Source organism: Desulfopila sp. IMCC35006 (assembly GCF_005116645.1).
GTDB lineage: Bacteria > Desulfobacterota > Desulfobulbia > Desulfobulbales > Desulfocapsaceae > Desulforhopalus_A.
The window spans coordinates 1-57,671 of the sequence record NZ_SWCM01000016.1; the positions used below are offsets into that span (position 1 = coordinate 1).

Consider the following 57,671-nt stretch of genomic DNA (forward strand, 5'->3'; position numbering starts at 1 on the left):
TTTGTTTTCGATTTAATAACAGGTTCTATATAGGCGCAATGATAGGAAATTTGATTAAGTATGCAGCCAATACGAAGCCTAGACCCCTGCGCCTCTTAAAGCTTGCGGAGTAAGAGGGGTAATCAGATTCAATAATGATCTTTTTTGTTTTTTTAAATAAAGGATCAGTTAAGTGAATTTTTAAAGTATGTAAAAGTTGACAAATTGCCAAAAGGTCTTTGTGATCAATTGGATAATCCAAAACTGACGACAAAAAACTCGTCAAATCCAAATCGTTTCTATTAATAAAATTCTTTTGGATACCCCACTGAAGTAGATTGCTTAGGCTTGGAATATGATTTGTTTGGATTTGTTTATAATTAATATTGCTTAAGAAAGTACCAATTACATTTTCTATTTCTAAAGTATTTTCATATTTATCTAGAGCTAATTTCAAGAGAATAACTTTATAATCAAAAGAACTGCTTCTATGTGTCATTTCTATCTTTTTTTGCAATAAACTTCTAATTATTTCTTTAGTTGTAACTAATGGTATTATCTTATTTTTTATTAAATTATTAAGATTAACAAGAGATTCAATTGTATTTAGTGAATACATAATACAAGCTATAGATGCTGGATCTCCAGAATATTTTCTTAATACAAAATCACCCACTGAAGGGTTAAAAAGATCGTATACTGTTTTGCCTAGATCAGTAATTGTTCTATTAAGCAGGGAACCAACTATTATCTTTAGGCAGGACTCAATGTCTATCAATTCAATTTTTGCCAAATTCGCTTTGCTATTTACTAATTCTGAGAACGAACATTTAAGATCTTGCTCCTCAATTTTTCTACCATTGTAAACCACCAAACAAACAATAAGCCGAGAGAATTCATCAATTTGGTTATCGAAAACATGTGTCCAAATATCAGTCGGATTTTGCAATGTGTTATAAATAAATGGCCAATATTCAGAAGAAGTTAGATTTGATATCTTATGAGTATCTGTGATAAATGAAATCAATCTCGGATTAAAATTATGATGTTTAATTATTATTCTATATCTCTTGTCAAAGTATAATTGTTCTATAAACTGCTCAGATAGATCACTGAACCATATATGATTATACAAAATCTTCGCTTTGTCGAAATAAGATAGAGAGGAGATTTTTATCTCAAATTCATTGCGATCAACATTTTCTATTAAAAAGAGATCACTAAGACGTTTACCTTGATTTAAAATTGTAGTTCTCGATGTAAGTATAAATCTTTTATACTTATCATTACGAATTCGTTTGATAAAATTAATTACGTGGGAATCCTCGTGCCTGTTGAGAGCCTCTAAGAAATTTCTACCAAGGAAATCATCGAAATAAAAAATTTGTTTTTTCTTCGTTTGAAGAGCAGATTCCGCTTCTGAAATTGAATCTTCAATGTAGCAAAGCTCAAAATCCTTCAAGACAAAATATAGACACAAATGATCAGCAAGAGTTGTCTTTCCAACTCCGGGTTCTCCTGTGATAATTACTGTGTGAACTTTATCAAGTTTCTGAATTGCTTGATCATGGTTTGCTGTTAAAACATACTTCGGTGTGAAATCCCTAATTTCTTCAAGTTTAAAAGTACTTCGTCCAATTATAGCATTGTTTAATAATGACCTGAGGACACTTATACTTGAAAGCCATAATTTATAATGTTTTTGCTCAATTTCTGGATATTGAGAAAGCAAATCATTAAGATCTTCTTTTCCCAAAATATCATTTTCAGCTATCACAAATGGAGATAGCATTTTTTTTATAATTCTCTTGTTGTTTCTCGATAACTCAATTGATGTTACAAGGATATATCTAGAAGGGTTTAATTTTTTTATTTTATTTAATTCTTCATTTTTTATATGCCTGACTAATGCTTGCAATCCTGACCGAGCCCAGTGCTTACATTGAATTACAACTTCATTTCCATTTGCTGCAAAAAATCTGCCATCTACTCCGCCATCTTTCCCTGGTTTAAATCGCTCTATCCTTTTATTTTCTGTCTTAGATAGAAGATCAACAGACAGCGATTCAAATTCTTTGTCATTCAATTTTGTGAAATCGTATTCATTCATGATTTATATAGATAATCGCGGCGCTGACCATAAGCGGGAACCGTGCGAGCAAGCGCTGCTTGATTGTGCGGTTTCTGCATTCCGGTCGAATGATATGCAGAAAGATGACATCATTAGGGAGACCTTTGCCGAGAGCCTTCCAGAGTTAAGATATTTCCAATCAGTCTTTCCAGGTCGATAGATATCTGAACTCTGGAAAAATCGATATGAACGTTTTGCCTCACTGTACTCGCGCTGTTTGCTGGGGCCAAGTACAGGCGATGGTTATACACTTTTTATTTGATTTCCTATGTTTTTCCATTGCTCATTGCTTAGCAACGTGGTTTTCAGCACCGGTATATCAGCAATATTTTTTATAGCTTGTCTAACTGGCTGGATAAGTTGTTCAGGAGTCCATGGGCTAAGCGTTATTTTTTCAATAGAGTCAAGTTTGATGGAAATTTGTTTATGGTTTTTAATAGTTATTTTATGTTCATATATAATTCTAAATTCTTTCTCGTCTTGATAAGGCAACCTTTTTATAAATGGCATCTCTGATATTGTAGGAGGGCTATCTTTAATTTGTTTGATGCGTTTATAAGAAACCTGATTGCATTTTGTCCCACTAATGTTTTTCACATATTGCAACAGCTCATCTTTTTTGAAGACGACACATACACCGCTTGATCCTGATGAAAAAACTTTCCAATGATGATACGTCTCACCTTTTTCAGTGAAACACAAACCTAATAACGTTTTTAGTCCTTTTTTGTCTTTATATTTTTCCATAAAGAATGAATCATTTTTGTCATCCCAAGTTGATGGATCTAGCAAAGTAATTCTTTGGTTTTGCAAAATATCAAATAAAGAAGGAAGATTTGTATACCTTCTTAAAAAATTGACTGGTGTTTTTCTCATATCAACCCTTATAAACGCCCTGCTCTGGGAAAAAAAGGAGCGCATCATGTTTTGTCCCTAGCAGCAATTTGTTATTAATCTATCTAGGTCCTCTCAAAGTCAAGATATTTCCACTAAGTCTTTCCAGGTCGATAGAAGAGATGTGGACTTTTGGAAAATGTTAACATCTCATGCCTGACCCTGTCTTTGACATCATGCTGTCTAGCATTAACGATTTAACCCCAGTTGCCTAGACTAGACCCTTCTAATGAAAATTGAGCCAAGAGTAACCGTAATTTGCTATAATTCCGGCCAATATAGCAAATATGTACGATCCCATTACAACTAAATAGCTGCGTTTATCAGACCTAATCTTCTTTGTTCTGTGTTTTTCAGATTCCTTTGAAAGCACCAAAAATGAAGACGTTCTTGTTTTTGTAATTATAAGTGAAACAACCGAAAAAATTGGTCCAAGAAACAGTAATAAAATAAGCCATGGTTTTTCGTCTTTAGTTCCAAGAGCATGAAGAATAAGAGTCTGGCTATTAATTTTTTTATCTAATAAATCCAAAGTTATACCGCTATTACTCTGGATTTCTAAAAAACTTTTATACAGATTGTTAATTATAGCAGCCAAATCACCTGATGTTGAAAGTATTGGATATATTAGGCAAAATACGAATATTCCTGCTGCAAGAATATATCTAGTTGTGTTGAGTAATGTATCTTTTATCGAACTTCCTCGAATTATCTGATCGACCTGATTCGATATTATTACCTCTAAATCATCTCCCCAGGTTCTTTCAGTATGCTCAATATTGAAACCTATAGTGCTACGCTCATATACGCCAATTATGGATTGAAAAAGCGTATTTTTAAATTTCAAATCAGACTGTGCATTAAAGCCCATTTGTGCAGAAAACGAAATTTGCTGTTTCTCCGGATAACTTCGCCCTGGAAATTGAATTAAATAGCTCCATATCAATTTAATGCCAATAGGTATATTCTTTTTTGTTTCATTGTAGGTTTTAAATGCTTCAATTGTGGTTAAATTCCTTTTTAAACCATTCCCAAAGTAGATAACCGCTGAGAAACTGACAAGATGTGCATCAGCTTGTTGATTTATTCTTTGATGCAGTAATTCATGCAGATTCACCAACCAAGCATGATCAATATCGAAGTTTGCATCAATTTCTCTTTCAATTGATTGTTGTTGCCCTAATAAACTTGAAATGAAATTACCAAGATCTTTACTCTTTAATGGCAACACTATTGATGTTCTTTCATTATCATCATTTTTATCAATTAATCTATTCTCGATCACTACATGCTCCTGTTATAATTGTGAATTGCTATAAGAAATTGGGCTATGCAAACGATTTATGTGCTGTACCTCTACCAAATGTTTATAAAAATAACGAAAATAGCCAATCATTGGACAAAATAGTGAAGATGCCTGAACGTAGTATTTACCGTTCTTACGGTTCTACGCCGTCTGCCCCTTTGCCTTTATTTCAAGAGCTGTATTGTGTAATATTCAGCCATAATAATATTTGTCGTTCGTATAGGTAAATTCAGCACCGCATCTATTTTTTCAACAATTTTAAATTTTGTGATAGTTTTCTAGCTATCGCCATATTCCAGCCCGACTTGACAAGTCAAAATCCAATGGAAGGCAAGTTTCTAGCTGGTTAACCTGTATTATGTTGGTGGTATCTAGAAGCCTGATATCTTCAACTTGCTCGATTTATCATTCAGCAATGCCTCTGAACCTTGCTTTTCCAAAGTCAAGATATTTCCAATCGATTATAACCGACACAAACTATTACAAAATGGGATCGTTCCCAGTTGTTGCTTGTACTTAATTGCTTCTGTTTTTCCCGCATGCTAAACAATGAACGTAAGCTCCATATCTACCAAATTTTTGCGTTATAATTCCTCCACAACTGCTGCAACATTCTGCATTGCCTCGTTCCCATCGCCAATATTTATAAGTCTGAATACAAGCCCAACCAATAGATACTAAGCAAAACAAGGAGAAAATTAACGGGGCAATTTTCATCGATTGATCAACTAACCCTTGGAACAGTGGTGATCCTGACATGCCATTCGGGATAAAAATGGCCAAAAATAAATAAGTCACAATTCCCAATAAAAGTGAAACTAATGGTTTTGAGTATAAATTTAATAGCATTCTTGTTTTCATTTTTCATCTATTCGACTAAAGAGTAGTTCTAGCGATCTGCATATTATTCCGCATTGGGTGTTACACAGAAAGATGCCATCGCTTTTGAGACCTTGATCGAGTTGTTCTTCCAAGGTCAACATCTTTCCAATAGTCTTTCCACGTTCAAAGATATCATGACTTTGGCATCAGCAGACGCTGGCTTTTCGGCGATCCTCTGGATGCGGTTGTTGATCCCGTACCTGTCTTTGTGGAAAATCACATGGTCCTGTCTCAGCTAAATTGGTGGTAGAACCTTGTACGCAATGTCAATCTGGTCATCACAGGACCCGATCTTATGCCAGTTTTTATTTGATATCACCCTGCAGACAACACAAAAGCGTGTGGAGACGAAGCGGTCACTCAAAACCATTTGAAACTTCTCACCGGTTATACGTGGACCGCCCACGTTCGCTATTAACCACTCAACTTCATACTGGTCTGGACTAAAGGCAGGGTCAACCTCAACTGTGATGGAAATGGAATCCCCACACCGTAGATAGCTTTTCTCATCCTGAGAGTAATCGACCATGGCAGGTCCATCGGGATGGCGGTTTGAAGACGAAAGATAGACCACATGCCCGAGCGAGTCCAGAATCCTGACAACCGTCGGGACGTTGTAGAGGTTTGCCATGTTATTATTAGCGTAGTAGGTCTTTAAGCCCTCTACCACATCCATTGAGTAACAGAGAACTCGATAGGCATCGTGAACAGAAACTGGATTGGCATGAGATAGTGCGTTTCGCGGTTTCACGAGACGGCTGAGAAATGTTCGTGTAGAATCGGTCCCTTTTGGAAAAATATCACTTAATGCATCTGCGAAGTGCTCCTTGTACAGAATAGGGTTACATATTATCTGGATCTGGTCTGTCAAGAAGCTGGCATCAATCTGGCGCACAAATCGCGTAGACTCTTGTGATTTGCGTTCGGCAAGTATTTTGGCAAGGTCCGATTTGATAACTCGGCTTCCATCATCTCTCTGAGCGTTGAGATAGTCCTGCCCATATGCCTCGGTTAATTTGTCATCAATGAGTCTCCGAAGCCAGAGTTCAAGCCCTTCAATTGCACGCTTGCAACCATCCCGCATTTGGGTTTCGGATATTGTGTAGAGCGGCATACTTATCTCCCCACCCCTAAATAGATCCAGCCGAGTAGGCCGACATGGGGTTTACTGGTTCCTGTATAACTCTCATAAATGAGTCATCATTTTTGAAAACCTTATCGGAATCCTTCAATGGTCCACATATTTCCAACCAGTCTTAACTTTTCAAAAATGACCAGTGACAATCATAACACAATGATGCAGAAAATCATGTAAAATGGTTACATTCTCCAAAATATCATTTTCCTCCCTTAATAGCGCACTTAGCGACGGTGCCAAGGCTCGGAACAGCTTCTGGCACCTGCCGTCTCTGCAAACAACGGTGCCATGACGAAACTCTCGATCCTCCCCTCCGCCCAGGTTTAGATAATGTACACAACACGTCCTCAAGCTTCGGCTCAAGAGATCCATTTTCCGCGCCCTACCCTGCCTTCAGGAGCGTTTTTGCCGACGCAGGCGATATTTCTGTCACAGCTATAAGAGGATGAACAGAGAGAGTTCCCGACAAGCCGGCGGCTTGTACCTTGTACCTGCCATGGTTATTTTTTAGCTGAGTCGGCGTCAACTGAGAAAGAGAGGGTATCATGGATGAACATTGCCGAAAGGCTTTACAGTGCCTGGCTGCAAATGCTGCCGGATCACACACCAGCGGCAGTTGTAAGATCGAAAACGGGGATGCCACGGAGGTGGAATTGCTCGATTCGTACTCCCGGGCAGTAATCACCGTAGTCGAAACAGTGGGCCCTGCGGTTCTGATGGTTTCGCGGAGAAAGGCCGGCAACGGCAACGCCTCTGAACAGGAAGGCGCGGGCTCCGGGGTTGTTATCGCACCGGATGGCTATATCCTCACCAACGACCATGTCGTTCAGGGAGCAGAAGCCCTATCGGTCACCATGCAGGACGGAACCACCCATAAGGCGGAGCTGGTCGGCACCGACCCGGCAACGGACCTGGCGGTCATCAGGGCCAGTGGCTCGAATTTACCCTATGCGGTACTCGGAGATTCAAGCAAGCTGAAAGCAGGGCAGCTGGTTATCGCCATCGGCAACCCGTTCGGTTTCAACTCCACCGTGTCGACAGGTGTGGTCAGCGCCCTTGGCCGCGCCCTTCGCAGCCGGGAGGGGCGGCTCATCGAAAATATTATCCAGCATACCGCGCCACTTAATCCCGGCAATTCCGGGGGGCCGCTGGTCGACTCGCGCGGCAGGGTTGTTGGCATAAATACGGCGATAATCGCCATAGCGCAGGGCATCGGCTTTTCCGTTCCCGCGGCCACCGCCAACTGGGTTATTTCGGAAATACTGGTCCACGGACGGGTCCGGCGCAGTTTTCTGGGGCTTGCAGGCCAGCAGCGGCAGCTTATACGCCGGCTGGCACGGTGGCATAACCTGGACAACAATTTCGGCGTCGAGGTGGTCGGCCTCAACGAAAACGGCCCCTCGGCACGGGCCGGAATGAAAAAAGGTGATATTATCGTCTCCATTGGCGGAATCAAGACCGAAACCGTCGACGACCTGCACCGCACCCTCTCCGACCGGGCGGTGGGAGAGCCGATCAACCTCGTCATACTCCGTGGCCCGGAGAGCATGGTCCTGAATATTACCCCGGTGGAAGCGGTGCCGTAAGAGAGCTCTCCGGTACCCCATCGGCAAGGAGCCTGTCCCTTGCCGGCCAATGGAAGGTAAGCTGCGGGAAGGGAATTTCCCAATTATACGCCGTGGCGGCATCGACACACCACCTTTGGATCGCCCTCTCAAGCCGGGAATAAATTTCGGCCTGGTCCCCCTTAAAATCTGCCAGCACCGTCAGATCGAGCGATGAGGCTCCGGCCTCCTTGAATTCGACCAGCAGATTCAGGCAGCTCCCGGCATACCCTTCGGCCTCCATCTTCTCCTCGATAAAGGTTTTCAAAAGAGCCGGGATGGTGGTGGTCACCTGAGCCTGCAGGTCATAGCTGACTCCGAAGGTCACCCGCACCCTGAAGTTGCGCGAAAGGTTGACCAGATTGTGGCTCAGGAAGTCGGCGGTCTTAAAGAGATATCGTTTGCCGCCCCGCTCCACCGTCTCAACCAGTTCATGGCTGAGGCTGACCACCCTGGTTCTCGGGCTGTCACCCACCACCACCCAATCGCCTTTTTTGCAAGGGAACCAGGGTTCTTCGGGGGAATAGGGTCTCGAAACCAGGCCGACAATATTCTCGATCGGCAGCCGCAGACGGACTCCCAGGGTCGGGTTAAACAGACTGCAAAAGACATGAATGGTTTCCACTTTCCAGGGGACATCGTGCAGCTGCAGCCTTTCTCCTTCGCGCACCGAGCCGGCATTGAGCATCAGGCGCCCCTGCTGCCAGAGCCTTGGCACAGCCTGCCGTACGGTCCAGGACAGACCGAGAAAGAAGACGATGGCCATACTGAGCAGAAACCAGTCTTCCGCCTGATAAAGCACGAAAAAGAGACCTATAATAGCCGCCGCAACGATGAAGACACGCAGCGAGAGATCAAGGAGCCGGATATGAAAAGGCCGTTTTTCCAGTTTGGCTCCGGGCAGGAAACGGAAAATCAATCGATACAGTAAACGACCCAGGAGCAGCACAGAACCAAAGGCTATCACGGCCATGGCAAGATAGAGGCCGCGAACGCGGAAAAAATTACGGATGGATTCGCTGGAACTCTGGACGAGGCTGACCTCTTTATCCTGCATCTGGCTCAATTCGAGCTCGGCCAGCTCCAGTTTGCTGCGGACCCTGTTCGCCACATTTTGCCATTCAGGGAGGAGTTCCTTGATCTGTTTTTTAATGTCCGGATCCGTGGTGGTCTTATACAGGCGATCAAGCTGTCGGACGGCATTGGTGGCAACCGGCTGTATACTCGATAAATCGCTGATGGTATCCTTGAGTTTGGTCTTCTGCCGGACACGGACTGTCAGCCGCTTGATTTCTTTGATGGCCGGCTCTATGAGAGTCGTCATCTCATCTTTCCAGCTGAAATTTTCCTGTTTTTTCTCGGCGAAAAGACCGACATCCACCCCGGTTGCTATGCGTTCGAAATCATGTGATGAATCGGACAGCTGGCGATCCAGACGACTCAATTCAGCCTCCAGGCTCTCCTTTTCCGCAGCAGACGGCGTTGTACCGATTTTTTCACGAATCACCGCCAGCTGCTTCTTCAGGTTGTTCTGCAACTCCACGAGAGAGGTCAACATGGCCAGCGTTTCTTCCGGCGACGCCTGTTTGACGAGCGGGATATTTTCCGACGAGGGCTCATCTGCCGGATCTGCGGCAGCAAGGGGACGAATTAGAAAAAAACTAAAAAAAACAAGCAACAGCAGTGGGTATGGATGTCGCATATCAATTGCTCACTCGGTGAAGGATTATGACGTTTTGTCGCGTTCTCATGGCGCGAACTCTTCCCCCTGAGACATGTAAATACTGGCACCGCCACTCGCTTTGGCACGATACATGGCAACATCCGCACACTTCATTAACTGCTTTTCTTCTGTTCCGTGATCGGGACATACGGCAATACCACAGCTTGTGGAGATGTTGATGGTGTGGGATTGCAGCTGGAAAGGCAGACAGAGGGTCTGTTTTATTTTCTCGGCGACACTGATGGCATGGAGAGAGGTATCGATGGCCGGTAGCAGTACCACGAATTCATCTCCCCCGAGACGCACAACAGTATCGGAATCCCGCACGCAGTCGAGCAGGCGTTCGCCTACCGCCTGGAGCAGCTGATCTCCAACGAGATGTCCAAGGGTGTCGTTGACAGATTTGAATTTATCAAGATCAAGAAAAATCAAGGCCAGCTTTTCCCCTGTGCGGCGGGACTGGCGGATGGCCTGGCTCAGGCGATCTGCAAACAGTGTCCGGTTGGGCAGACCGGTAAGAGGGTCGTGATGCGCCAGCCAGGTGATCCGGTCCGCCTCCGCCCGGTACTCGGTGATATCATAAAACCCGGTCACCTGATGGATAATATCGCCGCCTTCGTTTCGAACCAGGTTAATGGACTGCCAGGCGACGAACAGCTCGCCATTTTTGCGGCGATTGCGAATTTCACCGGCCCAGTGATCATGTGCCGCAAGCGAACGATGCACTTCCATCTCAAGCTCACTCGACTGTTTTTCAGTGAACAGTTGCTCGGGAACACGGCCGACAGCTTCTTCTGACGCATAGCCGGTGATCCGGGTAAACGACTGGTTGACGGCAACGATCAGGTTGTCCGGATCGGTTACCATCACCGCCTCGGAAACGGTGTCGAGAACAGTAGCAGCAAGCCGTTCCCGCTCACGCTGGCTTTTTTCAACCCGTTCTGCCGCAAAGCGCTGCTGCCTCCGGTACAGTGCCGCCGCCAGGAAAAGAGTGCCCAGCAAGGCTGGTCCGACCAGAAACAGCAACCGCCTGCTCTCGTTGCGCCAGCTGAGCAGAGCACCCTCCCGATGGAGGTGGGTGACCACCAGCAGCGGGTACTGGCGGGTGGCACGAAAGGCGGTGAAGGCTGCAGTCTCCCGGCCGGTCCTTTCTTCGAACTGGCCAATCTCGGTCTGCGGCAACAGCGCACGGAGTTCCTTCCCCGCATACGACATACCGGGTTTTACATGATCCCCGGTAGATAACAGCACCACCAGGTCATACCGCAGCAGATCAACGCATCCCTTTTCAGGCTCAAGCCTCTGGGTGAAGTAGTTGATGAAAAAATCAGGGTTGATCGCCGCCAGCAGCGTGATCCGGCGCGTCCCAACTTCAATCTGGTGCTGTACCGGGATAAAACTGAGATCCCCGGCTTCGATGGGGCGATCGGCAGTCGTCGGCGCCCCTTCAGCAAAATCCCGTCCTGACCAAGGTCGACCGATGCGAAGAACAGTATCGGATGCAGGTAAAGGAGGCACATAGTCGGCGCTTGGAATCTGCAAGCCCAGGTTAGCAGGATTGGAACTGCTGACAATCCTGCCATCCTTGCCAAGGATTGACAGGGAACGCAGAAAAGGAGTGTAACGCAGCGTTCTTTCAAAAAAATCTTCAATGTCCCCGGTAGACTGTTCGTCAGATCCAGCGGTGATAAAACCGGCGAGATCCTCCACGGATCCAAGGCTTCGGGTCAGGTGATCCTCAAATGCACGAGCGTGCATGGCACTGTCGGCAAGGGCCTGGTGTATCGCCGTCATTTTCAGCCGCTCGATCAAATAGGCTACACCCAGGCAGATACTGAGGACAACGACCAGCATAACCAGCAGAAAAGCAAAGTTGGCCCTCAGGATTCGAGGCAGTTTCATCACGACAGGGGACAATTTCAATTCTTCAGATTTACAATCGGTTCAAGATGGTTGCGTCGCCCTGCATCCAGCAGCCGGCCATCGCTTTTGATGTCACGCACGAATTGTTCGACGCGCTCATGCCAGCGGTCATCTCCAGGCTGCATGGCATAGGCATAGGGTGTCAGGTGAAAAACCCCGGGAGGAGACACGAGCCGCGCCCAGTCGACATTCGCCAGCATTCGCTGGCTGTAGGGGTAATCTGTCATAAACACATCGGCTCGGCCGGACTCGACCTCCTGCTCCCTGGCAAAAGGGGTGTCCAGAGCAACCAGCTTTGCCTGGCGGAGCCGTTGCCGCATGACCGGTTCGTGATAGGTCCCCTTCGCCACAGCCACCACAACCCCCGGCTGATCGATATCGGCCCACTCTTTAATACGGCGATTACTGCGCGTGGTAACGGCATAGATATCACTCTGCAGATGGGGCCTGGTAAAGCGCAGTTTTTCGGCGCGAGCCGGGGTGATGCCAATGGCGAACATGGCAATGTCGCAACGGTCAGCGGTGATATCCTCGATCAGCCGGGCAAACGAACTGTCAACGAAGGTGACCCGGACACCGGAACCGAGGTCCTGCGCCAGCTGCCGGGCCAGATCGATATCAATACCGGTAAGCTGCTGTGTTTTGGGGTTGCGGTAGGTGATGCCGTAATAATCAGGCCAGATACAGACACGCAAACTGTGCGACTGCAGCACTCGCGTCAGCCGGTCGGCAGACTGCCCGGCAAGATCGGCGGCCAGGACGGGGTTGACCGCCAAAGCCAGCAGCAGCCAGAAAAAAAGTATTCGCGACATGATGAAGGCCCGATAAGTAAAGTGGACGAAAAAAGTGGGAGCCCTTTTCTGATAAAGACGCAGCTCCTACAAAGTATCTTGTTCATGCCACGGTCACAACATTTTTTTGCATATCTGCCGGGCGGGGATGATCAAGAGCAGTGCATCAAGACGGCATCCTGCGCGAAGGACCTCCAGAGGCAGACATCCCCCGGCAATCGCGCAATACACGGGAAAAATAGGAGTGAGACAGGCTGTATTGCTGCAATACTTCAGGAAAACAACCTGTCACGAACGAAAGGCTTACTTCACCTGCTGATTGGCGGCGTTGATATAGGGTTGTAAAATCGGTACCATTCCTTTTAACACCTGGAGAGGCAGGGCTGAAGTAAAGCTGAAAGCCTTCGCGGAGTTGCCACTGACAAAGGCGGTCAATGTGCCGAAATGATTATCGCCCAGGTAAAAGACAAAGGTTGCCGTCCGGTTCAGGGCCCTGGATGAAGTTTTATGCCCGTAGGAAGATGAGGAAATGATCCGGTTATCTCCGGTACCGGTCTTGCCGCCGATCAGAAACGGGCTGCCGTCTCCCTGCTGAAAGCTGTTCGACAGACGTTTTGCCGTGCCCTCGCTGACGACCTTGCCCAGGGTTTCTTTCAGGATTTTTGCAACTTCCGGGTGCATGACCTGAGCAGTCTGGGGTTTTGACCGTTCAACGATAGTTTCATACGGTGTGTCTCTGGCGAACTCCACCTTGGTAAACCGCTGCGTCGGCAGACGTTGCCCGCCATTTAAAATAATGCCCATCAGGTCGGCCAGGGCCGCAGGCCTGTCGCCGGAACTCCCCAGTGCGGTGGCCAGCGACGGGACCAGATGATCAAAGGGATACCCCATCTTCTTCCAGCGCCGGTGAATATCCGAGAAAGCGTCGATTTCCAGCACGGTCCTGACCCGTGAATCCCGGGCATTTTTTGCTTTGGTGCGCATCAGCCAGCCGTACACCTCCCGTCGGACCTCGGCGCTTTTCACTATGGCATCTTTCAGGGAAGTCTCTCCTGGCTGCCGCAGATAATCGAGCAGCCACAATTCCAGGGGGTGGACCGATGCAAGATAGCCCATATCCTGCAGGTTATATGCCCCCGGCTGATACTTTTCGTACATCGACGCCAGCTGTTTGTCCGTCAGGGTCGTTCCCGGCAGCTGGCTGCGGATGAAGCGGTTGTACGCAGCCTGGTCAGCGTTGGGGAAAAGATGACGATGGATAACGGTGAGCCGCACAGCTCTTGGCGTAATGCCGGCCAGGAGTGTCTCCAGCCGCTGATCGGCGGTCATATTCTGGTATTTGGTCCAGAAACGCGACAGAAAAACCCTGCTCTCCTTATCAATGAACTTATCCAGCATCGCCTGTCGCCGGGGATCCTTGTCATTGTGGATAATCTGCCGGTTGTTTTCCCATTGATTGGCCTGGGTATACCGGACGATATCATACATGATCCGGATAAATGGCAGATTGATGGAATACTGCAGGGATTCCGTCACCGTGACTGTCCGGCCGTTATCCTCTTTTCTGAAGTTACCGAAGGTATGGATGCCGCCGCCGGTAAAAAACCTTTCCCCTGGATTGGCAGAATATTCGCGCAACATGGCCGCCTCGAGCATGGGTTGCAGCTGCAGGGAAGGATTATCCAGCAGTTTGATGCAGGCCCAGCGGGTAAGGGTATCTGTCGCCTGCCCTAATTCTGCCGTGATTTCCGCGGGTGATCGTCCAGATAAGTTGGTATGCAGCTCGGCTATAATTTCAAGATAGGTGGCCAGAGTGCGCAGTTTGGCCGTCGATCCCAGCTCCAGCTTGCTGCCCTCGTTGATGTCAAACGGCAGGTCGGTGGTGTCCGTCTGCACCCTGACCATGTTGCCCTGCGGTGTCTTTTCGAATAAGGTGAAACTATAGCTGAGCGCATCGGTCTGATCTGCCGCCAGCAAAGACTTGCCGAGGAGCCCATACTCCCTGGCAGTCTCGGAATTTTCAAGGCTGTTCAGATAGAGGCTGACCTGCTCCTGTAAGCGACTGTTTAACGTCGTGGTTACCGTAAGGTCCATCCGGTCGAGGGAGTATAACGAGGTATCGAAAAGGGGTCCCAGGCGATTCCGCACCACGTTTACCCCTTTATTGTTGGCGATCTGCCGGACGGCACTTTTTTTACTGAAGTCTCTGAAAAAGATCGGCTGCACCTGGGCGGCCTCGCTGAGGGCCGTCGAAATCGCGCCCTCCTGGGCCAGGAGCCTGACATAACTGTTACAGACCACCGCCAGCTCCTTGCGTCCTTCAACCAGATAGTAAGAGGGCCGCCTATGGGCAATCATCAGGCTGATCACCTGTTTTATTATCCTCGCCTGTTCCTCAAGTTCCGCCCCCTGCGGGTTTTTAATGTTCAACAGCCGGTTCATTTCGTCAAACTCGGTCCCGAACCAGACATAGAGCCCATCACCCAGGCCGTTTACTTCACCAAAACCCGGCGCGGCAGATAGAGGAACGGAGTTGATATAGTCGAGTACCAGATCACGCCGGTACAAAGAGGTATCCTCCCCGTCCTGATACGCCCGTACGCTGGCGGAGGCCATCTGGATCAATTTGTCTTTGGCGGACGAGGTCATGCCATTGTCGGAATGACGGAATTTTTCAATCTGGGTTGCCAGGGTGCTGCCCCCCATTGCCGGCGTATCGATATTCACTAATTCTCCGGCCTGGAAAACAAGCGCCTTGGCAAAACGTCCCCAGTCGACCGCCGGATTTATTTTGGGATACTGGTCGGACAGCAGGTTGCGGTTTTCTATAAAAAGCAGCGCCTGGATAATTTTATAGGGGATATCAAAAAAATCGTTGTACACCCGTTTCGGATTGACCACCCGGAACATGGATTCATCGGTTGTATCCAGAATCTCCAATCCGGCCTGACTTTTCTCGCTGTAGGGAATATAAAAACCCATTTCGGCATAATTGCGCAGGCTTTCATTGAATCGGGCCTGCCTGGTGACCACCATGCCTTTCTGCTGCAGCTTTTCGACAAGAGACGGCAGCTGGACATAGCCAAGACGAAGATCGTAGGGGCCTTTTTTGGGAAAAACTATTTTATCACTTGGTCCATCCGCCACGCGGTAACGCAATTTAGCCGCATACTTGCTGATAAATTTTGACTGCAGGGTGGACGATTGTATCTCATAATATCCAACAGCCAGGGCGGCACCGATGAAGATAATCATCAGAAGCAGCAGATACGGCCAGACCCGGGCAGTTTTCTTTGGCTTCACCTTGGCTGGTGCCGGTGGTGCCTTGGAGGATGCATTCTTTTTTGCAGTTCGGGTATGCCGTGCTGGAGCAACTATTTCAATATTGGACGGCTGCCAGCTGGGACTTTTATCTGGCCCCCGACTTCCGGCACTGACCCTGGGAGCGTTAGTGGACCCCTGATTGTTGCGTATGGATGGACGAGTATCGTTATTCAATGTTGTTCATTCATTAAGATGATTTTCAGGGCCTGTATTACCAAAAAACAAAATCTCAAGATCAACCAAGCTCAACTCGCCGGTCTCTCTTTCTGTAAATAATAAACCAATAAAGTCTGTGATTACCACTAAAGTTCAGCTTAGAAGGTGTCTAGAGGGATATGAGATGCCCTTTGCACGGGTGTTCCGCAGCCTGGATGGCTGCGGTCAAGCCCCCAGGGACGGGTTTATGGCGTCCCGTGCAAAGGGCATCTCATATCCCGATATAGCTGAGATTTAGTCGTAATCACAATAAAGTCTGGGAGATTTTCTGTCGTGACAAGATGCAAGATCAGTTGCGACAATATACAATTTTCAATATATCGTCAAGGTCAGCCAAAAGCCTGCCGGATACTACCGGTTGCCAGGACTTTGGTTCACCATTCACTTTACAACAAAGCAGGAGAGTCAGTCGTGACCCTGCCTCTGCGACAGCAACCTTCCAGGTTGTTGTTAGCAACAGTATACACCCTAAGTGCAGGCCAATTCAAAAAAAATATCGCTTTGTTGAGAATAATCGCTATTTCTATATAAAATATGTTCTCTTTGGCTCAAGTTTTGCAAAACCTTGCGAAAGACCGGCCAAACATCACACCCCGAATCGTTTAATCGAGCCATTGCCATACTATGAATCTGTGGACCAAAAAGCATATTGTCACCCTCGCCGTCCTGGCTGCAGTCATTTTTGTCGTAGCAGCAGTGAACTATCGAATCACGCAGCATATCGTCAACAAAACCATAGCCGCCCAACAGGAAGATCTGGCTGTCAAGGCGGCAAATACCGTGGAAATGTGGCTCGAGCAGCAGATGAAAATTCTGACTGCTACGGCCGACTCGATTACCCTCTCCGATCTCGGCCAGAACGATGCGACCTTGAAACCACTGAAAATGGCCATGAAAGCAGGCCATTTCACCGATGTGTATATTGGCAGAGACGATGGGGTATTAATCGATGGCGCAGACTGGCTGCCGCCCGAAGGGTATGACCCGCGAGCTCGTCCATGGTACCGGCGCGCCAGTGAAACCGGCATGGTCAGTTTTACCACGCCCTATATCGACCTGGTCACCAATAAACTGGTGATCGCGCTGGTAAAACCGCTGATAGTCAAAGAGAAAACCGTTGCGGTCATGGGGGCTGATACGGTGCTCGACACCCTGGTACAGAATGTTTTAAACTTCAAGGTAAGCGAGACCGGCTACGGATTTATTGTCGAAAGAAACGGGACTATCCTGGTTCACCCCAATCAGCGATATGTCATGCGGGAGAAACTGCAGCATATAGAACCTGACCTGGGAGACAAGCTGGATGGCTTTATCAGCGGCAATCTCGGCACCGTGACCTACCTTGGCAACGACCGGCAGAACCACGTACTCTCCTATAGCCTGATTGCCAATTCCGACTGGTTCATGTGCGTCACTGCCCCCCGCGACGAGGCCTATTCCCTCACCCGCAAGACGACCATGATTTTTGCAACGGAGGTGGCACTCAAGGTGTTGAGTATTTTGGCCTTTATCGCCCTGGTGGTTATCGGCGGCAGCGGCCTGCTGCTGTTTTTCTTCAGCAAGCGGTACAGCACGGCAATCCAGCAGCACCAGGAAGAGTTGACCGGGATAAATAAGGATCTGGAATGGAACATTATTAAGAGAAAAGAGGTTGAGACCTACTACCAGACCCTGTTTAATGTCGCCAATGACGCGATCCTGATCAGCAAGGATTCCCGCATTACCGAATGTAACCATAAGGCTCTCGACACCTTCGGATTCCCCAAAGATATCCTGCTTGAAAAAAGCTTAATCGATATCTCACCGACGTATCAGCCCGATGGTGTGCTGAGTGACGACAAGCTCCAGGAGATCATGCAGGATTCAGAAAAAGGGGAACAGCAGGCATTCAGATGGTCGTTTCTCCGGGCCGATGGGACTGAGTTTCCTGCCTCGATAAGCCTGAAGATTTTCCGGCTGGGGGATGAGGATCTCACCTTGTCCAGCATCAGAGATATCTCCAAAAGGGTCGACGCCGAAGGACAGCTGATGCAGGCCCAGAAAATGGCGGCAGTCGGTGAAATGCTGGCAATCATCGCCCATCAGTGGCGGCAGCCGCTGAATACTCTTTCCACGTATATTTCCAGTCTGCAGGCCGCGCAGTATAACGATATGCTCAACAAATCGTTTGTCGACAAACTGGTGTCCGGCGCAAGCGGCCAGATCCATTTCATGTCGAAAACAATCGACGATTTCAGAAATTTCTTCAAACCCTCCAAGTCCAAAGGCCCCGTCGATGTACTCGAAGTGATCATCAGTGCGGTCAAGCTGATGGAAGCACAGATGAAACATGGCGGTATCTCGCTGACAGTCAATAACAAGACTAACACCAGTTCCCTGCTGGTCTTCGGCTATCGCGGAGAATTTGTCCACGTGCTCGTCAATATTATCGCCAATGCCAAAGACGCTATTCTGCAGCATGCGGAAAATGCGCCTGACGAACCGGTGGCCAAGAAAATCGAAATAACGGTCAGCACTGAGGAACAGACGGTTTTAATAACCATCAGCGACAGCGGCGGCGGCATACCCGAGCATCTGCTGCTGCAGATCTTTAACCCCTATTTTACCACCAAAGGGGCCTCCTCCGGTACGGGAATGGGGCTGTATATGTCGAAGATGATAGTGGAAAAAGAGATGAACGGTGAACTCCTGGCCGAAAATACTCCTTTGGGAGCCAGATTCACCATCAAATTGAAAAAAATGATACCAGGAAGTGCGGCATGATTACCGAGAAGATGAAACATTGTCCGATCCTGCTGGTCGATGATGAGCCGGCGGAACTGGAGGCATACAGCCTTCTGTTGAACTCCATGGGCATGAACAATGTCAAAACCCTCAGCGACAGCCGCCGGGTGCTGGCGACTCTCGAGAACATGCAGTCCCCGGTGCTGTTCCTTGACCTGAATATGCCGCATATGAGCGGGCAGGAGGTTTTGCGGGAGTTGAAGAGCAGCAAACCGCAGATCCCGGTCATCATCGTGACTGCCGACTCAGAGATTGAAACAGCCGTCGAGTGCTTAAAACTCGGCGCGCAGGACTATCTTGTCAAACCGATCGATCTCAAGATGTTCAGCTCCGCTTTGCGCAACGCCCTGGAAATTGGCTTGCTGCGTAATGAAGTCATGTCTCTCAAGGGTATTTCTTTTGGCAGCCGGGAGTATACCAACAGGGCTTTTGACCGGATTATCACTAAAAGCCCTCTCATGTTCGGCCTTTTCCAGTACATCGAGTCGATTGCCACAAGCGGCCTGCCAACGCTGATCCTCGGCGAAACCGGCTCGGGCAAAGAACTCATCGCCAAAGCTATCCACGAGGTAAGCGGCCTGCCCGGGGAATTTGTCGCAGTCGATATATCCGGCCTCGACGATGCGCTGCTCTCCGACACCCTTTTCGGCCATGCCAGAGGCGCGTATACCGGCGCTGACTCAATCAGGGCCGGGATGATCGAAAAAGCGGCAGACGGCACAATTTTCTTGGACGAGATAGGCGATCTAAGCGAAATATCCCAGGTGAAACTGCTGCGCCTGCTGCAGGAAAAAATCTATTATCCCCTGGGCTCAGACCAGCCGAAACAGTGCCAGGCGCGTATCATTACCGCGGCCAACAAAGATTTAAGCAAACTCGCCGGACAGGAAGGTGAATTCCGGATGGACCTGTACTACCGGCTCAGTACCCACCTGATCAAGGTGCCGCCGCTGCGCGAACGGAAAGAGGATATTCCCCTGCTCGTCGAACATCTGATAGCCAGCGGCGCAAAAGACATGAACAAAGCAGTACCGACCATCAGCCCGAAGGCAATGAGCCTTTTGATACAGCATCCATTCTGGGGGAATGTACGGGAATTAAAGGCCTATATTTCCGATGCCGTCGCCCGTTGCACCCATGGACACATCCAGGACCATCTTATCGCCGACAGGTTGGCCGGCGGGACCTCTCTGGGCAGAAGCGATATCGTCCGGACGAATCCGCTTGAGGCCCTCTTTGGTCACTTTCCTACCCTTGAAGAACTTGCCGACTATGCGGTTGACACTGCCCTCAGCGCAACAGACAACAACCAGAGCCAGGCCGCCGGCCTGCTCGGTGTTTCCCGACAGGCCCTGCATAAACGGTTAAAAAAGAGAAATCCCGTGTCAACCCTGGCTGACAACGTCAACCAGGGTTGACACGAAAGGTTGACATGCTTCGGCAAAACCTGACGAAACGTCGAGGACGTCGTAAAAACTCGTCGCCGGCGTCGTTGCTTGATGCGTCGGCAAAACCATCGTTAGAAAAAAATAAAATGCAATGGCACATAAATTGCTAAAAGAGCAGCATGTAGAACCATCCACGCCAACATGGGCGCAAACCAAAACCGAGAGGAACCTATGCAAATTTTACGCAGAATCGTTGTCCCAGCGCTGGCAATCTCTTTGATTGCCGGTTCGTATGCCACCGGTCATGCCGAGAATGTAAAGATCGGTAACATCATCCCCCTTTCGGGCCCGTCAGCGACACTTGGCCAACAGGGGAAAGCAGCACGTGAAATGGCGGTGGAAGAGATTAACGCCGCCGGAGGCATCAAGTCTCTGGGAGGAGCCAAATTCGAGCTGGTCTTTGCCGATTCCGAGTCTAAACCGGAAAAAGGTGTCGCCGAGGCAGAGCGCCTGATTAATACCGAAAAAGTCAATGTCCTCACCGGCTGCTGGAACAGTGCGGTAACGTATCCGACAACCGCAGTTGCCGAGCGATATGGCATTCCTTTTGTGGTTCCCGTGTCCGTTTCTGATAAAATCACCGACCAAGGCTTTAAGACCGTCTTCAGGATTGCCGCCAAAGACAGCTGGTGGACCCGTGACCAGTTCGCTTTCCTGAAGGATATGGAAAAAGAATTCGGCACCAAGGTCGAGCGTCTGGCCTTTGTTTACGAGAATGGCGACTGGGGAAAAGGCTTTGCCGGACAGTGGAAAAAACTGGCCGAAGCAGGCGGTTATAAGGTCGTCCTGGATGAGCCGTATCCGTCAACCGCAACCGACCTGAGCCCTGTGGTCCAGAAGATCCGTCGGGCCAAGCCTGATGTGCTGCTGCTGGTCTCCAACGCAGCCGATGCCATTCTGCTCACCAATACTCTCGCGGATTATAAAGTTAAATTAAAAGCCATCATCGCCAGCGGCGGCGGCCATGCCGATCCGTCATTTCTCAAAACCACCGGCAAAAATGCCCAGTATCTGTTTGATATTGTTGAGTGGGAAACGGACGTCAACAAACCGGGCGCCAAAGAAGCAAACGATAAATACAAAGCCAAATACGGCCAGAATCTGACCGGGGAAGCAGTCGACGCCTATGTTGCAATGTACGTGTTGAAAGATGCCCTGGAACGTGCGGCGTCCCTTGATCCAGAAAAAATAAGAGAAGCGCTTGCTGCCACCAACCTGTCTTCCGGTCCCGGTATGATTGTCGGTTACGATTCGGTAAAATTTGACAAAACCGGCCAGAACGAAAACGCCTCGCTGGTCATGGTCCAGGTGAACGATACAGGCAAAGGGCTGGAGCGAATCACCATCTGGCCAAAATCTGCACGTCGGGCCGGTTACACTCCTGTTTTCCCGATGCCCAATAAATAAAAGTATGTAGTTCCATTCATACCGGAGCAGGGGCACATCCCTTGCTCCGGATGCTTCCTTTTTTTGTATTTTCAGGGAGACAGTCATGTATTACATCATTGAGGACACCATCAACGGCATCCTTATGGGATCTATCTATGGCTTGACGGCCATGGGGCTGACCATCATTTTCGGGGTACTGAAAGTGGTCAATTTTGCCCATGGTTCAATGTTAATGGTGGGAATGTACCTGGCCTACTGGGCAGTGACCCTTTCCGGTATGCACCCCTATCTGGCAATCGTCCTCGTTGCCCCGGCCATGTTTCTGTTCGGCTACACCCTGCAGAATTTTGTCATAAAACCGATTTTCATCGCCGAAAAGAATGTGCGCGAACCCCTCACCGTCATCATCGTGACCACGGGAATCTGGTATATTCTGGACAATCTGACCCTGCTCATTTTTGGGCCGCAATATCGTTCCCTGGCCGATAACCCGCTCAATGGACAAATGCTCGAAATCGGTGAGATGTTCATCTCCGTGCCGAAACTGTACGGCTGCATCACCGCTGTAATCACCGCTCTTGGCGTTTACTGGTTCTTCCAGAAGACCGACATGGGCCGGGCGATACGGGCAACGAGCATGGACAGGGAAGCGGCCAGCCTCATGGGGATCAATCAGTACAAAATTTATAATGTGGCCTTTGGTATCGGTGCAGCTACCGCCGGGATTGCCGCGGTGACCCTGGTCCCGTTTTACAATGTCTTTCCAACGGTAGGTGTCCTTTTCGATATCAAAGGTTTCATTATCGTCGTCCTCGGCGGGCTCGGTTCCATCGGTGGAGCATTGGCCGGCGGTATAATTATCGGCATAATAGAATCTGTCGGGCCTCAGTTTATGACGGCCACCTGGACCGAGGCAATTGTCTACGGACTCTTTCTAGTCGTTCTTTTCGTCAAGCCTTCAGGGTTATTTGGCCAGAAACATGACTGGTAACCGATAATACGAGGACACATTTCGATGAATTACAAAAACATAAATAAAGTGGCCCTGGTAGCAATCCTGCTTATCGCCTTCGGCCTGCCGCTTGTTATCCGCAGTGCGACCTACCTGCATATCCTGGTGCTGTTATTTTTCTATGCTTACCTGACCACCAGCTGGAATCTGGTGGGTGGTTTTGCAGGCGTTCTGCCGCTGGGTCATGCCGCATTTGTCGGCATTGGTGCCTACACCTCGACGATCCTTTTCCTGCAATATGGCATCAGTCCCTGGATCGGCATGCTGGTCGGCGGCGTGCTTGCCACCATCGCCGGAATATTGATTGGTCTGCCGACATTTAAAATGCGCGGGGCATACTTTGCTCTTGCCACCATTGCCTTTGCCGAAGGATTCAGAGTAATAGTCGAGAATATCGACTACATTGGCCCCTTCAAGATCAACGGCCCACGCGGCCTGCAGATCCCGCCGCTGGATATTGGCCTTGCCAATTTCATGTTCGCCAGCAAGGAGCCCTACTATTATATCATTCTCATCATGCTCGTTGCAGTGGTGGTATTGACCTATGTTATCTCCCGCTCCAAGCTCGGCTATTATCTCAACGCCGGCGGAGAGGAACCGGAGGCGGCAATGGCGCTCGGGGTAAACGTGGCGAGGGCAAAACTGATCGCCATGGCGATGAGTTCCTTTCTTACCGCAATGGCCGGCACGTTTTACGCCCAGTTCACCCTCTATATTCACCCGAAGTCAATAATCTCTCTGGATTTATCGTTCGAGATCGCCTTTATCGCCCTGATCGGCGGACGCGGCTCGATCGCCGGACCGATCCTTGGTGCACTTTTACTGCGGCCGGTAGGCGATTTCTCCCGTATCTACTTCGGGGATACCCTGCCGGGTATGCATCTTATCATCTTCGGCCTGGTCCTTATACTGGTCATGCATTACCAGCCCCGAGGCCTGCAGGAGCCGCTCACCCGGCTCTATAACAACCTGATACGGCGTATAACTCACAATACAACCGGGAGATAGGACAATGGTTCTTCTTGAAGTGCGAGGTATGACCAAAGAGTTTGGGGGGCTGCGGGCCATCGATTCCCTGGATCTGACTATAGAAAAGGGACAGATATTCGGCCTGATCGGCCCAAACGGCGCGGGAAAATCAACCGCATTCAATTGTATCGCCGGGGCCTTTGCACCAACTGCGGGTGTCATAACCTTCAACAATGAAACAATAAACGGCCAGAAGCCATGGAATCTGTGCAAGAAGGGGTTGGCCCGAACCTTTCAGATCGTCAAGCCTTTTGCCTCGAAAAGCGTGCTGTACAACGTAATGGTGGCCAGTTTTGCCACAACCAACAGCCGCCAGGTTGCCGAGGAAAAAGCCATCAAGGTTCTCGAATCCCTTAATTTTGCTGACAAAAAAGACATCCTGTCTTCAAACCTGACCATCGCTGACCGAAAAAGACTGGAAATAGCCAGGGCCCTTGCTACGGAACCGAAGCTGTTGCTCCTTGATGAGGTTATGGCCGGGCTCCGGCCCAACGAGGTGGACGAGATGGTCGAGGTCTTGAAAAAAATCCGCGAACAGGGGACGACCATTTTTGTCATTGAGCATATCATGCGCGCCATCATGGCCCTGTCCGATCGGATTGTGGTGATTCAATTCGGCAAAAAAATTGCTGAAGGCACCCCGAAAGAAATCGCCAACAACGAAAATGTTATCAAGGCTTACCTGGGAGAAGATTATGTCGCTGCTTGAAATTAATAACATCGACGTTTCCTATGGCGATGTTCAGGTCATTTTCGATCTGTCACTCAAGGTTGAAAAAGGCGAGGTTGTCAGTATCATCGGCGGCAATGGAGCAGGAAAGTCGACTTTATTGCGGGCGATCTCCGGCTTGATGCCCGCGTCCTCGGGAACCATTGCCTTCCATGGCGTCCCGATCCAGGCGGAACCTCCAGAGAACGTCGTTGCCAGCGGTATTATTCACGTCCCTGAGGGACGACGGCTGTTTTCGCTGATGAGCGTCAAGGACAACCTGCTGGTTGGCGCCTATAATAAACGTGCCAACAAGGATGTGGCTGAGACACTGAAAAATGTTTACAAGTTGCTGCCTCGGCTGCAGGAAAGAGAAAATCAGATTGCCATGACCCTTTCAGGCGGCGAGCAGCAGATGGTCGCCATCGGCCGCGGCCTGATGGGACAGCCCCATCTGCTCATGCTTGATGAACCGTCACTCGGCCTCGCGCCCATTCTGATAAAGGATATTTTTGAAACTGTCCGCAAGATCGCCGATCAGGGCACAACGGTCCTCATGGTCGAACAGGATGTGAAACATTCCCTCAGTCTCAGTGATCGCGGCTATGTATTGGAACATGGCCGGGTGGTCATGGAGGGCAAAGCGGAAGATCTCATTGACGATCCCCATATCAAAGAGGCTTATTTGGGGATATAGTGAGATTAGTGAATTAGAAAAACGTATCTTGTGCTTTCTACAAGATACGTTTTTCGTGAATGAACTTATCCCGCGAATCTTTTGGGCGGGATTAGTGACCAATTGCCAATGCTCTTGTGCCCTTTACAAGATAATTATTTCGTGAATGAACTTATCCCGCAACGTTTTTAGGCGGGATCACTACTTTGCAAAACAACTTATCCCCCAAATCTTTTAGGCGGGATCACTACCTTGCAAAACAACTTATCCCGCAAATCCCTTGGGCGGGATTGGTGAGTTAGGGATAATTTTTCTAATGCTTTCTACAAGTTAATTATTCAACAAGTTCCCATGCACCGCATGGGAACCAGCTGCACCAGCGTCTCACCGCAACTCACTAAATTCCCCTTCCCTATACGCCTTGATGAAATTGATAACCTCTGTCTTTATACCATCGCGCATGATTCTCGTTTGCTGAATCCTGTCAATACGGCTTTCCACAATTTTATCAGGGTCGGAATGCCCCCAGTGTAACCGCAGCAATTGGCCAGGAAAATCAGGACATTTCTCATCCAACCGTTTTGAGCAGATCGTGATCACAATGTCATACCGTTTCCCCTTTTCGAACAAGTCGAAAACCGAGCAGGGGCTGTCGCAGTTTGACAGATCAAAACCATCCAGTTTCATTATTATCGTAACCAGCGGATTCAAAGGTCCGGGCTCAAAGCCGGCACATTCAACGGTAAAATAATCACTGCCAAGAGCCTTGAGGTATGCCTTGGCTATCATGTTTTTGCCGAAGTTGTAATCGGAAACTATGAGTACATCGAGCATGGCTATCTCTTTTAGGTGAAATAAAAATGATACGTGTCTGGATAGAAAATAATTATTTAGAACACAGAAGCCATACCGGTGAGAGACGATATGTCCTCTTGTTTGCCTGCCCCGGCCACTATTGAATAAACGGCTCTCGCATCGTCACAAATTCTTCAGCACTGCTGGGATGAACGCCGACTGTACGGTCAAATTGAGTCTTGGTTGCACCGGCTTTCAAGGCGACGGCGAATCCCTGAATAATTTCCCCGGCATCCGTTCCCACCATATGCACCCCCACAACCCGGTCGGTACGGCCGTCGACTACCAGTTTCATCAATGTTCGTTCCTCAATCCGGCCAAGGGAATATTTCATCGGTCGGAAAACCGATTTATAAATGACCACGTCGTCATATCGCTCCCGTGCCTGAGCCTCGGTGAGACCAACAGTGGCAAGCGGAGGTTGACTGAAAATTGTCGTGGGAATATTGGTGTAATCCATAATACGATCCTCCCCGCCAAAATGATTGGCGGCAAAGATGCGGCCTTCATGAATGGCAACCGGAGTCAGATTGATTCGGTCGGTTACATCGCCTATGGCATAAATATTTTCAATTGAGGTCCGCATCCGTTCATCAACGGCAATGGCCCCCGCACTGTTTACCTTTACCCCGATATCATGCAAACCCAGGCCGTTGGAATTGGGTCTGCGTCCGGTGGCAAAGAGTATCTGATCATAGGTTTTACTATCGCATTCCTTGCAGATAACACGCAGCCCTTCCGCCGTTTTCTCGATTTTATTGACGTGGGACGCGCACAAAATAATAATCCCTTTTTTCACCTGCTCAGCGCGCAGATGTTCCGCGAGATCGGCATCGAATCCGCGCAGAAGACGAGCGCTGCGTACCACAAGGGTTACCTCAACGCCGAGCCCATGAAAAATCCCGGCAAACTCCTGGGCAATATAGCCGCCACCAATAATCGCTATTTTCCTGGGTAATTTTTCGAGTAAAAAGGCGTCATCGGAGACAATAACATGTTCTCGTCCGGGAAATTCGGGGACAAACGGAGAACCGCCGGTGGCAATCATGAACCGGTCGGCAGTAATAGTCTGACTGCCGACCAGCACGGTTTTGGCATCGAGAAAACGAGCCGCATCCTGATAAACATGGACATTGAATTTTTCAAGAAGACCATCGTAGATGCCGTTCAGACGCCGGAGCTCCGCCTGCACACCGTCGCGAAACTCCGCCCAGTTAAAAGTGGCTTTCTTGCTTGACCAGCCCAGACTTTCGGCATTGCAGATGTCTTCAGCAACGTGTGACGCATACACCAGAAGCTTTTTCGGCACACAGCCCCGGTTCACGCATGTCCCGCCCAGCCGGTCGACTTCTGCCAGACCAACTTTTGCGCCCAGCGCCGCCGAAGTCCTGGCACAGGCAACTCCGCCTGAGCCGCCGCCAATCACAAACAGGTCATAATGTGGCATATCATTGCTCCGAATGTAGTTTTGCTGCACGCAGGCATCGCCAAGGTTATCGTTCGCCTGGTGGAAAAAATCTCCCTGAGATACGAATAATAATCATCCTTTACCGCAGATTTTCAACAAAATGGCGTTCTGGGCATGCATACGGTTTTCCGCTTCGTCAAAGACAATCGACGCTGCGGATTCAATCACCGAATCGGTGGTTTCCACGCCCCGCTCCGCCGGCAGGCAATGCATGAACAAGCTCTCTTTGCCGGTTGCAGCCATCAGTTCATCGTTCACCTGAAACCCCTTGAATCGTTCTTTTCGTTGCTGGGCTTCTTCCTTCTGCCCCATCGAGGCCCAAACATCGGTATAGACGATGTCGGCACCCTGCACCGCTGTCCTGGGGTCGTGGCTGATCTCTATCTCGGACAAACCGGCCTGCCTGGTTTCGGCAAGCGTTTTGCTGTCCGGCTGGTAGCCTGGCGGGCAGGCGCAGACAAAGTGCAGCGGAAGGCGCTGGGCCAATCGCAGCCAGGAGTGGACGATATTATTGCCGTCCCCCACATAAGCTATTTTGAGATCACGAAAGTGACCGCGATGCTCAAGGATGGTGAACATGTCGGCCATTATCTGGCAGGGATGGTTGTAGTCCGTCAAGCCGTTAATGACCGGTACTGAGGAATATTGGGCCATCTCCAGGACATGATCGTGGGAGAACAGTCGGGCCATTATCACGTCATTGTACCGTGCCACCACCCTGGCAATGTCTTTAACCGCCTCACGTTTACCGATCGAAATATCCGACGGCCCCAGGTAGAGGGCATGGCCGCCCATGCGGAAAAACCCGGTTTCAAAAGAGATACGGGTACGGGCCGAGGGTTTGGCAAAGATCATGGCCATCGTGTGATCCTTGAAGGGCTTATAATCTTCGCGGGCCTTAAAGCGTGCTTTGACCTCCCGGGCCAGAGCAAAGGTTTCGTGGATCTCGTCGGCGGTAAAATCAGTAATGTGTAAAAAATCGCGTTTCAAAGTTATTCCTCCAGATACGTGCAAAAAACGTTTCAGTGCAAAAAAAAAGAAACACCTTACCAGATTTTCCTCATTCTGACACGATGCTTCTTTCCCCGTCCCGATCAAGATATTTTGTGTTTTTTTCGGGGACTCGCTTAATCAACTGCAGTGTATTTGCGATTTCCATACAATTTTTTAGTTGTCATACAAAAAAGTTGACACTATAAAGAAAACATGAAACGGCATACTCTCGAACTCTTAACAAATCTGGCAAAGGGTATCACCAGCGTTTTCGGTGATCGATGCGAGGTTGCAATCCACGATTTCAGCAACATTAAAAGTTCGCTGGTCTATATTGAGGGTAATATCAGCAGACGCAGGATCGGCTCTCCCCTTCCCGATATGCTGTATCGGTTGTTGAAAGAGTTCGGCGACGACGCTCCCGATAAATATGGCTACAAAAGCACCACGCGAGACGGGAAGATACTAAAATGTTCGACCAACATGGTCCGTGACGAGCAGGGCAAACTCGAGGGGTGCCTGTGCATTAACTTCAACGTCACCGATTTCTCCTTTTTGGCCACGGCTTTTAACGATTTCACCTTTCTTGCCACTAAAAACACCAACGGTGCTGACAATAAAGCCACCCAGGACGATCTGCCAAGCACCTTTGCCGAAACCATGGAATCAGCGATAGACTTCGTCGTTGCCGAACAGGGCAAAGCACCTGCCGTGCTGAAAAAAGCTGACAAGCTGGAGATAATGCAGAAATTGGATACTGACGGTGTCTTCATGATCAAGGGGTCGGTTGACTATATCGCCAGAGTCTTTGGCGCATCACGCTACACCATATACAACTATCTCAAGCAGATCAGGAATGCATCAAGATGATGGAAAATTATACCCGAAGGACACTTCCTGCGGGCAGACGATGAAGTAGATAAAGATTGCTATGCCCTTTAGGTGGTTTTTACAACGCCATCAATACTAGATAATGAACGGGAGAAAATATCCAATGTCTCAATTAGATTTTGCGAAAATAAAGCAACTGGCGGAACAATATAAACCGGCAATGACGGCCTTTCTGCGGGATATGGTCGCCATCCCCAGCGAGAGCTGCGATGAGAAGGGTGTTGTCGCCAGAATTCAGCAGGAAATGGAAAAAGTCGGCTTCGACAGGACAGAGATCGACCCCATGGGCAATATCCACGGGACAATCGGCCACGGCAAACACATCATCGCTCTCGATGCCCATGTCGACACCGTCGGGGTCGGCAATAAAGACAACTGGGAATTTGACCCCTACCAGGGATACGAGAACGACGAGGAGATAGGCGGCCGCGGCACCAGCGACCAGGAAGGCGGCATGGCAGCCATGGTCTACGCCGGAAAGATCATCAAGGACCTCGACCTTACCGGCGATTATACCCTGGTGGTTGTCGGATCGGTTCAGGAAGAGGACTGCGACGGCCTGTGCTGGCAGTACATTATCAAGGAAATGGGCCTGAAACCTGAATTTGTCGTCTCCACCGAACCGACCGACGGCGGCATCTACCGCGGTCAGCGCGGACGCATGGAAATACGAGTCGATGTTGCCGGGGTCAGCTCCCACGGTTCCGCGCCGGAACGCGGTGTCAATGCCATCTTCAAGATGGGCAGAATCTTAGGCGAACTGGAAGAACTGCATCAGCGGTTGATCACCGATGATTTCCTGGGCAAAGGGTCGCTCACCGTGTCGGAAATTTTTTTCACCTCCCCTTCGCGCTGTGCCGTGGCCGACGGCTGCTCCATTTCCGTCGACCGAAGGCTCACCGTTGGCGAGGATGGTCCCTATGCCCTGCAGCAGATCCGCGATCTTCCGGCGGTAAAGGCGGCGGGAGCCAAGGTCTCCATGTACAGCTATGACCGGCCTTCCTACACCGGCCTGGTCTATCCCACGGAATGTTATTTCCCGTCATGGGTCCTGCCGGAAGACCATCCAGTGACCAAGGCGACCGTCGCCACCTACAAAGGGCTTTTCAACCAGGAGCCGCGCGTTGATAAATGGACTTTTTCGACCAATGGCGTCTCCATCATGGGCTTGCTCGGCATTCCCTGTATCGGTTTTGGCCCGGGAAAAGAAGCCCAGGCTCACGCCCCCAACGAAAAGACCTGGAAAGCGGACCTGGTTCGCTGCGCTGCTTTCTATGCCGCACTGCCGCTCATCTACCTCGGCAACAGGGAGTAATCGTTAATGAAAGCAGGACTTGCTTTTGTGGCGATCGGCGGCAACTCTTTGATCAAGAGCAAAGATTTGCAGAAGGTGGAGGATCAGCATGCTGCGATCCGGGAAACTGTGGCCCATGTGGTCGATCTGATCGACCAGGGCTACCAGATCATTATTTCCCACGGCAACGGGCCCCAGGTGGGCTTCATCATGCGCCGGTCGGAAGTTGCCCGCCGGGCCGTCGGCCTGCATCTGGTGCCGCTGGTCAACGCCGTGGCCGATACCCAGGGTTCCATCGGCTACCAGATCCAGCAGTCGATGAACAACGAGCTGGCGGCGAGAAACCTTGCCGGTCAGTGTGTCACGCTGGTCACCCAGGTAGTGGTTGACGAAGACGATCCGGCCTTTCTGAAACCGGCCAAGCCGGTGGGAGAATTTTTCGACACCACCCAACTGGAGGATATCCGCCGGGAGTACCCCGAATGGAGCTTGCTGGAAGATGCAGGCCGGGGATACCGGCGGGTTGTCCCGTCGCCTGAACCACATGAAATTGTCGAAAAACCGGTTATCGAATCGCTGCTGCGCGAAGGCTACCACGTCGTTGCTGCCGGCGGCGGCGGTATTCCGGTGGTTCGCCGAGGAAATGAATTTATTGGCGTTGATGCGGTTATCGACAAAGATCACGTCTCAAGCCTTCTGGCCTCACAGCTGGGCGCTGATCTGCTGATTATCTCCACCGCTGTCGAACAGGTTGCTCTCAATTTCGGCAAACCGGATCAGCAGCTTATCGGCACCATGTCAGTCGGCCAGGCACAGAGCTATATAAAGCAGAACCATTTTGCCCCGGGATCCATGCTGCCCAAGATAGAAGCTGCAATTAAATTTATTAATTCCGGTGGCAAAGAAGTCATTATCACCGCCCCCCAGTTTATAAAAGAGGCGGTGTTGAGCGGCAAAGGGACCCATATCATCCCATAACCAGGCTCTGCCCCTGCGGCCAGTCGACCGTGTACGAAACAGAAACAATCGGTTCCACTTAACAGCAAATTGGAGAAAATATAATGGATAACGCAAAGATACAAGGCCTTATACAGCAACTGGCGCAACGCAACTACCAGGACATGTTCGCCAACGACTTCCTGCTCACCTGGGAAAAAAGCGATCAACATATCCAGGCCACGTTTCTGGTCGCGGATATTCTGCGCGGGCTGCGGCAGAGAAATATCTCCACCCGTCTTTTTGACTCGGGTCTCGGCATCTCCCTGTTTCGCGATCAATCCACCCGGACCAGATTCAGCTTCGCCAGCGCCTGCAACCAGCTGGGCCTGACCTTGCAGGACCTCGATGAAGGCAAATCCCAGGTGGCCCATGGCGAAACGGTGCGCGAGACCGCCAACATGGTATCTTTTATGGCCGATGTCATCGGTATTCGCGACGATATGTATATCGGCAAGGGAAACGCCTATATGCGCGAGGTTGCCAAGGCCGTGCAGCAAGGGTACCTGGAAGGTGTCCTGGAGCAGCGCCCCACCCTTGTCAACCTGCAGTGCGACATCGACCACCCAACGCAGACTATGGCGGATATGCTGCATCTGATCAACCATTTCGGCGGCGTGGAAAATCTCAAAGGCAAAAAGCTGGCCATGACCTGGGCCTACAGCCCCTCCTACGGCAAGCCGTTGTCGGTCCCCCAGGGCGTTATCGGGCTGATGACCCGTTTTGGCATGGACGTGTCGCTGGCGCACCCGCAAGGGTATGAGATAATGCCGGAAGTAGAAGCAATTGCCATGAAAAATGCGGCGGCAGCCGGTGGCAAGTTTACCAAATCCAATTCCATGGCAGAGGCATTTGCGGATGCCGACATCGTTTACCCCAAGAGCTGGGCCCCATTTTCCGCCATGGAAAGCCGCACGCAACTCTACGGCGACGGCGATTTTGACGGCATCAAGGCCCTTGAAAAAGAACTCCTGGCCCAGAATGCCCAGCATAAAGACTGGGAATGCACCGAGTCGATGATGGCAAGCACCCATGGCGGTGAAGCCCTCTATCTGCACTGCCTGCCGGCAGACATCAGCGGGGTGAGCTGCAAGGAGGGTGAGGTTGCCGCAAGCGTGTTCGACCGCTACCGTAAGCCCTTGTATATGCAGGCGAGCTACAAGCCTTATATCATCGCCGCCATGATCATGCTGGCCAAGGCAAAACATCCCGCTGACAGCCTTGCCGCTATGTTGCAAGAGGGAACGGCCCGGATTCGATAAAGCCGGCGAAACAGCATTGCCGCGCCGGCGGTGGCCAGGAACAGGTTTTACCGCGCCACCCCCGTTTATAAGGAGGAGGATACCATGATTACTTTCACGCTCAATGGCCGGGAAGCATCCTTTTCAGGCGATGAAAAGCTGTCCCTTTTGCATTACCTGCGCGAAGACCAGGGCCTGACCTCGGTCAAGGACGGCTGTTCCGGCCAGGCAGCCTGTGGTGCCTGCATGGTCGAGCTTGACGGCAGACCGACTCTGGCGTGTGTCACCCCAATGCTTAAGGTGACGGGAAAGTCGGTTATCACCATCGAAGGTTTCCCGGAAAATGTCCGGCGGACACTCGCCCGCGCCTTTGTCGCCAAAGGTGCGGTGCAGTGTGGCTTTTGCACCCCGGGCATTCTGGCAAGGACCAAGATGCTGCTGGAGAACAACCCCGATCCTAGCCGCGCCGAAGTCATCAAGGCCCTGCAGGCCAACCTCTGCCGGTGCACCGGCTATGTGAAAATTATCGACGGTATCCTGCTTGCGGCCAAGGCCCTGCGCGACCACCTGCAGATTGACTGGGAAACGCGAACCGGTATCGGCTATTCCTACCCCAAGGTGGAAGCATACGAAAAGGCTCTCGGCATCGGCCCGTATGTCGCCGATATGCAGCTGGACGGGATGTGCCACGGCGCCTTGAAGTTCAGCGAACATCCCCGCGCCGTGGTCCGGCGCATCGATGTGTCGGCGGCGGCAAAAATGGCCGGGGTGATTCGGGTCTTTACCGGCGCCGACATCCCCGGAAAACGCCACCAGGGCCTTGTCGTCAAAGACTGGCCGATGATGGTGCTCGAAGGTGAAACGACCAGGTGCATTGCCGACGTTTTCGCCTGTGTGGTGGCGGAAACCGAACAGATTGCCCGCCTCGCCGTCGAATTAATCCAGGTGGACTATGAAGTTCTCGAGCCGCTCACCGAAATTACCAGGGCAAAAGACTCGCCGATACTGATCCATGAGCACGGCAATCTGCTCAAAGAAACCGTCATCCGCCGCGGCGAAGCGGTGGAAGATGTCTTTGCCCGCTCGGCCCATGTTGTCGAGGGCGAGTACGAGACCCCCTTTGTCGAACACGCCTTTCTGGAACCGGAAGCCGCTCTGGCCAAACCGGACGGGCAAGGCGGATTGATCGTGTATTCCCAGAGCCAGGCAATTTTCAAGGATCGTGACCAGATCAGCTCAGCCCTCAATCTGGCTGCGGAGCAGGTCGATGTGGTCCTCGTCTCGGCGGGCGGGGCTTTCGGCGGCAAGGAAGACCTCACGGTCCAGCACCATGCTTCGCTTGCGGCCATGGTGCTTCAGCGTCCGGTAAAGGTGCGCTTGAGCCGTCCGGAATCGATGCGCATGCACCCCAAGCGACACAAGATGTTACTTCACTACACGCTGGGTTGTGATGAAAAAGGCATGCTCACCGCCCTTCGCGCGAGGATACTGGGCGACACCGGCGGCTATGCCTCCATGGGTGGCGCCGTTGTGGCCCGCACCGGGACCCACGCCGCTGCCGCCTACCATCTCCCCAATGTGGACGTCATAGCCAGTGCCTACTACACCAATAATCCTCCCGCCGGCGCCTTTCGCGGCTTTGGCGTGAACCAGTCCAATTTTGCCATGGAGTGCATGGTCGATGAACTGTGCAGCAAGGGAGGCTTTGACCGGTGGCAGTTTCGCTACGACAACGCCCTTGATGTCGGCCGGATGACGACCACCGGCCATATCTTGAAAAGTGCTGTTGGCCTGCGTCAGTGCCTTACGGAAGTAAAGGATGCCTTCAACAGTGCCGAATATGCAGGGATTGCCTGTGCCATCAAGAATTGCGGCATCGGCAACGGCATCGAAGAGATCAGCGAAACCCGGCTCAAAATTGTTGCTCCCGACCGGATCGAACTGTATCACGGCTGGAGTGAAATGGGCCAGGGCATCAATACCGTCGCCCGCCAGGTACTGGCCGAAGTCTGCGGGCTGGACGAGTCAATCGCCATCGAGGTCAAATCCTCCACCGGCGGCGGCGCGAGAGGCGGGGCCACCACCGCCAGCCGGGGCACCGCCCTGCTTGGCAATTCCACCATTATTGTGGCTGAAAAGCTCAAAGCCGATCTGCACAGCCAGCCGCTTGATGATCTGGTCGGGAAAGAATATTTTGGCCACCATTTTGTTGACTGGACCACCAGCCATGACGTGGAAGGAGAAATCATCAGTCACTTCTCCTACAGCTATGCCGTGCATATGGCAATTCTCGATGAAACCGGTACACTGCAGAGTATCCATGCGGCCCACGATGTCGGCCGGATTATCAACCCGAATCTTTTTGAAGGACAGGTCGAAGGCGGCGTCGTCATGGGCATGGGCTATGCCCTGACTGAGAACTATCCGCTCAAAGACGGCAAGCTTACCTCGGACCGGATGGCCAGACTTGGCCTCCCGAAGGCAAAAGACGTGCCGGAGATCAAGGTGATCGGGGTCGAATATCCCGATGATTCCGGGCCGTTTGGTGCCAAAGGGGTAGGTGAAATCGGCTCCATCCCGACGGCTGCGGCCATTGCCAACAGTTATTACCGGTTTGACGGCATCCGTCGATACCGGTTGCCGCTCGCGCCGCCGGAAAAGAAATAACGGCTAGCTTCTCCCTGGATCCCTTGTGCCACACGGGATCCCGCAGGTAAATCAAAATCAAGCGGGGTGCAACCATGACCTTATATCTCAAAGACGCACAATTTATCGACTGGCAGAATCTGGTGATACACCTTACCCATCTGGCTGTTGCCTCCGGGCCAAAGGGTACTGTCAGCAAAATATCGAGCCTTCCGGCGGGTGATGCGCTGGCTGCCGACGATCGCATCGTCGACTGCAAGGGAAAATTTGTCACCAAATCTTTTGGCTGCGGCCATCATCACATCTATTCCACCCTTGCCAGAGGCATGCCCGCGCCAAGGAAGATCCCCACCAATTTTCCTGAAATTCTCGAATATGTCTGGTGGAATATCGACAAGCAACTGGATCTGGAAATGATTGAGGCCAGCGCCCTGGCATCGGCCATCTACTGCGCCAAAAGCGGGGTAACCTTTGTCATCGACCACCATGCATCGCCTTTTGCCATCGAGGGCTCGCTGGAAACCATCGCCCGGGCATTTGACCGCGTCGGCATCGCGCATATGCTCTGCTACGAGATGTCGGACAGAGACGGCGCTGAAATCCGCGAACAGGGACTGGCCGAAACGGAGGCCTTCCTCGCCTCGGGTCGGGCCGGGCATGTGGGGCTGCACGCTTCTTTTACCGTAGGGGAGCAACTGCTCGAGGAGGCGGTCGCCCTTGCCGGAAAACACCAGACCGGCCTGCATATCCATGTGGCGGAAGACTTCTCCGACCAGCAGCATTGCCAGACCAATTTCGGCAAAAGGGTGGTTGAGCGACTGTACGGCGCCGGCGCCCTGCAGCTGAACAAATCGATTCTGGCCCACTGTATCCATCTCTCGGACAGGGAACGTGAGCTGTTGCAACAGTCCGGAGTCTGGGTCGTGCAGAATGTTGAGAGCAACCAGAACAACAACGTCGGCTTAGGCCGTTACGGCGACCTCCAGAGCCGGATGATGCTGGGCACTGACGGGATGCACTGCGATATGCTGCGCAGCGCGAAAGCGGCCTTTCTCTCCGGCCAGGCCACCGAAGGGATTGGTTTCGACACCATCTATGACCGCTTTCGCAATGTGCACCGGTATATCGAGGCGACCGGTACGACCGGGGACGGCGATAATAATCTGGTAGTCCTCGACTACGACCCGCCGACCGACCTGACCCAGGATAATTTTCTCGGCCATTTTGTCTTCGGCATCGATACCCGACATGTGGAGAGCGTCATCGCCCAGGGTCGGTTGCTCGTTGAAGACAGGCGGATACAAACGGTAGATGAGAAAGAAGTGCTGAGCCAGGCGAGAGCCATGGGGCGAAAACTCTGGGCCAAACTCTAATGCCATCATAAAATATTGTGATTACATCTAAAGTTCAGCGCAGAAGGTCCAGAGAGATATGAGGCGCCCTTTGCACGAGACGCCATAAACCCATCCCTGGGGGCTTGACCGCAGCCATCCAGGCTGCGGAACACCCGTGCAAAGGGCGCCTTATATCCCCATATAGCTAAGGTTTAGTGGTAATCACATAAAAGATTGATTTTCAATAGGTAATCAGCAGAATATTACTACGCCATGCAGGATATCCTCATTAAAAATGGTATTATTGTCACCGCCGACAAAACCTTGCAGGCCGACCTGCTCCTTGTCGATGGAACGATTGCCGCTCTCGGCGAAGCCCTGGAGCGGCAAGGTGCTCAGGTGATCGACGCTGCCGGTCAATATGTCATGCCGGGTGGAGTGGATGCGCATACCCATCTGAACCTCACGGTCGGCAGCTTTAAGGTCAGCGACGGTTTTTACGAGGGCTCGGCGGCCGCAGCGTTTGGCGGCACCACCTGCGTCGTCGAGCACCCGTCTTTTGGCCCGGACGGCTGTTCGCTTCTGCACCAGATAAAGTCCTCCAGGCTGCAGGCCGAAAAAGCCTGCGTCGTCGACTTCGGCCTCCACGGCGTTTTCCAGCACGTGACCCCATCGATCCTCGATGAGATGCAAATGCTCAGCACCCACGGGGTCTCCAGCGCCAAAATCTATTTGACCTACAGCGGCCGGCTGCAGGACCGGCAAATTCTGGATGTTTTGAATCGCGCCAAAGGTATCGGGTTGCTGACTGCCTTTCATGCGGAACATCATGACATCATAGATTTTCTTAGCAGTCGGTTCCAAGCCGAACAGAAAGGGACAGCCAGGTATCACCCCTTGAGTCGTCCGGATTATGCGGAGGCTGAAGCCATTTATCGAATTATCAGCCTGGCCGAGGCGGTGGGAGATGTGCCGGTGTACATTGTCCACCTGTCGACTGCGGCCGGACTGCGAATTATTGAAAAAGCACAGGACCGCGGCCTGCCGGTATACGCCGAGGTCTGCCCCCAGCACCTGCTCTTAGACGATGCCTGTTACGAGGACCCCGAGCGAGGACTCCGGTATATCATGGCCCCGCCGGCGCGAAAGGCTGCCGATACGGCAGCGCTCTGGCAGGGGCTGGCTCAAGGGAGCATCGCAGTTGCGGCCACCGACCATTGTTCGTTTACCTTTGGTGACAAACTGTCCCACGGCCGGGACGATTTCACCAAGGCTCCCGGCGGGATACCCGGCGTGGAAACCAGGCTTCCCCTGCTCTTTTCCGAAGGTGTACTGAAAAACCGTCTTTCCCTGCACCGTTTCGTAGACGTCGTCTCAACGGCCCCGGCCAGGCTGATGGGCCTTTTCCCCCGCAAGGGACACCTCGCCCCGGGAGCGGATGGCGATGTGATTCTCTTTGATCCGAAGATGGAAAAAATCATCACCCCGAAAATCCTCCGCCAGAATGCCGACTATTCCCCTTACGAGGGTATGCTTGTTCGCGGCTGGCCCACCACCACCATCGTCCGGGGCCGAATCGTCGTCCGGGAAGGAAAACTTCTGGCGGACCAGGGATGGGGACAATATATCGACCGCGGACCAGCGGTCAGCACGAGCATCAATGAAGGAGAGCGACATGAGAAGCGATAAACTGTGGGTATGCGATATTGCGACCTTGCTGCAATGGATCTTAAAAGATGAAAAACAAGGGCGGATTTTCGGCATCGAAAAGGAACTGTTCTATGTCCCGAAAACCACCGACCCCTTCCGGATGCGCCGGTACGGAAAATTGCTGGAGACTCCGGTGGGCGTCGCCGCCGGTCCGCATACCCAGCTGTCGCAGAACCTGATTGCCGCCTGGCTGACCGGTGCGCGGTATATGGAACTCAAGACCATCCAGGTGCTCGATGAACTGGAGGTGACCAAACCCTGCATCGACATGGGCGATGAAGGCTACAACTGCGAATGGTCCCAGGAACTGAAGCTTGCCCAGTCCTTTGACGAATATCTCAATGGTTGGATTATCCTGCATGTCCTGAAAGATCTGTTCGGCTGGGGCACAGCCGGGGAGCCCGGCTTTATTTTTAACATGAGCGTCGGCTATAACCTCGAAGGCATTCTCAGCCCCTCGGTGCAGGGATTTCTCGATAAAATGGCGGATTGCAGCAACGAAAAAGCGGCAAAAATAGACCAGATAGCCGCCTTCTATCCGCGGGTGCGCGAGCTCAGTATCGGCGACTGCATGTCGGATAATATCACCATCTCCACCATGCACGGCTGCCCGCCGGACGAGGTGGAGAAGATCGGCCGTTATTTCGTTGAAGAACGCAGGCTGCACACCACCATAAAACTCAATCCAACCCTGCTCGGGGCGGATGAGGTCAGGGGAATCCTCAATTCCAGGCTGGGCTTTAAGGTCGTCGTTCCCGATCTGGCTTTTGATCACGACCTGAAATATCCGGACGCAGTGGCCCTCATTAGATCACTGCAGGACAGTGCCCGGAAGATGGGCGTTGAGTTCAATATCAAATTGACCAACACCCTGGAAACCCAGAATAATGGGCAGAACTTACCGGCTAAAGAGCAGATGGTCTATATGAGCGGCCGGGCCCTGCATCCGATCAGCATCAATCTCGCCCGGCGGCTGCAGGATGAATTCCAGGGCTGTCTGGACATCTCTTTTTCCGCCGGAACCAGCTATGCCAATGTCGCCGACGTACTCGCCTGCAATGTAAAACCCATCACCACCTGCTCCGACCTGTTAAAACCGGGCGGATACGGGCGCCTGTCGCAATACCTGGAAACCCTGCATCATGCCTTTACCGCCGCGGGCGCGAGCAGCATCGACGACTTCATCGTAGCCGGCAGCGGCAAAAAGCAGCCGGTGGACCAGGCCGGATGGACCAATCTCCAAAATTACGCCGCAGCTGTGGTCGATGACGGAAACTTTAAAAAGGAGAGTTTCCCCTTTGACAATATAAAAACCGACACCCAGCTTGGACCGTTCGACTGCATCAAGGCGCCCTGCATGACCACCTGTCCGGCCAGCCAGGATATCCCGAGCTACATGTATTACACCGCCCGGGGCGACTACGCCAGCGCACGAAAAGTGATTCTTGCAACCAACCCCTTTCCCAATGTGCAGGGCATGGTCTGCGATCACCTCTGCCAGTCCAAGTGCACCCGGATCAATTACGACACCCCGCTGCTCATCAGGGAGATAAAAAGGTTCGTCATCCAGACCGCAGGCAATCAGCCAGCCTTGTCACCGGCTAACGCCAATGGCATGAAGGTGGGCATCATCGGTGCGGGGCCATCCGGACTATCCTGCGCCTATTTTCTTGCCCTGCAGGGTTTTTCGGTGGAAATCTTTGAAGGCAAACCCTTTGCCGGAGGCTGGGCCGCAGATGCCATCCCCACTTTCCGCCTGGACAGCGAGTCCATCAAAAAAGATATCGATGCCATTTTATCCCTCGGCGTCACGCTGCACTGTAACGCCGTCATCGACCAGGCCGGGTTTGCAAAAATCATCAAAGATTTCGATTATGTCTATGTCGCCGTCGGCGCACAGGAAGGGGTCAAGCTGGGCCTTCCCGGGGAGGACGCCGAGGGGGTCATGGACAACCTGGACTTTTTAAGCGCGGTACGCCGCGGCGAAAAGATCGATCTCGGCAGGAAGGTCGTCGTGATCGGCGGCGGCAATTCCGCCATGGACGCGGCCCGTACCGCGAAAAGACTGGTTGGCCCGGACGGCATGGTCAGCCTTATCTATCGGCGGACCCGCGAGGAAATGCCTGCTGCCGCCGAAGAAGTTCAGGGCATGCTTGACGAAGACGTCAATTTTATTGAGCTCACGGCACCGGAGTGCATGTTGGTGGAAAACGGCAGGGTCAGGTCCAATGTCTGCTTCCGGATGCAGCTCGGCGAAAAAGACGCCAGCGGACGGCCCCGTCCCATTAAAATCGAGGGATCGGAATTTGAACTGGAGGCCGACAGTGTCATCTCCGCCATCGGCCAGCGGGTCAATGCCGATTTCTTTCCAGGAAAAAAACTCGATATCGACCCGGTCACCCGCGAAACCCAGATTAAAAATGTCTTCGCCGGCGGCGATGCGGTCCGGGGAGCCTCGACCCTGATTAAAGCTATCGGCGATGGCAAAGAGGTGGCCGAATCCATTTTCCAGCGGGCAGTCGGCGAAAACAAGGTTGCTGCACCCTGCGGCAAGGAGCTGCATCACAAAAAACTGCGCATCCAAAAAGCCCGCCGGCAACCGGGCACGATCATGCCGGAAATCGGCCTCGATGAGCGTTCCGGCTTTAAAATGGTCATCAAAACCCTCGATGAAGCCGCAGCCAGGGCGGAAGCCGCCAGGTGTCTGCAATGTGACGAGATCTGCAGCGTCTGTGTCTCGGTATGTCCCAACCGGGCCAACGTGGAATTCCAGATGTACCCTGTGGAATTCAGCGTCCAACAGGCCGTCCCTGAAGTGGGCGGGGCCCGGATCACCGATCTTGAAACCAGGCGGATCGGCCAAAAATACCAGATCCTCAATCTGGGTGACTATTGCAACGAATGCGGCAACTGTGCCACCTTTTGTCCGACCAGTGGCGCGCCATACCGGGATAAACCAAAATTTCATCTACGGCCGGAGAGTTTTGCCACCGCCGACTTCGGCTACCACTTCTCCGCGGCCAACCGGCTGGAGTATAAAAACGACCGGCACCATGCGGTACTCGACAAAGGACCTGACGGCTACACCTACGAAACCGACAACTTCAAGGCAACATTGAGTTTTGACTACAGAGCGGAAAAGGTGGAATTCAAGGACGAAGGATTGCAACCGGTCAGCCTGCTTGAGGCGGTTCATATGGCGATTTTGTTTGCAGCGGTTAGCGAACTGGCCCCCTTTAAACTTTGATGGTTACGTAAAAACTCTTCATCTTCTTCGTTGTTGTGAATTTCGCTATCATTACGACGTACCCTAGTACGCCGAAATAATAACGAAATTCACACGCCTCGAATATGAAGCTTTTTACATAACCATCTCAAATTTGACATGTATAATGCCGTCTCGAAAAAAGACGGCAACAATGTTGGATGACGTAACATGCCGAAGTCTCAGTTCTTCTGCAGCAACAGGTACAGCAGGGCCATGCGGATATACAGACCGTTCTGCGCCTGCTCAAAATAGCGCGCCCGGGGATCGCTGTCGACTTCCTTGGGGATCTCGTCGACTCTTGGCAGAGGATGCATGATGATGGCATCCTTTTTCATGGTTTCAACACAATCCAGGGAGAGGATATACTTGCTGGCGGCAGCCTGATAGTCATCAACAGAATGGAAACGTTCTTTCTGGATGCGGGTCATATAAATGCAGTCGACCTCGGGAGCGACGAGGGAGAGATCGCTTTCTTCCCGCCAGGGGACGTTGTTTTTTTCCAGATAATCCTTGATATCCTTTTCCATTTTACATACCTGCGGCGACACGAAAATAAGTTCCACGTTGGCATATTTGGTCAGGAGATAGGACAGGGAACGGACAGTTCGTCCATAGCGCAGATCCCCCACCATGGCAATTTTCAAGTTTTCCAATCGCTGGAAGGCATCGACGATGGTATACATATCGAGCAGGGCCTGCGTCGGGTGCTGACCGGCACCATCGCCTGCATTTATTACGGGAATGGCGGAAACCTCGGCGGCACGAACCGCGCTCCCCGCTTCGTTGTGACGCATAACGATCACATCGGCGTAACCGTTCATGATCCTGATGGAATCGGAGAGACTTTCCCCTTTGGCCGCACTGGAAAACTCGCGGGCGTTTTCCGTGGTAATCACCGATCCGCCAAGCCGCAGCATCGCGCTTTCAAACGAAAAACGGGTACGGGTTGACGATTCATAGAACAGCGAAGCCATAATTTTGCCGTCGAGGCTTTTGGCAAGACTGCGTTTTCCTGCAAGATCCGCCTTCATCCGGTCGGCTGTCCGGAAAACTGTTTCCAGCAGGTCTCGATCGAATTGCTGCGATTCGACCACATGCTCGAGAGGAAATGCTGTCATAGTTATTCTCCTTATTGTGTTACTCAATTGTCGATGTTATTAATATGTTACACCCCCTTAAGGGCGTACTGAAATGAGCCCCGGCTTTCTTCCCGTTTACCCGGGTGAGTCGTTGTCGTGAGGCAAAGCGTGTTGCACGCTACCAGGAATTGCGAGGTACAACAAGATGCAAAATAACCGTATCCGCAAATTGCAATTATTACCATATTCCGTCAATCATTTTCATGAGTTCAAAGTAAATGGCTTTAAAGCAGCACACAACTGCAGCCGACCAGGAAACCTGCTGGGTGATTGGCGGCGGACAGTTTGGCCGAAGGGCTGTTGACTTGTTAAAAAAGGACACGCCCGGCGGAAAAATTGTTGTCGTAGACAGGCTCCCGCTCCAGAACCTGCCGGATGACATAGAGATGATCCGCGCCGACGGGATTGAATGGCTGACCGAACATTTCACGCCCAACGCTGCCGTCGACAAAATAATTCCGGCACTGCCTGTTCACCTGGCTGCCGACTGGCTGAGGAACAAACTGATCGACGAACACAGGATCGTCCGGGCAACCGAGATCCCTGACGAACAGCTGCACCATTTCCCGCATCCCATCCGTATCAGCCCCAGTCGTGTCGTTATGTCGCATGCCGATTTTATCTGTCCGCCGAACTGCGCCGAGCCGGATGCTCTCTGCACATACACCGGCAAAAAGCGACCACCGGCATTATATTTTCTTCTTGAAGCAATGGTTGCAGGCAACTTCACCCCACTCATCATCCGAAGCCGCCAGTTTCATTCGGGAGTAGGAGGTTTTTTCCCGGAAGATTTATGGCACCTGCTTGAAACTGCCAGGTCGCTATCTGAAACTCCACTGCTCATTGGTACCGCATGCAAATGCCATGGCGTTGTCGATGGCCTCTGGCATGAAACAGGAGGCAACTCTTTCGTCGTCTAGCAAAGAGTTGCTCGAACGTTAGTCCTCAAGCTGAGGTTCTCTTATCCGGATGAACGAACGCAATAATCACAGAAGCAGTAAACGAGATAACGAAGTTCTCTTGCAGGAACAAACACGTCTGCTGCTCCAGAATACCAGGACGGCAATTGCGGTTAACCTGAGTATTGCTTTTCTTACGTATCTGGCCATTCCAGCCCCGCAACAGTTCTGGCTATGGCTGATCGTCGGCGCATCCGGTCTCCGCCTCGTATGCTATTTTTGGTTTACAGGCAAATCAAGTCAATCCCTGAATTTCAAGACGAAATATTATATTACCCTTGCCTTAATCACTCTCCAGGGAATCGCCTGGGGAGTTGCATCAATCCTTTTGTACGCCTCTGCTTCGGATCTGCATACATTCTATCTTATCGCGATAATCTGCGGCATGAGCGGGGGGGCAATCCTGACGCTCTCGCCATCATTGCTCGCCTTTGCCTGCTTTACCTTTCCCACGGTTATGCCTTTGGTGCTTGCTCTTCTGACAGCCTCCGACAAAACATTCGTCTATGCAGGATACATGGGCATCGTATTCATCATAGCGTTACATATTGTGGCAAGACGCATTGCTCTTTCCACTTCGGAGCTCCTGCAATCACACCGGAGGTTAGAAGTAACCGCGCAGGAATTAGCGCAACATAAAAATCGCCTGGAGATATTAGTTGAGGCTCGAACAAAAGAACTGAAGGACTCTCGTGAGAATTATCGGCGACTCACCGAAGAAATCAACGATGCAATTTTTGAGCTTGATTCAACAGGTATAGTGAAATACATAAGTCCCGTCATTACATTAATTCTCGGACGCCGGCCAGAAGACCTCACGGGAGTCCACTTTACAGAATTAGTTTACCAGGAAGACCTCGCAATGGTTCAGGAACTGTTTCCGAAGGTTATCTCAGGAGACTTACAATCTACGAACTATCGCCTTCTCGACAGCACGGGAAAACCACACTGGGTAAGAACTTCAAGCCGCCCAATTGTGAAGGATGGCAAACCAGTTGGTCTACGTGGTGTGCTGACAGATATAAACAAAGAGAAACAAACAGAAAGCGAGAAGAAGAAACTTCTGCACCGGTTCTACGAAAATCAGAAACTTGAAGCGATTGGCACCCTGGCCGGAGGTATTGCCCACGATTTCAACAATCTGTTAATGGGGATTCAGGGCCGTGCTTCCTTGATAGCTGAGAATCTTGAACCATCCAGCCCTGACCTCGAACATATCCAGGCTATAGAGGAACATGTGCGCAGTGCGACCAGCCTCACCGCGCAACTGCTCGGCACCGCCCGTGGCGGCAAGTATGACCCCAGACCGACAGATTTGAATGACCTGGTAATAAAGAGTGCCACCCTGTTCAAACGCACCAGAAAAGAGATCCAGATTCACGCCAACATGTCGCAGTCACCAATAGTGGCCGAGGTTGACAGGCAACAAATTGAACAGGTACTGTTAAATATCTTTGTCAACGCCTGGCAGGCGATGCCTGGCGGCGGAGAACTTCGCCTGGAATCCTCAATCGTTCCCCTGGATGATTCTTATCTTGCACCGTACCATGTGTTGCCTGGACGTTATGCGAAGATTTCGTTTACCGACACCGGCGTTGGCATGGATGAAACAACGCAGCAGCGGGTATTTGATCCATTCTTTACAACCAAGGCCAAATGCCATGGAACAGGATTAGGGATGGCTTCGGCCTATGGCATCATCAAGAACCACAACGGGTTTATCACGGTCTCCAGCAAACTGGGGCACGGGACAACCTTCGATATATATTTACCGGTGTCGGACAAAGATCCATTTCATCAAAGTCAGGTTGAATCCATGATCGAAAAAGGTTCTGAAACGATTCTTCTGGTAGATGACCAAGAGTTAATACTTGAGGTGGGCCAGGCCTTGCTGGAGAAACTGGGGTATACGGTGATTGTCGCAAAAGGTGGCGAGCAGGCCGTTGAACATATGCAGAACAAAGGCCAAGAGGTTGATCTTGTTCTCCTTGACATGATCATGCCGGGAATGGACGGCAGTATGACTTTTGATCAAATACGAAAATTATACCCAGCCGTACCGGTAATTTTGTCCAGTGGCTATTCCATCAACGGTCAGGCAACTCAAATACTCAACAGAGGGTGTAACGGGTTCCTGCAGAAACCATTCAACTTGTCCGAACTGTCCCAAAAAATAAGGAGAATACTTGATGAAAAAGATCTACCGCGGGGGTGATGTGCACACGGACGTGAGGTATTTCAGGCCGGTTTCTAACAATACCGGAGGAATAAAATAATGACGGAGCTGTTTTCCACCCGCTATATTGTAACCGAAGACGATATCAGTGTCGGTGCCCACCTCGGCAATGAACGAGCTCTGGTTATCTTTCAAAAGGGCCGCCTCGACTTTCTGCAGCATCTTGGCTTCTCCGACAAAAACATCGGAGACAACAGAGGCATCATAATTGTGGAATCGGGTGTGAAGTACCACCGCGAAGGCTTCCTCCGCGACGTGCTCCTTGTGCATGTTACAGGAGTAGGGATAGCCGGGAAAAAATGCACGCTTGCATACAGTGTCACCCGGGAATCGGACGGGCAGGAACTGCTAAGCGGCTTCACATCGTTTCTGGCATTTGACTATCAGATCAAAAAAGTCGTGGAACTTCCCGAGGTCTTTGTCGAAAAAACCGGACGAATGTTCTCCTGAAAAAAATGCGGAACATTACACGCCGGCGTCGACCCTGATCCTCGTTGCATTCAAACGTCCCTCGATGTACTGACTCAAGGCCGAAACAGCGGTGTCAGCCGATTTGAACACAGCAATATCAGCGGCCTCCAACCGGCGGATAAAACCGTCATAATACTTGCCGGCGTTCACGGAACAGACCAGAAGCGTGTCGGTTTCCCTGACCAGTTTTTCGAGCATGGTCACAATGCTTCGCCCGCCCTCCACTGCACCCTGGTTTTCCAGATTGATCGTCAGGGCCGGGGTCATGGGTAAAATGGACAGGACAACGGCATCGACCCCGGGGTCTTCGCAGAAGGCACGCGCGGCAACACAGAGGATCTCATCGTCGCTCCCCGGGTTGATATCCAGGGGATTGCGTACATTTACCAGGCTGTCGATACCCTTTTGGGTCAAAATGCGTTTGAGCTTTGCAACGGTTTCATGGCTGATAGTGGCGAGACGCATGTCAAAGTCGTCGGATTGGATTGAGTCGGCCATTCCCACCGTTTCAAAGCCGGCCGACGAAATCGCACCGAGACGGTTGCCCCGGACAACCTTGCCGTTCAATCGCTGGGCAAGCATGACGAGACCGTCGAACTCCGTGAAGTTGCGGGCGACAATAGCCCCGGCCTGCCGGACGCAGGATTCGCAGACCATGTAGTCACCGGCCAGGGAGGCGGTGTGTCCGGCGGTGGCCTTTTTCCCCTCCGGGGTCCGGCCGGCCTTATAAACGATGACATCTTTTCCGGCCAGCACGGCGCAGCGCACGGCCCGGCAGAAGGCCAGCCCGTCAAGGTCGTTGAATCCTTCCGCGTAAATTGCGATGACCTTCACATCGTCTTTGTCCTTGAAGTAGTGCACCATATCCCCGAGAGTCAGATCGTTCTGGTTTCCCATGGAGATGAGGTAGGCGGGTTCAATCTCCGGACACTGGGCCATGCGGGTGACCATGAATGCCCCTGACTGTGATATTAATGCAACCGGCGCATACCTCTTGCCATGACTCTTGGGAAGCTTGCTTTCCGGGATGAACCAGGAATCGTAATTCCCGGGGTGGGAAATAACGCCCATGCAGTTGCCTCCCAAAAATACCGGTCCGGTCCCGGCTTTATGCGCAGCTTTGATCTTTGCCGCCAGCTCAATGGCCCGATCTTTACTGTCGTCCGTTTCGCCCATGCCTCCGGGAATGAGCATAACCGAATGCACGTTGCCGGCTTCCAGGATCTCGTCAACCAGCTCAGGAACCTGGGCGGCATCGACAGCCACGATAAACAGATCCAGAGCCCCGGGCAGAGACTTCAGGTCGGCGACACAGCGAACCCCACCGATTGCCTCAATGCCAGGCTTGATGACAAACACCTCATTTTTATCATATCCAGCATCGAGAATACTGTTCATGATGGTCCGGCCAAAATTCAGGCGCGTCGATGACACGCCGATAATGCCGATATTCCGCGGTTTTGTGATGTATCTGATCTTGTCGATTGCACGATTTATCAGCGGCAGTTCGCCGGGCAGTGAGAACTTGCACAGTCCGTCCAAAGGCACCATAAGGTAATCGGTAAAGGCGAAAGGGTTGATCTCCAGCTCATCAATAACGTACGGAGCGTCGGGGTTCATGGGTGAAAAGTGACGCCCGACCTTGATAAAAGAGCTGAAACATTCGATGATCTGCTCATCGGTGACAACCCGACGCTGCCCCCGGGTCAAGCCGGCAAGCTTCCGGTAGGAGATGGTCTTTTTGAACAGCTCAAAAAACTGCTCTCCGTCAGTCATCTCAACCGATGCAGCCACGATGGCCTGGCCCTTCCGGAACCTTTCCGCGTAAATCTCCGTGTCGGTTCCGCCCAGCCCGGCGCTGATTATGGTGCCGAATTCCCGAGTTCTCCGAAGCCCTACAATCAGTTCATTGCCAAAAGCGCTCGAATCAGGGGGCATGAACTGCACCTGAAGGACGCCTTTGATATCCTGACTGATCGCGGCAACCAGCGCCGCCCCGGCAAGGCCCCGGTATTCTTCCGGTGCAGCATCCTCATTGCGCTCAATCCACAACGCATAGTTTTCAGGAATCTCATAGAACATTCGGCGGACAGCAGATCGAACCTTGTTTGGTTCCTTGGCAACAATTCTCACACCCCCGACTTCAGTCTTATGCAGGATAGTCGGTGAAACGATTTTCAACACGGCCCTGTCCCCGGGGATGGTCATGATTTGCGCATCCGAGGGGAGTGTTCCGCGAGATATCAGCGCGCACCTGGGCGGTGTTTCCGCGCCAAGACTTGACAGGAAATCATACACCTCATGCTCATATAAAAAACCGCGGCCTTCAGCATGTGCGTGCGCCAGACTATCGGTCAGTCCGGCAAAATCTATTCGCGTAACAATATCCATAATCATACCCTGTCCGGGTTCCAGTCACCCTGTGGACTCAGCCATTGCAGTTTTTTTAAATACGTTTGCCATTGTTTCCAGGGTGCAGCTCAGTCTGCCTGGTACGATCTATGTACCAGTAACTGTACCGATTTTACGGCTATGCTGCAGCCTGCTGCGATGGCAATACAACATGTCAATTAATGAAAAAAAATTTACATGCCCAGACGAATCTTGGAATGTACTGGTGTTGTTTATGATTATACTCATTGATAATGCATTTCCAAGAAGACCAATGACGAGTTGAGAGGATGATGCCATGATCAGAATCATAAACGATGGTGAAAATACGCAGGGAACCTGTACGTATCGGGTACAGGTTGGGAAACAACACATCTGCAAATTTGAGCATAACCGACAAGATGGGCTTGCCGATTGCCTCCAGAAAGCAGCGGATGCGGTGGAACTAAGCGAGTGGGCGGATCTTGTGTTGCTCGACGACACCAAAGGAGGATGAGGCAAGGCCACAGTCATACTGCATTGTAGCTGAAAGGTTGTCTAAACAGGAAGGTCGCCCTCAAAGGCAGGGTCGAAGACAACGTAGCGCCCTTTGCCTGATTTTTTCGCGCGATACATAGCCAAGTCGGCCTTGTGCAATAATGATTCGGCGTCGTCCTCGTTCGGCCTGCTTATTGCTATACCGATACTGCCGCCGACATTCACGTCAATGCCGCTCAGTCGCACCGGTATCATCAAAGCCGCAAGGAGTCGCTCGAGGAAAGGCAACAACTGACTGATGTCTTTGACATTCTCAATCAGTATGGTGAATTCGTCGCCACCAAGACGCGCGACCATATCATTGTTTCTCAGGCAGCCTTTAACCCTGTCGGCGACAGTGCGGAGCGTTTCATCCCCGGCCACATGGCCGAAGGTATCGTTGACGCGCTTGAAATTATCCAGATCGAAAAATATGAGGGCCACTGACGTGCTTTGCTCGACCGCTATGTTGAGCGCGGAACGGACATGGTCGATAAAGTTTGCCCGATTGGAAAGCCCGGTAAGCGGATCGCTGAAAGCTCGTTCCGTCAGTTCCTTTTCAAAAATTTTGCGCTCGGTAATATCGTGAAACGTGGAGACTATCCCCTTCACCGAAGAGTCGTGCAACAGATTGGTAAAAATAACATCAAAGTATCTCCAGGTTTCGGCCTCACCTTCTCGCATACGGACAACAACACTTATGTTTTCCCCGGGTTTTCCCAAGGCATCCGCGATCACAGCCGTAAGTGTTTGAAGATCATCCGGATGCACCCGGTCAAGCAAAGTAATACCAACGAGTTCTTCCGCCGATCGTCCCCACAAGGCTCTGGCTGCCGCTTCCCCGACGTACTTGATCGTCCCGTCCGAATTCAGTACGGCGATGACATCCGATATATTTCTGACCAATGCCCTGAACCGCTCTTCGCTTTCCCGCAACGATGCCTCTATGGACAGCCGCTCGCGCAGTTCATCGCGAAGAGCGCCGTAGAGATTCGCATTCTCCAGTGCGGCCGCGATTTGCCCGGAATACAACATTGCGATCTGTTTCGTTTCCAGGGTAAAATCAACAGCATTGTATCTGAAAGCACAAAGCAGACCCCGCAACCGCCCATCATGGAAAAGAGGGGCCGCAAGTAGCGCACGATACGGAAAATCCGCTGAACTGGCAGGAAAGCGGCTGTGCTCGGAGTTGGTGACGGAAGCAGCTTCGCCCAGCAATATCGCCTGATCATTACTCAAAAGATTCGCCAAAAACGACCATTCCGGGGCACTCTTGTTAATTTTTGCCGGGACGCTTGCGCAGATGCTACTTACCTCGTCCTTGCGGCGATAAAGGACGGCAGCGTCGGCGCCAACAATAACCGGAAACGCCTGCACAGCCTCTTCCTCAATTGCAGATTCTTCTAGATGGCGGCCGATTTTCTGATTTCCCCGGACGATATGTTCGAGTTGATTTTTATTCTGAATCTGTTCAAGCGTGAGGGCGATGCGATACACCATCGCGGCAAGAAGGCCCATCTCTTCGCGGGTAAAGGGGATTGGTGTGCAACGCGCCAGGATGAGCGCCCCGCGCAATTCCCGGCTGCCCTGCATCGGAATCCATGCGGCCGCCTCTACGCTCAGCATCCGGGACAATTCATTAAAAACAGGATGTGCCCGGAGCATCTCCCGGTCGAAAACGGTTCCTGCACGATAGGTTGTGAACAATGTCGCAATGCTGCCCGCTGAAGCAGCCTCGAACTCATAGTCCTCCGGCAAGCCAACGGATGCTAACGGGGAATACTTTCCGCTTCCCGCTGGATCCAGCAGTACCACAACATCAGCTGAGAAAAGTTCTGAAACGGTGGTAAGAATTTTTTCGAGCAGAAACTCGAGCGGAGCAGGCTCGTTCAAGACTGTCAGGAGTCGGTTAACGCGACTTGCGTCCCAGACAGCGGACCGCGCGGCCCGCAATGCCTCGTCACGAGCCTGCTTGAGCTTGTCCATCTCAGCTGCGACATCGCCGGGCCGCTCAATGCTAACCATAGGAATCCTATAGTGCTATTGCAGCCAAAGTGGCGTTGTGCGTGCCGAGCGTCCCTGAAACACGAGCAAATTCGCCACAACAATACAACCCGAAAACTTCAGCTTCACCTGCTGCGGCCTGAAGCCGTGCCGCTTCCTCGGGAATCCTGTCCTTCAATAACCGCGCACGCATAGCGCAACTAAAGGCGATAACTACCGCGGCCTCCGGGTTGCCCGACAGCGCGTCGTGGCCGACATCCTCCGCCACAGCAAGCAGCAGATCCTCCGAGCTTTTCATCACCTGAACCGCGCTGCCGGCGGGCGGAACGCAGCCCTGGATCAGCAATGAGCCGTCAGGCGTCTTGGTCCGCGCGACGCGGATGATCGACGACCCGTCCATTTGCAGAATGCCGAGCGGATGATGCATTGAGGTATCCCAGAAATTTTCAGCAGTTAACTCTCCGGGGGCCACGCCAAGTTGCTCCTCGTACGCCTCGCACGCAGGACGTCCTCCTAATTCCATGATTTCCGTTCCCTCGGCACGCGTTACGAGCAGTGGCACGCCAACCGGCTCCCATCCGTGTTGAATCGAAGTGTGCAGCGGCTTGTCGGAAGCTATCCAAACAGCGACGGCGCCCTGATCAATGACCTTGTCGTCATGGAAAACGAATGTGGCCTTGAATTGAAGTTCGTCTCCCGCCGCGCCGCCGACAATGCAGGTTTTCGGGCCCGTTATTTTGTACACGCCCTGGAAAAGTTGCTGCAGGTTGCCTGCAAGGCAATCGGCGAGAAGAATCATGGCTGAGTAAGGAGATGGACCGGCTTCAGCTTTGCTTTCCCGGGCGATTTTTTGCCCTGACTGGTCCAGGTCGCCATGGATGTTGGACGCCGATGCGATGCCGAAACGGTAAGGACCGGCGGTCATCACCATCACAGCAACACCTGCACCGAACCCCATATATTCTGCACGCAGTATTTCTCCAGAGCCTGTGGCACCGGCCAGATGTACCGATCCTGTAACCGAACGTATCCCGGATAAAAGTAGAGAAAGATCGTAGTGCGGCATGGTGAAGACGAGTACCAGCGAGGGTTTCTCTCCGCCTAGCTTACTGACGGCAGCCGTGGCTGCCTGTTTCCCTGCTTCGTAAGAGTCCTGGAGTCCACTGGCCCCTGTTCCTGCTCGTACTCGCATAACATCCTCCACTTTCATCATTTGTAATAATAGTAACTCATTTAGTTTACATAAGCTTATGTAGAACGGTTTTGCATGTCAACCTATTAATGGTTAAGCAATCTTGTTGGCTCATATAGACGTTGGGCATTCATAAGAACAGCAAGGAAGTATGAACAAGGAAGAACTCGATGAAAATCGCCTCCGATTAAAAGACAGACCCTTGTCTGAGAATTGATTTGTTGCAAAAATAATAAGCATATGCTCACATGGACCGAAAGCAATCGGAAAAGTACTGCGATGCGGATTCTGCCAGGCCCTGGCAGAGCAATATCCTGTTGTATGTTCTTGGTCATTTGTGCTTTATTTTTTTCGACAAACCTTTTTACGGAGAAGAACAATGACAACGCGGCTGACTATCCTCTGCGAAAACACCGCGGGTATGCCTTTTGGTGTTATCGGTGAACACGGCTTTGCCTGTTTTGTGGAGACTCCCGACGGCAACTATCTTTTCGATACCGGTCAAGGTTTCGGCATCGTGCAGAACTCTCTTACCCTCAACAAAGACCTGCGCAGTATACAGGCTGTTATGATCAGCCACGGCCATTATGACCATACTGGTGGATTACCCGCAGTTCTCCAGTTAAGAGGAGCAGTCGATGTCTACGGCCACCCGGATATCTTTACAGAAAGAATCTGGTCGTCAGGAGAGCAAAGCCGATTTGTTGGCATTCCGTATCGTCGTGCTTATCTGGAATCACTGGGCGCGAACTTCCGTCTCGACAACACGATGGTCACGGTTGGTCCCGGTGTCTTTTTAACAGGAGAGATTCCGCGCCTGAGCATCTTTGAGAAAGGCGATGCCAGTATGACCAAAATCCTCCCCGACGGCAGCACCATCCACCCCGACCCACTGAAGGACGATTTGTCGCTCATTGTAGATACACCCAGGGGGTTGACCCTGATCCTCGGCTGTGCCCACGCCGGCATGATTAACATCATCGAGTACACCCTGGCACAGACAGGACGTGACCGGATTCATGCAATAATCGGCGGAACCCACCTTGGTTTTTCCAGTGACGAACAGTTCGAAGAAACCCTGAAAGTATTCGACCGTTATCAAATCGAGCGCATCGGCGTTTCCCATTGTACCGGTTTGTCACGGGCGGCAATGCTGCATGCTCATTTAGGGGAGCGATTCTTCTTCGGCAGCGTCGGCACTACCCTGGAGATGTAAAGCGGTCATCCCGCGAAACAAGAATTTTCTGAGGACTGGTCTACGGGAAGTACATCACGCTGACAGTTCACTCAAGTTTAAGCGCAATAGGCTTAACTGCCGCTGTCGCTATGAAACTGTCATCGCATGGCATAAGTGCAAATGTTGTTGTGATTACCACTAAATTTCAGCTTAGAAGGAGTCCAGAGGGATAAGCGCCTTCACAAGATTCATTTATAAAAAATGAATCACCAGGGTCTACTTCAAATAAATCGGATTATTAACAACATGCATGAATACTACTGGTACGACTTCATTGGAAATATCGGAGTTTTTTTGATCCTGCTCGCCTATTTCATGCTGCAGGTAAATCGGCTTGACAATCATTCCCTCGCCTTCAACATAATGAATTTTTCCGGCGCATTGTTGATATTGGCTTCGTTATGCTTTGACTTCAATCTCTCAGCATTTATTATCGAGTTTTGCTGGCTTCTGATCAGTTTATACGGGATAGGCAAGTGGCTACGAACACATTCGAGCAGGAATGCTGCATAAAACAGTAAAAAACCATCCTTTTCTGAGACCCTTTAAGATGGCAGAACCTGCCTGGAAGGGAGTGACATCGGCTATTTGTTATGCAAAAAAGAGGATGAAGGATGGCTTCTTGTTCTAGACTGAGCCATCGTTTTACGAACAAGTATGAGCTTTTGACATTTTCCACCCGAAGCGGTACGGTAAAAAACTGACGCAGCTCACTATTCGTTCACTGTATCGGGCAGCACTGATGCTGTTATCTAGATAGGAAAGAAAATGTTCAAAGCCAATATCTTGATCATAGATGACGAACCGGCCATCGGCCGTGGCTGTGCCATGATCTGCCGGGATATGGGTCATAATCCCACCTGGTGCGCAACCGCTGCCGAAGGCAGGAACAGCCTGGAGGAGGGGGAATACGACCTCGTCCTGCTCGACATACGACTGCCGGACCGCGACGGTATCGACCTGCTTGCTGAAATTCACCTGGCATATCCGGAACTTCATGTCATCATGATGACCGGTTTTTCAACCGTACAGCAGACCGTCCAGGCGATGAAGAATGGCGCCTTCGACTATCTCGCAAAGCCTTTTAGCGATGAAGAGCTCACCCAGGCAATCAGCAAGGCGCTGAAGAACGCCAGGCTGCGACGCGATAATCTACAGCTGCGCAAACAGCTGTTCCAGCGTTTTGAGTTTAACAATATCGTCGGAGACAGTCCGGCCATTCTTACAGTTTTCGAAGCGATCAAGAAAGTGGCACCCACTGATGCCACGGTTCTTATCAACGGTGAAAGTGGCACCGGCAAGGAACTCTTTGCCGGTGCTCTCCATGCCCGCAGCAGCAGAGCCGAGCAGCCTTTTATCGCCATCGACTGCAGTGCCTTCTCGACATCCTTGCTCGAGAGTGAGCTCTTCGGGCACGTCAAAGGATCTTTTACCGGCGCTGACAGAGACAAGCAGGGTATTTTTGAGGCTGCAAACGGCAGCACCCTGTTCCTCGACGAGGTGGCAAACCTCGATCTGAATATCCAGGCAAAACTTTTGCGGGTCCTCGAATACGGGCAGTACAAACCGGTCGGTGGCAGCAGCATCAAAAAGACCGACATGCGCATCATTGCCGCCTCAAATCAGGATCTTGAGAACAAGACGTTTGATGGCACCTTCAGGCCTGATCTTTACTACCGCCTGAATGTCTTCCCTATCCATCTTCCGCCATTAAGACAACGAAGAGAAGATATTCCCAAACTCGCCTATCATTTCCTCAAACAGTTCTGTCGGAAAAACAAGAAGCATCTGGACGGTTTTTCCGACGGTGCTCTGGAGACGCTAACCAATTACCATTGGCCGGGCAATGTCCGGCAGTTAAAAAACGTTATAGAACGGCTGGTCATTATGGTTGACGAGCAATTGGTGGACAGTTCCAGCCTGCATGGCCATCTTGATTCCCGAAACCACGACGCCGAATCAACCCTTCCCACAACCCTGCCCGAACTCAAGGCCTATAAACAGCATCTCCTCGATATCCAATACAACCCTGCCGAAAAGGCCTTCCTGCAAAAAAACCTCGACGAAGCAGACGGCAATATCAGTCGGGCGGCAAAATTAGCCGGTATGCAACGCTCGAATTTCTCAACCATGATGAAAAAGCATAATATTTCTTTCACCGTATAGATGTATAATTACACATACACCTGTATAATTACATATACGCAAGATAACTGTTTTTAATAATAAACAAAATTTGTTTTGCTTGTTTTCTTCACCTCTCCTTTTGGTCCATTTCCTTTTCTAACATTCGTTCTCACCCACGCCCATCCCCCTGATTTCATTGAGCATAAAAAAATGTGGACAATTAGCGAACTGGTGGACTGTTTTTTGCTGCAGTCAAAGTTGTAATTCTTCGATTTTTCGTTTTCAAAACAATAAAATTCAGGAGGATGGGACAATGGTACAGGCCCAGGCACACAAAGCAGATGCAACCCGAATTCTCGTCATGGAAGATGACGTAAACATCGGCAGAGGGCTGGCAACAGTCCTTACTGATGAAAATTACAGTGTCCAGGTGGCCAATGACGGCCAGTCGGCACTCGATGCCTTCAAGCAAGACGATTTCGATCTGTTGATTGCTGATATCCGGCTTCCGGATATGAACGGCCTTGACGTCATCAAACAGGTCCGGCGGCATACCCCCGATACCAAGATCATCGTAATTACCGGATTTGTCAGCACTTCTGTCGCAGTCGATGCCATGCATAACGGAGTTTCCGATTTTCTCCCCAAACCTTTCAGCGAAAATCAGATCATCAAGTCCGTCAAGACAACGTTGGAACTGAGCAAAGATAAAAATGCTGCATACGTCCACTCCATTTCTGAAACAGACAAGCTCATTCAGAAAAAAGAGGTGCTTCAGGTTCTCGATCGAACCAATGAAGACCAGCTGTTCTGTAACGATCTCCAGAAGAAAGGAACACAGGCGCTGGCCGAGTATGCCCTTTCCGACGAAGCCAAGGAAGCCATCGCCACGGGGAACATCGACTGGATCAATAAAAATGTGGGGGAATTGACGCAGAAACAGCTGAAATATGTCTTTGAATGCGCCCAGAAAAGGGATTGGCAGCTTTAGGACCGACCGCAATCCTTCTTGGTTTCTAACACGCAATAATTTGGTGCTGGTACGTATCCCACAGTGCTTTTTCGTGGGGGCGAATATAAAACAGAACGCTATGCATTGTCGACCGGGCGGTGAGTGTGTCCGGCATCTCGTTGAATACAAGGAGTAACGCATGGACATGTCAACTGACTACAGAAAGTATTTCCAGGCATTCCGGGATATTATACGTACAATGCATGCCCACGATCATCTGAATGAAGTCCTTGATCTGGTGGTACAGAAAATCTCGGAAGTACTCAATGCCAAAGGGGCTCTGCTCAGATTGCTGAATCAGGAAACGGACCAGTTCGAGGTTGCCGCCGCCTATGGCATCGGTGAAAATTACCTCTCCAAAGGACCGGTCAGCAAAAAGAAGATCCTGTTTGAACCGGGGAGTCAGTCCCGGGTGCATGAGATTACCGATATCTGGAATGCTCCCCGGGTGGAATATCCGCAGCAGGCTTGGGACGAGGGTGTCCGGATGATGCTCGATGTACCGCTCTCCATCCGAGAAAAAATGTTTGGCATCATCCGGATATATCTACCGGAAAAACGTGTGTTTTTAGACGATCAGCTCGATTTCCTCCTGACCGTTGCGGAACAGTGTGCCTGCATCATCGAGCGGGTTCGGCTCTATGAAAACCAGCGAACCCATTACTTTCACATGGCCGCTCAACTTGAAAAAATGTCTTCGCTTGGCCGTATGGCGGCGGGCATTGCCCATGAG

General features: G+C 51.1%; 40 protein-coding genes and 1 pseudogene (1 of these 41 running past the window's edge). 25 read left to right on the forward strand and 16 right to left on the reverse strand.

From position 1 onward, the window contains the following. Positions 1-25: 25 nt before the first annotated feature. The 5 genes from FCL47_RS20450 to FCL47_RS20470 all read right to left on the reverse strand — a co-directional run bounded on the left by FCL47_RS20450 (position 26) and on the right by FCL47_RS20470 (position 6,306). Positions 26-2,089, reverse strand: coding sequence for a restriction endonuclease (locus FCL47_RS20450; RefSeq protein WP_136815582.1), 2,064 nt, complete (start codon positions 2,087-2,089; stop codon positions 26-28). 264 nt (positions 2,090-2,353) lie between these two features. Then, positions 2,354-2,986 (reverse strand): DUF2971 domain-containing protein, encoded by a 633-nt coding sequence (locus FCL47_RS20455; protein ID WP_136815583.1) that lies wholly within the window; start codon positions 2,984-2,986, stop codon positions 2,354-2,356. Positions 2,987-3,230: 244 nt separating this feature from the next. Then, on the reverse strand, positions 3,231-4,289 hold the full coding sequence (locus FCL47_RS20460) for a hypothetical protein (RefSeq protein WP_136815584.1): 1,059 nt from the start codon (positions 4,287-4,289) through the stop codon (positions 3,231-3,233). Positions 4,290-4,826: 537 nt separating this feature from the next. Continuing rightward, positions 4,827-5,171, reverse strand: coding sequence for a hypothetical protein (locus tag FCL47_RS20465; RefSeq protein ID WP_136815585.1), 345 nt, complete (start codon positions 5,169-5,171; stop codon positions 4,827-4,829). A gap of 256 nt (positions 5,172-5,427) precedes the next feature. Continuing rightward, complete coding sequence (locus FCL47_RS20470) at positions 5,428-6,306, reverse strand: Swt1 family HEPN domain-containing protein (RefSeq protein WP_136815586.1); 879 nt, start codon at positions 6,304-6,306, stop codon at positions 5,428-5,430. Between the two features lie 569 nt (positions 6,307-6,875). Here FCL47_RS20470 and FCL47_RS20475 point away from each other — a divergent pair. After that, the gene (locus FCL47_RS20475) at positions 6,876-7,916 is read left to right on the forward strand and encodes a S1C family serine protease (protein WP_136815587.1); all 1,041 of its coding nucleotides are present in this window, start codon (positions 6,876-6,878) and stop codon (positions 7,914-7,916) included. Here the strand turns inward: FCL47_RS20475 and FCL47_RS20480 are convergent. From FCL47_RS20480 to FCL47_RS20495, 4 genes are all read right to left on the reverse strand, one after another. Further along, complete coding sequence (locus FCL47_RS20480) at positions 7,891-9,636, reverse strand: mechanosensitive ion channel family protein (protein ID WP_136815588.1); 1,746 nt, start codon at positions 9,634-9,636, stop codon at positions 7,891-7,893. The genes FCL47_RS20475 and FCL47_RS20480 overlap by 26 nt on opposite strands. 45 nt (positions 9,637-9,681) lie before the next feature. Continuing rightward, positions 9,682-11,559: a diguanylate cyclase domain-containing protein gene (locus FCL47_RS25490; protein ID WP_136815589.1), complete on the reverse strand. Its 1,878-nt coding sequence runs from the start codon at positions 11,557-11,559 to the stop codon at positions 9,682-9,684. A 17-nt stretch (positions 11,560-11,576) separates the two neighbouring features. Then, positions 11,577-12,392, reverse strand: a complete 816-nt coding sequence (locus FCL47_RS20490) for an ABC transporter substrate-binding protein (RefSeq protein ID WP_136815590.1) — start codon at positions 12,390-12,392, stop codon at positions 11,577-11,579. Positions 12,393-12,674: 282 nt separating this feature from the next. Continuing rightward, on the reverse strand, positions 12,675-15,626 hold the full coding sequence (locus FCL47_RS20495; RefSeq protein WP_136815652.1) for a transglycosylase domain-containing protein: 2,952 nt from the start codon (positions 15,624-15,626) through the stop codon (positions 12,675-12,677). Positions 15,627-16,535: 909 nt separating this feature from the next. Here FCL47_RS20495 and FCL47_RS20500 point away from each other — a divergent pair. From FCL47_RS20500 to FCL47_RS20530, 7 genes are all read left to right on the forward strand, one after another. Next, entirely contained in the window at positions 16,536-18,674 is a 2,139-nt protein-coding gene (locus FCL47_RS20500; RefSeq protein WP_136815591.1) for a cache domain-containing protein, read from the forward strand. Then, on the forward strand, positions 18,671-20,113 hold the full coding sequence (locus tag FCL47_RS20505) for a sigma-54 dependent transcriptional regulator (protein ID WP_136815592.1): 1,443 nt from the start codon (positions 18,671-18,673) through the stop codon (positions 20,111-20,113). The genes FCL47_RS20500 and FCL47_RS20505 overlap by 4 nt, the downstream gene beginning before the upstream one ends. Positions 20,114-20,314: 201 nt before the next feature. Next, on the forward strand, positions 20,315-21,550 hold the full coding sequence (locus FCL47_RS20510; protein ID WP_136815593.1) for an ABC transporter substrate-binding protein: 1,236 nt from the start codon (positions 20,315-20,317) through the stop codon (positions 21,548-21,550). An 85-nt stretch (positions 21,551-21,635) separates the two neighbouring features. Beyond that, positions 21,636-22,523 carry a branched-chain amino acid ABC transporter permease gene (locus tag FCL47_RS20515; protein WP_136815594.1) on the forward strand — a complete coding sequence of 296 codons (888 nt, stop codon included), beginning with the start codon at positions 21,636-21,638 and terminating at the stop codon, positions 22,521-22,523. A 24-nt stretch (positions 22,524-22,547) separates the two neighbouring features. After that, on the forward strand, positions 22,548-23,552 hold the full coding sequence (locus FCL47_RS20520) for a branched-chain amino acid ABC transporter permease (protein ID WP_136815595.1): 1,005 nt from the start codon (positions 22,548-22,550) through the stop codon (positions 23,550-23,552). A gap of 4 nt (positions 23,553-23,556) precedes the next feature. Further along, positions 23,557-24,282: an ABC transporter ATP-binding protein gene (locus tag FCL47_RS20525; protein ID WP_136815596.1), complete on the forward strand. Its 726-nt coding sequence runs from the start codon at positions 23,557-23,559 to the stop codon at positions 24,280-24,282. Continuing rightward, positions 24,269-24,979 carry an ABC transporter ATP-binding protein gene (locus tag FCL47_RS20530; protein ID WP_136815597.1) on the forward strand — a complete coding sequence of 237 codons (711 nt, stop codon included), beginning with the start codon at positions 24,269-24,271 and terminating at the stop codon, positions 24,977-24,979. Before FCL47_RS20525 ends, FCL47_RS20530 begins: the two co-directional genes overlap by 14 nt. A 363-nt stretch (positions 24,980-25,342) precedes the next feature. Here the strand turns inward: FCL47_RS20530 and FCL47_RS20535 are convergent, their stop codons facing one another. The 3 genes from FCL47_RS20535 to argF all read right to left on the reverse strand — a co-directional run bounded on the left by FCL47_RS20535 (position 25,343) and on the right by argF (position 28,271). Continuing rightward, the gene (locus FCL47_RS20535; RefSeq protein WP_136815598.1) at positions 25,343-25,792 is read right to left on the reverse strand and encodes an arsenate reductase ArsC; all 450 of its coding nucleotides are present in this window, start codon (positions 25,790-25,792) and stop codon (positions 25,343-25,345) included. A 118-nt stretch (positions 25,793-25,910) separates the two neighbouring features. Next, the gene (gene gorA, locus FCL47_RS20540) at positions 25,911-27,260 is read right to left on the reverse strand and encodes a glutathione-disulfide reductase (RefSeq protein WP_136815599.1); all 1,350 of its coding nucleotides are present in this window, start codon (positions 27,258-27,260) and stop codon (positions 25,911-25,913) included. Positions 27,261-27,353: 93 nt separating this feature from the next. Beyond that, positions 27,354-28,271: an ornithine carbamoyltransferase gene (gene argF / locus FCL47_RS20545; RefSeq protein ID WP_136815600.1), complete on the reverse strand. Its 918-nt coding sequence runs from the start codon at positions 28,269-28,271 to the stop codon at positions 27,354-27,356. Between the two features lie 216 nt (positions 28,272-28,487). Here argF and FCL47_RS20550 point away from each other — a divergent pair, with 216 nt between their 5' ends. From FCL47_RS20550 to ygfK, 8 genes are all read left to right on the forward strand, one after another. Continuing rightward, positions 28,488-29,144: a transcriptional regulator gene (locus FCL47_RS20550; RefSeq protein ID WP_136815601.1), complete on the forward strand. Its 657-nt coding sequence runs from the start codon at positions 28,488-28,490 to the stop codon at positions 29,142-29,144. Between the two features lie 124 nt (positions 29,145-29,268). Then, positions 29,269-30,480 (forward strand): YgeY family selenium metabolism-linked hydrolase, encoded by a 1,212-nt coding sequence (locus tag FCL47_RS20555; RefSeq protein WP_136815602.1) that lies wholly within the window; start codon positions 29,269-29,271, stop codon positions 30,478-30,480. A gap of 6 nt (positions 30,481-30,486) precedes the next feature. Then, entirely contained in the window at positions 30,487-31,437 is a 951-nt protein-coding gene (locus FCL47_RS20560; RefSeq protein ID WP_136815603.1) for a carbamate kinase, read from the forward strand. Between the two features lie 83 nt (positions 31,438-31,520). Continuing rightward, positions 31,521-32,717, forward strand: coding sequence for a knotted carbamoyltransferase YgeW (gene ygeW / locus FCL47_RS20565; RefSeq protein WP_136815604.1), 1,197 nt, complete (start codon positions 31,521-31,523; stop codon positions 32,715-32,717). Between the two features lie 84 nt (positions 32,718-32,801). Continuing rightward, complete coding sequence (gene xdh, locus FCL47_RS20570) at positions 32,802-35,363, forward strand: selenium-dependent xanthine dehydrogenase (protein ID WP_136815605.1); 2,562 nt, start codon at positions 32,802-32,804, stop codon at positions 35,361-35,363. A 74-nt stretch (positions 35,364-35,437) separates the two neighbouring features. Next, a complete protein-coding gene (locus tag FCL47_RS20575) occupies positions 35,438-36,715 on the forward strand; it encodes an amidohydrolase family protein (protein ID WP_136815606.1) in 1,278 nt (425 codons plus the stop codon). Between the two features lie 234 nt (positions 36,716-36,949). Next, entirely contained in the window at positions 36,950-38,365 is a 1,416-nt protein-coding gene (gene hydA, locus FCL47_RS20580; RefSeq protein WP_136815607.1) for a dihydropyrimidinase, read from the forward strand. Further along, a complete protein-coding gene (gene ygfK / locus FCL47_RS20585) occupies positions 38,352-41,633 on the forward strand; it encodes a putative selenate reductase subunit YgfK (protein ID WP_136815608.1) in 3,282 nt (1,093 codons plus the stop codon). The genes hydA and ygfK overlap by 14 nt, the downstream gene beginning before the upstream one ends. Positions 41,634-41,833: 200 nt before the next feature. On the opposite strand, the gene pyrB is transcribed toward ygfK, so the two are convergent. Further along, a complete protein-coding gene (gene pyrB / locus FCL47_RS20590; protein ID WP_136815609.1) occupies positions 41,834-42,772 on the reverse strand; it encodes an aspartate carbamoyltransferase in 939 nt (312 codons plus the stop codon). A gap of 239 nt (positions 42,773-43,011) precedes the next feature. Between pyrB and FCL47_RS20595 the strand changes: the two genes are divergently transcribed. The 3 genes from FCL47_RS20595 to FCL47_RS20605 all read left to right on the forward strand — a co-directional run bounded on the left by FCL47_RS20595 (position 43,012) and on the right by FCL47_RS20605 (position 46,438). Next, positions 43,012-43,713: a hypothetical protein gene (locus tag FCL47_RS20595; RefSeq protein WP_136815610.1), complete on the forward strand. Its 702-nt coding sequence runs from the start codon at positions 43,012-43,014 to the stop codon at positions 43,711-43,713. 100 nt (positions 43,714-43,813) lie between these two features. Further along, the gene (locus FCL47_RS20600; protein WP_167496588.1) at positions 43,814-45,967 is read left to right on the forward strand and encodes a PAS domain-containing sensor histidine kinase; all 2,154 of its coding nucleotides are present in this window, start codon (positions 43,814-43,816) and stop codon (positions 45,965-45,967) included. Between the two features lie 60 nt (positions 45,968-46,027). Further along, positions 46,028-46,438, forward strand: coding sequence for a thioesterase family protein (locus FCL47_RS20605; protein ID WP_136815612.1), 411 nt, complete (start codon positions 46,028-46,030; stop codon positions 46,436-46,438). A 15-nt stretch (positions 46,439-46,453) separates the two neighbouring features. On the opposite strand, the gene FCL47_RS20610 is transcribed toward FCL47_RS20605, so the two are convergent. Beyond that, positions 46,454-48,850: an acetate--CoA ligase family protein gene (locus FCL47_RS20610; protein WP_136815613.1), complete on the reverse strand. Its 2,397-nt coding sequence runs from the start codon at positions 48,848-48,850 to the stop codon at positions 46,454-46,456. 298 nt (positions 48,851-49,148) lie between these two features. On the opposite strand from FCL47_RS20610, the gene FCL47_RS20615 reads away from it, so the two are divergent. Continuing rightward, entirely contained in the window at positions 49,149-49,346 is a 198-nt protein-coding gene (locus tag FCL47_RS20615; RefSeq protein ID WP_136815614.1) for a hypothetical protein, read from the forward strand. Between the two features lie 41 nt (positions 49,347-49,387). Here the strand turns inward: FCL47_RS20615 and FCL47_RS20620 are convergent, their stop codons facing one another. Both FCL47_RS20620 and FCL47_RS20625 read right to left on the reverse strand, forming a co-directional pair. After that, positions 49,388-51,391, reverse strand: coding sequence for a diguanylate cyclase domain-containing protein (locus FCL47_RS20620; RefSeq protein ID WP_136815615.1), 2,004 nt, complete (start codon positions 51,389-51,391; stop codon positions 49,388-49,390). Between the two features lie 7 nt (positions 51,392-51,398). Beyond that, positions 51,399-52,583, reverse strand: a complete 1,185-nt coding sequence (locus FCL47_RS20625; RefSeq protein ID WP_136815616.1) for an FIST signal transduction protein — start codon at positions 52,581-52,583, stop codon at positions 51,399-51,401. A gap of 358 nt (positions 52,584-52,941) precedes the next feature. Here FCL47_RS20625 and FCL47_RS20630 point away from each other — a divergent pair, with 358 nt between their 5' ends. The 5 genes and pseudogenes from FCL47_RS20630 to FCL47_RS20650 form a co-directional block, all read left to right on the forward strand. After that, positions 52,942-53,778, forward strand: coding sequence for an MBL fold metallo-hydrolase (locus FCL47_RS20630; RefSeq protein ID WP_136815617.1), 837 nt, complete (start codon positions 52,942-52,944; stop codon positions 53,776-53,778). 32 nt (positions 53,779-53,810) lie between these two features. Then, positions 53,811-53,927: pseudogene (locus FCL47_RS25745) on the forward strand (transporter); the annotation flags it as partial. 640 nt (positions 53,928-54,567) lie between these two features. Beyond that, a complete protein-coding gene (locus FCL47_RS20640) occupies positions 54,568-55,965 on the forward strand; it encodes a sigma-54 dependent transcriptional regulator (RefSeq protein WP_136815619.1) in 1,398 nt (465 codons plus the stop codon). Positions 55,966-56,239: 274 nt separating this feature from the next. Beyond that, positions 56,240-56,917, forward strand: coding sequence for a response regulator (locus FCL47_RS20645; RefSeq protein WP_136815620.1), 678 nt, complete (start codon positions 56,240-56,242; stop codon positions 56,915-56,917). A 160-nt stretch (positions 56,918-57,077) separates the two neighbouring features. Further along, positions 57,078-57,671, forward strand: partial view of a sensor histidine kinase gene (locus tag FCL47_RS20650; protein WP_136815621.1) — the 5' portion only. It continues 612 nt past the right edge of the window; 594 of the gene's 1,206 nt are visible here — the first part of the coding sequence; it begins with the start codon at positions 57,078-57,080; its stop codon lies beyond the right edge, outside the window.

Bases quoted from the DNA above. Each gene is read 5' to 3' on its own strand.
- FCL47_RS20450 (WP_136815582.1), bottom strand. From the start codon at position 2,089: ATGAATGAATACGATTTCACAAAATTGAATGACAAAGAATTTGAATCG.
- FCL47_RS20455 (WP_136815583.1), bottom strand. From the start codon at position 2,986: ATGAGAAAAACACCAGTCAATTTTTTAAGAAGGTATACAAATCTTCCT.
- FCL47_RS20465 (WP_136815585.1), bottom strand. From the start codon at position 5,171: ATGAAAACAAGAATGCTATTAAATTTATACTCAAAACCATTAGTTTCA.
- FCL47_RS20470 (WP_136815586.1), bottom strand. From the start codon at position 6,306: ATGCCGCTCTACACAATATCCGAAACCCAAATGCGGGATGGTTGCAAG.
- FCL47_RS20475 (WP_136815587.1), top strand. From the start codon at position 6,876: ATGGATGAACATTGCCGAAAGGCTTTACAGTGCCTGGCTGCAAATGCT.
- FCL47_RS20480 (WP_136815588.1), bottom strand. From the start codon at position 9,636: ATGCGACATCCATACCCACTGCTGTTGCTTGTTTTTTTTAGTTTTTTT.
- FCL47_RS25490 (WP_136815589.1), bottom strand. From the start codon at position 11,559: ATGAAACTGCCTCGAATCCTGAGGGCCAACTTTGCTTTTCTGCTGGTT.
- FCL47_RS20490 (WP_136815590.1), bottom strand. From the start codon at position 12,392: ATGTCGCGAATACTTTTTTTCTGGCTGCTGCTGGCTTTGGCGGTCAAC.
- FCL47_RS20495 (WP_136815652.1), bottom strand. From the start codon at position 15,626: ATGATTATCTTCATCGGTGCCGCCCTGGCTGTTGGATATTATGAGATA.
- FCL47_RS20500 (WP_136815591.1), top strand. From the start codon at position 16,536: ATGAATCTGTGGACCAAAAAGCATATTGTCACCCTCGCCGTCCTGGCT.
- FCL47_RS20505 (WP_136815592.1), top strand. From the start codon at position 18,671: ATGATTACCGAGAAGATGAAACATTGTCCGATCCTGCTGGTCGATGAT.
- FCL47_RS20510 (WP_136815593.1), top strand. From the start codon at position 20,315: ATGCAAATTTTACGCAGAATCGTTGTCCCAGCGCTGGCAATCTCTTTG.
- FCL47_RS20515 (WP_136815594.1), top strand. From the start codon at position 21,636: ATGTATTACATCATTGAGGACACCATCAACGGCATCCTTATGGGATCT.
- FCL47_RS20520 (WP_136815595.1), top strand. From the start codon at position 22,548: ATGAATTACAAAAACATAAATAAAGTGGCCCTGGTAGCAATCCTGCTT.
- FCL47_RS20525 (WP_136815596.1), top strand. From the start codon at position 23,557: ATGGTTCTTCTTGAAGTGCGAGGTATGACCAAAGAGTTTGGGGGGCTG.
- FCL47_RS20530 (WP_136815597.1), top strand. From the start codon at position 24,269: ATGTCGCTGCTTGAAATTAATAACATCGACGTTTCCTATGGCGATGTT.
- FCL47_RS20535 (WP_136815598.1), bottom strand. From the start codon at position 25,792: ATGCTCGATGTACTCATAGTTTCCGATTACAACTTCGGCAAAAACATG.
- gorA (WP_136815599.1), bottom strand. From the start codon at position 27,260: ATGCCACATTATGACCTGTTTGTGATTGGCGGCGGCTCAGGCGGAGTT.
- FCL47_RS20550 (WP_136815601.1), top strand. From the start codon at position 28,488: ATGAAACGGCATACTCTCGAACTCTTAACAAATCTGGCAAAGGGTATC.
- FCL47_RS20555 (WP_136815602.1), top strand. From the start codon at position 29,269: ATGTCTCAATTAGATTTTGCGAAAATAAAGCAACTGGCGGAACAATAT.
- FCL47_RS20560 (WP_136815603.1), top strand. From the start codon at position 30,487: ATGAAAGCAGGACTTGCTTTTGTGGCGATCGGCGGCAACTCTTTGATC.
- ygeW (WP_136815604.1), top strand. From the start codon at position 31,521: ATGGATAACGCAAAGATACAAGGCCTTATACAGCAACTGGCGCAACGC.
- xdh (WP_136815605.1), top strand. From the start codon at position 32,802: ATGATTACTTTCACGCTCAATGGCCGGGAAGCATCCTTTTCAGGCGAT.
- FCL47_RS20575 (WP_136815606.1), top strand. From the start codon at position 35,438: ATGACCTTATATCTCAAAGACGCACAATTTATCGACTGGCAGAATCTG.
- hydA (WP_136815607.1), top strand. From the start codon at position 36,950: ATGCAGGATATCCTCATTAAAAATGGTATTATTGTCACCGCCGACAAA.
- ygfK (WP_136815608.1), top strand. From the start codon at position 38,352: ATGAGAAGCGATAAACTGTGGGTATGCGATATTGCGACCTTGCTGCAA.
- pyrB (WP_136815609.1), bottom strand. From the start codon at position 42,772: ATGACAGCATTTCCTCTCGAGCATGTGGTCGAATCGCAGCAATTCGAT.
- FCL47_RS20595 (WP_136815610.1), top strand. From the start codon at position 43,012: ATGGCTTTAAAGCAGCACACAACTGCAGCCGACCAGGAAACCTGCTGG.
- FCL47_RS20605 (WP_136815612.1), top strand. From the start codon at position 46,028: ATGACGGAGCTGTTTTCCACCCGCTATATTGTAACCGAAGACGATATC.
- FCL47_RS20610 (WP_136815613.1), bottom strand. From the start codon at position 48,850: ATGGATATTGTTACGCGAATAGATTTTGCCGGACTGACCGATAGTCTG.
- FCL47_RS20615 (WP_136815614.1), top strand. From the start codon at position 49,149: ATGATCAGAATCATAAACGATGGTGAAAATACGCAGGGAACCTGTACG.
- FCL47_RS20620 (WP_136815615.1), bottom strand. From the start codon at position 51,391: ATGGTTAGCATTGAGCGGCCCGGCGATGTCGCAGCTGAGATGGACAAG.
- FCL47_RS20625 (WP_136815616.1), bottom strand. From the start codon at position 52,583: ATGATGAAAGTGGAGGATGTTATGCGAGTACGAGCAGGAACAGGGGCC.
- FCL47_RS20630 (WP_136815617.1), top strand. From the start codon at position 52,942: ATGACAACGCGGCTGACTATCCTCTGCGAAAACACCGCGGGTATGCCT.
- FCL47_RS20640 (WP_136815619.1), top strand. From the start codon at position 54,568: ATGTTCAAAGCCAATATCTTGATCATAGATGACGAACCGGCCATCGGC.
- FCL47_RS20645 (WP_136815620.1), top strand. From the start codon at position 56,240: ATGGTACAGGCCCAGGCACACAAAGCAGATGCAACCCGAATTCTCGTC.